Below are 57,460 nucleotides of genomic sequence, written 5' to 3' on the forward strand. Positions count from 1 at the left end.
CCCCTTGTAGCCGCAATCCGCCGCCCACTTGGTGATCGACTCCCACGAATTGAACGGCGCTTCATCGCCGGCAAACTGCGCCAGGAACAACGCCGGCCCCTTGATCGTTCTCATTGGTTTCCTCCTCGGGATATGAGGCGGGAGAAGTGAAGGACTTCCCCCGCCCGTATTGCTTGGTGGCTGATCAGAACGGCGAGTCCGGGAAATAGAACTGCTCGGCATTCTCCGGGGTGATCAGGGTCGCACCCAGGATGTAGCGGCCGGCGACCGGACCGTTGGACTTGAAGGCGGCAACCGTCACATCCATCGCGGTGGCGATCATTGCCGGCGGATAGAGAACATCGACCGGCACCAGTTCGTTGCCATCCATGATGCCCTTGATCGTCTCCTTCATTCCGGCGCCGCCGACGACAAACATGCCGTCGCCATCACGGCCGGCCTGCTTGAGGGCGGCAACCACGCCAATGGCGATGTCGTCGTCCTGCGCCCAGACGGCGTCGATGTCCGGGAACCGGCTCAGGAAGTCCTGCATGACATCGAAGCCGTCGTCACGGTTCCAGTTGGCGTGCTTGTGATCCAGCACGTTGATGCCGGAACCTTCGATCTCGGCCATGAACGCATCAAAACGTTCATTGTCGATCAGTGTCGGGATACCGCGAAGCACGACAATGTTGTCGCCCTCCTTCAACCGGGACTTCATGTAAACCGCCGACACGCGACCCAGTTCCGGGTTGTTGCCTGCCACGTAGATGTCTTCGATGCCGGGCTGGCTCAATCCGCGGTCAACAACGGTAATGAGCGCTCCGGATTTCTTGACGTTGAGAACCGGATCGGTCAGCGGCTCGGATTCAAAGGGAAGCACGACGAGTGCATCGATCTGGTGAACCGAAACAAGATCCTCCAGCGCACTTGCCTGGGCACCCGGGTCCGGCGAATTGACGAGAATGAGATCGATGTCGGGATAGAGCGCTTCGAGTCTCTTCTCGGCATTTTCGGCGTGCCAGTTCATGCCCGCTGCCCATGCGTGGGTTGGTGTCGGATAGGACACGCCGATCTTTATCTTTTCCTGGGCGACGGCCGCGCCGGCCAGGCCCAGGGCACCGCCAAGTGCCAGGGCCATCAATGCTATTCTTCCTCTCATTTCTTCCTCCATTGTTTAATTTTAGGGCGAGATTTCCCGTTCCGGGAAACCCGGTTCTCCACAACGCCGGCCTGCTGGCCTGTGACGTGCGAATTCTCAAATCAGAGTTTTGTCCGGCCCTTCCGGCCCCAGTCGCCACGCTGAAGCCAGACGGCGACAATGATGATCAGACCCTGCATGGTGCCATTGAGGTAGTTTGAGATCACATCCGTGAAATTGAGGATGTTTCCGATCGTCGTCAGGATGAGAGCGCCCAAAATGGTGCCGCCGATGCGGCCGTAACCGCCCTTGAGCACGGTTCCTCCGATGATCACCGCCGCAATCGCTTCCAGTTCCCACAAAACGCCCGTTGACGAGGAGGCCGATCCAAGGCGTGGCACATAGATGATCGTTGCCAGCGACACGCAAAGGCCCTGCAACACATAGGTCCACGTCTTGATCCGGTCGACCTTGATGGCGGAGTATCTCGCGACCGCTTCGTTCGATCCGATCGCGGTGCAGTAGCGGCCGAACGCGGTCCAGTTGAGCAGGACCCAGCCGGCAATGGCGACCATGATGAAAACCCAGACCGGGATCGGCAATCCCATGAAACTGTCATAGTAGACCGGCCGGTATGTGTCGCGGATACCATAATCAAGTGACAGGGTGCCGCCGTCCGCGAAATAGGTAACCAGCGACCGGAAGATCCCCATCGTCCCGAGGGTGACGATAAAGGCTTCAATCTTCCCCTTGGTGGTCAGCATTCCGTTGGCCCACCCCGCCCCGAGCCCAAGGATGATGCTGCAGAAGCAACCGATCAGCACTGTGGCGATCCCGGTGCCAAAAGTGTCGATCGTGTTGTTCATCACGATGATCATCACCCCGGCGATTACCGCCGCCATCGACCCGACCGACAGGTCGATGCCGCCGGCTGTAATCACGAATGTTGCCCCGACGGCGATGATGCCGATGAATGCGGATCGCGTGAGAAGGTTGGTGATGTTGCCTTCGCTCAGGAAGGCGGGGTTCAGGAGAAAGCCGATCACACATAACAGGATCAGGGCGATTGCCGGACCCAGCGTCTTGATATCCAGCGATGTCGCCCTGCGTGCCGCGGGTTGGGGCGCAATTGTATCAGCCACGGAAGGTCTCCTCTTTCAAGCCTGCGGCATAGCGCACGATTTCATTTTCGTTGATTGCCTCGCCGGTCAGTTCACCGGTGATCCGGCCAGAGCGCATGACCAGAACACGGTGACAGATCCCGATGATCTCCGGCATCTCGGAGGAGATCACCACAACGGAAATCCCCTCTGCGGCGAGTGCTGCGATGAAATGGTAGATTTGCTGTTTGGTGCCCACGTCGATGCCGCGGGTGGGCTCATCAATGACAACAATACGCGGCTCGGCTTCCATGATCTTGGCAAGCAGCAGCTTCTGCTGGTTGCCGCCCGAGAGTTCGCGAGCGCGCGCTTTCGGGTCTCGAGCGCGGATGTCGAAGCGGCGAATGCCGCGTTCCAGGGCCTTCTGTTCGGCGGTCCGGTCGAGCATGAAATGGCGGATGAACCTGGGCAGGGCAAGGAGCGTGATATTCGGGCCCATGCCCTGCTCCATCAGCAGGCCCTTCTCCTTCCGGTCCTTGGTGAGATAGACAATCCCGGCATCGCGCATTTCCGCAACGGAAGCATGCGACGATTCCACCCCGGATAAAGAGACGGTTCCCGCGGCCTTCTCTCCCAGGCAGCAAATGGTTTCGAAGAGTTCCGTTCGCCCGGAGCCGATGAGACCGAAGAAACCCAAGACCTCGCCCTTGCGCAGATCGAAGGACACATTGCGAAGGTTTTTCGTCGTCATGCCGCGAACACTCAGAACCACTTCCGCATCGACATCGGCTTCATTCATCGGCGGATAGAAATCCGACAATTCGCGCCCGACCATCATCTGCGCCATGCTGTCGAGCGTGAACTCGGCCGTCTGCTTGGTGGTGATCCACTGCCCGTCGCGCAGGATGGTTATCCGGTCGGCGATCTCCATGACCTCGTGCAGCTTGTGGGAAACGAACACAATCGCAGTTCCGCTCGCCTTCAGCTTGCGCACCTGCTTGAAGAACAGCTCGGTCTCGGCATCCGTCAGGACGGCGGTGGGCTCGTCCATGATCAGCACACGGGCATTGCGGCTCATTGCCTTGACGATCTCCACCATCTGCTTCTGGGCGATGGACAAATCGGAAATCCGGGCCTTCGGCGAGACATCCAGTCCCACTTCAGCCAGCATCACGCCGACCCGACGCGCCATTTCGGCGCGATTGAGCAGGCCGTTGCGCGACAATTCGCGACCGAGAAAGATGTTTTCAGTCACCGTCATCTGCTCGGCGAGATTCAGCTCCTGATGGATGAGAACGATGCCCAGGGCTTCGGCCTGGCCATTGCCGGGGAGCTGGATTTCCTCACCGTCAAGCCGGATCGCACCGGAGGTGGTGTCGTGGAATCCCGAAAGGATCTTCATCAAGGTGGATTTGCCGGCGCCGTTTTCGCCGATCAGCGCATGAACTTCGCCGGCCCGGATGTCAAAGCTCACGCTGAACAGCACGGGAACAGTGCCGAACGACTTGCTAACGCTCTCCGCTGAAAGCACCGATGCCTCGATGCTGGCCGCCTCTTGCATGCTCCGCCTCCCCCCACGATATTGGCCGACTCCTCAATCGACCATCGTTATGTAAACCTTTTCATTCAATATGTAAACCTTTTCATAGAATTCTGAAAACCTTTTCATAAATGCAAACCTTGGCTATGTTGCGGAGCCGCAATCGCGATTCTCGATGCTTCTTCTTGGGCGCCGGCTAGTGGAAAGCGTAGGAAAAATTGGAAGAACAACCGATCAAGCCAGCGACAATCGAGGATGTTGCAAAGCTTGCCGGCGTTTCGATTGCCACGGTGAGCCGCGCGATAAGGAACCCGGAGAAAGTCGCTGAAAGCACCCGAAAAAGGGTAACGGCCGCTATCGCGCACACGGGATACACCGCCAATGCCATGGCGCAGAACCTGCGCATGCAGAGATCGCAGATGGTGATGGTGCTCGCCCAGTCCATCTCCGACCCCAATTTTCCCGGCATCCTCACCGGACTCGAAAAGGTGGCGAATGCCCGGGGCTATGGCCTGTTGATCGGCAACACCGAGGGTGATGTCGCCATGGAGGAGAAGTATCTTCGCTTCCTGTCCACAGGCATGGCCGATGGTCTTGTTCTCATGTCAGGGCATGTTCCCGTCGCCGGCTGGCCAAAAAATCCCAAGGCCGCCCTTCCACCGATGGTTGCGGTGTCACGACCGGTGATGCACGAAAGCATCGCCTATGTGGGCGTTGACGACGTCAATGGCTCGAAAGTGGCGACCGAGTATCTGATGTCGCTTGGTCACAAACGCATCGTCTATGTTTCGGGGCCGCATGGCGATGCCGTGTCCGAATTGCGGTATCGCGGATACTGCCTGGCCTTCGGCGAGGCTCATGATGCCGGTTCGGCGTGGCACGTCCAGGGCGACGGCACCAGTGAAGGCGGCCGTGCCGCGGTCGAACGCCTTTTCATTCGCGACAGCCTGCCGACAGCATTCTTCTGCTTCAACGACAGCAGTGCCATCGGTGTGATCGGCTCGCTGCAGGCGCGTGGATACCAGGTACCACAGGATTTTTCGGTTGTCGGGTTCGATGACATTCCGTTCTCCAGGAATATCTCACCGTCGCTGACGACGGTCCGTCAGCCGCGCGGGCAGATCGGCGAACTGGCAATGTCACATCTTCTCGATGCGCTTTCGACGCGAACTGTTACAGCCAAAGAAACGCTGCTGCATGGGGATCTCATCGTGCGGGATTCCTGTTCAACACCCTGATATCCGGTCAGAACAGGCTTGGCAGAGCGGGCTGCGCCCCAAGACGGCACCGAACCCGGGCTTCAAGTCGCGGCTTGAGGGATCGGGGTGGCGCTTACCGGACGAGTTTTCCGCAACCGGCTCAATGCGACCGATCAAGAAGGCGGAAGGTGCCTGACGCGCGGGCCAGGATCAGGCCAGTGTCGTCTTCGACATGACCTTCCGAAAAGTAGATGGTCTTGCCGCCGCCCACGCGCCGCCCTTCGGCAATCAGCATGCGGCCCTTCGGCGCTGCGAGATAGCTCACGTTGAGGTTGAGCGTCACCGCCCGGCGAAAATCGTTCGGCAAGCCCTTGTAGACCCCCGCAGCACCCAGAGCTGTATCGAGCAGACTGCAATGAACACCCCCGTGCGGCACCATAGCCCGGTTCATGTGCTGGGGGCCGAGATCGAGTTCAAAACGCGCATAGCCCTCCCGGAACTCGGTCTTGCGAAATCCGATGAGATCCTGAAAGCCGTAGGCGCTGGCGAAGGGTTCGACGGTTTCCGGATGTTCAGTCATTGTCCATCGGCCTCAGGCTCAGGTTGTGGGCTGCGCGCAGCAGACGCTGTGCCCGGGTTTCCATCAATTCCTCGGCGCTGTTCAGGAAGGCCACTCCGCCGACATTGAGGGCAAAGACACGGTCACCCTCGACCGGCACGATGGGGGCTGCAATTCCGTTGATTTCCTTGCGCCATTCGCTGAACGAGGTGCAGAAGCCGTAAGCCTCGTAGTCCGCCCGTGCACGGGCAAGACCATGGGTCAACCGGGCGCGCTCCTCGTCAGAAGCGGCGCGGTCAAAAGCCCGGACCAGCAGTTCCTCGCGCTTGTTTTCGGAGAGCCCCATCAAAAGCGCCCGTCCGATGGAGGTGGAGAAAAGAGGCACCTGCGCCCCAAGGTAAAACGCCGTCAGAATGGCAGAGGGCGCGCGATGGGTGACCAGATAGACAGCCGAAAGGTCGTGGCGTTCGGCAATGGCCGCGGCGACATTGGGATTGTCGCCAGCGCACAGATCCCTCAGTTCCACCTCGGCACGGTCCTTCAGGTCAGTCGACGCCAGCGCCCCGAAACCCAGGCGCAGAACACCGGGGCCGAGCCTGTAGAGCCCCCCCGGCTCGGACTGGACCAGATAGCCGAGCTTGCACAGCGTATAGGTCATCCGCGTCACGGTGGCCTTGGGCAGCCCGGTGCGTTCGACGAAGGCGTGGTTCGACAGCTCCACCTCGTTCTTGCGGAAGCAGCTCAGCAGCCCCAGTCCGCGGGCAAGGGCCGTGACGAATTTCGGATCGGCGGCGTCGGTGTCAGGTTCATCGGGCTCGTCGGTCATCAACTCCCCTCCCCGTCGCTGTTGTCTTGCCGCGGCCGTACATAGACGTTCTCGCGACCGATCCAGCCGCCGCAATGATCGCAGCAGAAACGGCCGTGGACCAGTTCACCGCATGAATGAACACGCAACTCCGGCGGTGGCTGGCCATCATTGCACCAGCGGTCTCCCCAGTCGGCGATGCTCAGCAGCAGAGGGTAGAATCTTTCTGCCTTGGGCAGAACCGAATAGGTCAGCTTGCGACCGTCCTGGCGCTCTTCGACCAACCCGAGAAGGCGCAGCTTCTCCAACCGGCCGCGAGCGACCGACATCCCCAGATCAAGGCCGTCGGCAATCGCCTTGAGGTGGGACGGGGATCGAAACAGCGTGTAGAGGATTTCATTGCAGGCAATGTCACCGACGAGGGACGCCGCCACCATCTTTTCGGCTCCCAGATCCCCGGCCGCGGTGACGGCTTTATCGTTGCGGCGCGAAAGCCTGTCGCGCGGATCAAACTGCAACGGCTGGGTGTGCTCGACCGTCACGCTCTCACTCAGCACCTCGTTCCGGCAATGGGTGCAGCGATAGCGCGCGCTGATACGCTGTCCACAGCTGCGGTGGACGATCTCGAACGGCAGAACGCTGACATCGCTCGGATTGGCTTCATGCCAGAGCCAGATCGAGTACATCGCATCCTGCAGATCAAAAGCCTTGGCCGTCAGAGCATATTCGAGCGTCGTGTGGGTCGGGCTGACCTGCCGGCGATACATCATCTGCTCATGGCACAGATGCGCCAGTCGCAAGGACAGCGTCTGCTTGGGTATGTTGAGCTTCTTCTGAAATCCACCGAAACGGCGGTCGCCATTATAGGCTTCCTTGAGGATGAGCATGGTCCACGGGTCGCCCAGAATGCGCAGGGCCCGGCGCAACGATGTTGTCGGAGGTCCTGCGACGGTATCCCGGTTGATCTGATTCACGCCCCCACCTTCCGCCACGCGACCGGTCGCACGCAGTGTGCATCCGCGACCGGACGTGCAATCCCGATATTGTCCGGAATTGTCATCCAGGACCTGTCATACGTCCCAAATCTCGGATCCGTCCACCCATGTCGTGTGGAATCCAATGCTGATCCGCCTCGGGATTTTCACCCGGGCAATGGGAGCGGTAATGTCGGCGGCATCGAAAATCAGGCAGTAGGACGTCCAGTCATTGCTGTCGGTCGTGAACATGACGGGATAGGCTCTGGTCTCATCCCCTGAATGGCCCTGACCAAGGGCCGCCGCCACCGGTGCTTCCGAACCATAGACACCGTCACCATAATCGTAGCGCTGCGTCGCGCCCGTCTCCAGATCATAGCGCAGCAGGCCGTTGAATGTCTGGCACCGTCCCTCGAGACTGCCTTCGTGCGGAACCGGAATGACCTGGTTGAAGCTGTAGCGGGTTTTTCGTCCGGTCATGTGGGAATTGATCGTCGGAAACTCGGTGTTGGTTTCGTCGATCATGCCTTCTCGTGTCTCTCCGGTCTTCACATTGAACGACCAGCGATACATCACGTGGCTGCGGCGGCGATAGGCCATCATCGATGCGAGATGATGGTCGCGGGCGTCCTTTTGCGGCATCGGGTCTTCCTGGCGGCAACCGAGCATATGAACCCAGTCGCCTTCTTCCCAGGAATTCGAGATGTGCAGGATGTAGCAGGCCTCGGCCTCGAACCATTGCACCTTGTCACTGCGCCCGAAACGGTCGATCAGGCCGAACCGCGCCGGCTGGTCCCGGTGGAAGCCCATGACACGCCGGTTGTGGTTCTTGAGAATGTCGACATCGTGGTAAAATGGCAGATCGTGCAGGATGGCATAATTTTCGGTCAGGCCCATGTCATGAGGGGATCGGGGGCCCTTGAGGTCGATGTCGATATCGAATTTCAACCGGCCTTGCGCATCGGCCATGCCGTAGCTCATGTAGGGCGGCTCGTCCTGGTAATTGAAGAAGAAGAGTTCACCGGTGTTCGGATCGGTCTTGGAATGCGCAGACAGGCTGTGGCTGAGACCGCCGCCCAGGGTTTCGCGGCCCTTGGTCTCCAGCGTCAGTGGATCGACCTGATAGGGATCACCTGCCATGTGCCACAACGACAGCAGATTGCCGTTGTAGAAGATAACATCGGTGTTGGAGACATCCTTAATGGGCGAACCGGGCAGACGGAAGTCATAGGGGCCGGCAATACCGGGCCAAATCGCCTTTCCGGCCTTGTCCTCCACGATGAAGGCGCCATTGCGCAGATATCTCTGCCGGAATGTCGCCTTGCCGTCACGGAAGTAGATCGCCCGGAGCTGCGCGTCCCCGTCATAGTAATGATACTTGCTGTTGACCGGCTCGAAACGCTGCGACGGGCCGTTCATCACGTAGGCGCCGCACAGATCCGACGGGATCTCGCCCTCGACCTCAAGATCCTCGGCATCATACTCAACGTCGGTTGGTGCGAAAGCGCCATGCAGATACGGATGGTCATACCGCTTGATCCAGTCCGGAGCATCAGGCGGCGGTGTACCGTCGGGCGCGACCATCCTTACATTGGCGGCGGTTACCATCAGTGGCGTGTCATGCGACATCGCGGCGCTCCTTTTGTATATTACTAGACCAAATTCTGCCAAATCCTGCCATTTGTCAAGCTGCGCCGACGGCGCTGCTGTCGAGATCCCTCCATTTCCAAGGCAATCTGCTCGATGCCTGGCGCTATGCAAACCCAACACGGACACCGACCCGCATCTTCAATAGCGCTACCTGTTCCGTCAGATGAAACATCGTACTGAATTTGTGAAATCCCATTGACCGCCCGATCTGTTTGGTCTAGCAATTTTACCTAACGGGAGGAGTTGATGATGTCGCGCCTAGTGTGTCTGCCAGGACTGCTTTGCACAGCGGAGGCGTATGCCGACGTATTGCGGGGCATTGACGTACCGGCGGATGTGATGGAGCTGCCCGACTCTGACAACTTCCAAGGGATTGCTTCAGACATTGCAGCCGCGCTGCCGGATCGCGCGATCCTTGTTGGCATGTCGATGGGCAGCTATCTTTGTCTCGAAATCGCCAGACGGGAGCCTGACCGGGTTGCGGGCATGGTGCTGATTGGCTGCACCGCAGAAGCCGACAGCGAACAATCAGCGGCCAAGCGCGGCAAGGTGGTCAAATGGGCGCGGCGCGAAGGGCTTGATGCTCTTTCCGACACGATCTGCGCAGGAATGCTGTCTCCGCAAAACAGGGCCAAGGCTCCGCTGCGCCAGAAGATTGCGCGGATGGCGCATGCGCAGGGACTGGAGATCTTTCAGCGCCATCAGGCCGCCCTCGCCGGACGCCCCGACAATACTGCCGCTCTTTCGGAGATCACCTGTCCTGCACTGGTCATCACCGGAGCGGACGATACGGTGACGCCGCCGCATGCGGGGCGCGACCTCGCCGAAGGGCTGGCCAATGGCAGGTTCGTGGAAATCGAGAATGCCGGACATCTGGTCGTGCTTGAACGGCCGGACGTCGTGGCAGCACAGTTGAACTTATTCATCGGCCACGACATGAAGAAAGAGACCCTGGCAGAATGACAATTCGTGATCAGCTTTCCAATTTGCGCATGCCGATCTTTGCGGCCCCGATGTTTCTTGTTTCATCGCCGGAGCTCGTCGTCGCCTGCTGCAAGGCGGGGGTTGTCGGCAGCTTTCCGGCCCCGAACCTGCGCACCAGCGCCGAACTGGGAGACTGGATGCAGACCATCAGGGACGGCGTTGCGCAGCCAGCCGAAAGCGCCTGGCCGGTCGCGCCCTGGGCGGTCAACCTTGTCACCCACTCGACCTCTCCACGGCTTGCGTCCGATCTGGAACAGGTGGCCAAACACCAGCCGCCCATCGTCATCACAGCGCTTGGCAGCCCGAAACCGGTCATCCCGGTCGTCCATACCTATGGCGGGCTGGTATTTGCCGATGTCACGTCGGTCGAACTGGCGCGCAAGGCCGCGGATGCAGGGGTCGATGGCCTGGTTCTGGTGTGTTCAGGCGCCGGCGGGCACACCGGCGAGCTGAGCCCACTGGTCTTTGCCGAACGCGTCCGGCAGTTCTTCAATGGCTACATCGCCCTGGCAGGCGCGATCAATACAGGCGAGGCGGTACTGGCTGCACAGGTGCTGGGAGCCGATTTCGGTTATGTCGGCACCGCTTTCATTCCGGCAACAGAAAGCCTGGCGTCGGACGAATACCGGCAGATGCTGACCGAATGCGGCCCGACCGACCTGATGGTCACCAAAGCCTTCACCGGCGCGCGCGCAAGCATGCTGAAACCCTCGATGGTCAAGCAGGGGCTTGATCCGGCAGAGCTCGAATTCAAGGTCGCCAAGATGAATTTCACGGGACGAAAGGACGAAAAGGTCAAGCCGTGGTCGGGCATCTGGGGCGCTGGGCAAGGCGTTGGACGCATAGATCGCATAGAGCCTGCCGCCGCTATCATCGACCGGTTCACCTCGGAGTACGAGGCGGCCAGGACACGCGTGGCGGCGCTTTGCAAATGAGCCTGTTCGTTCCCGACAACAGCGAACGTTTCCGGGCATCCGGCCATTGGGGAGACACCACCATCCCCGACATGTTCCGCGACACCTGCGAGCGCGCATCCGGGCGTCTTGGGCTGGTCGATCCGCCAGATCGCGCACGGGTGTTCGAGGGCGCGCCCCGGCGACTGACCTACGGCGAAATGCGCAGGGAAGTCGACCGCTACGCGGCCCTCCTGCAAAGCCACGGACTTGGCCCCGGCTCACTGGTGGCCACCCAGCTCCCCAACATTTCCGAACTGATCCTCATCTATCTCGCTATCTCGCAGATCGGAGCGGTGCTGAGTCCGATCTCGGTCGCCTATCGTGGCGCGGAATTGCGTGCGATGACCGAGATCGCGGATTTTGACGCCTATATCTCGGTTGGCCGGATGCGCGGAAAGCCCTACTACGCCGAGCGCCTTGACGCACTCCCGGCGACGGCCATCCGTCTCGGGATCGGAGAGGACCTGCCGCCCGAAGTTGCCCGCATCGACACTTCTGCAGCGCCGGGAAAACCCGAGCCGGTCGAACTCGACGCAGACAACCTCTTCGCGGTGTTCTGGACCTCCGGCACCGAAGGCCTTCCCAAGGCGGTGCCCAAGACCCACAACAACATGATGGCGAGCTCGCTCGGCGCATGGCGCATCCTCGGTCTGCCCGATGGCGCCAATATCCTTGCGCCCTTCCCCTTCGTGAACGCCGCTGCGATGGGCGGATTGATGATGTGCTGGATGCGGACAGCTGGGGCGATGATATTGCACCACCCCTTCGACGTGACGACCTTCATCGATCAGCTCAAGACCGAGGAAATCGCCTACACGATGGTGGCGCCGACGGTGCTCGTCTACCTGCGCGACAAGGCAGCCGATCCGGACCTGCATCCGGCACTGCACCGGCTTCAGGCCATCGGAACGGGCTCCGCGCCACCTGATCCGGAGGTCTTTGCCTTCTTCGACGCCAAGTTCGACATCCCGGTGCTCAATTTCTTCGGTTCCAACGAAGGCGCTCAATTGTGCTCATCTCCGGCACAGGTCGTTGACCCGCGCAAGCGGGCAAGTTTCTTTCCCCGCGACGGGGATGAAGGCTGGTCCGACCGGCCAGATGGCCTGACTGCCAATGGCGGCACGTTCAAGATTGTCGACCCCGACACCGGAGCAACCCTGACAATGCCCGGCAGCACCGGTGAAATGCATATTCGCGGTCCCGCGCTGATGCCGGGCTACTTTGGCCGCGACGGGGTTCGCCACGACAGGATTGACGCCGAGGGGTTCTTCGCGACCGGAGACCTCTTCGAGATTTCCGAATGCGGCACCCTTATCCGGTTCCACGGGAGGTCGCGGGAATTGATCGTTCGCGGCGGCATGAAGATTTCACCGGTCGAGCTCGACGGTCTGCTCTCGGCTTTGCCAGGTGTGCGTGAAGTCGCCGTTGCAGCCTACCCGGATGCCAGGATGGGCGAGAAGGTCTGCCTGTTCGCGGCCTTGGAGAATGGCTGCTCACTTGATCTCGAGGCGGTGCAACGCTTCTGCAACGACAAGCAAATGGCAAAGTTCAAATGGCCGGAACGGCTGATCCTCGTCGAAGCCTTGCCACGCACGCCCTTGGCCAAGCTCGACCGCAAGACACTCACCAGACGACTGGCCGAAGAAGGAAACGCAGTCCATGCCTGATCCTGTTTACATCCTCGGTGGCGCACAGACCGACTTTGCCCGCAACTGGCACCGTGAAGGGCTCGGCATCGACGCCATGATGGCTGAGACCTTGATGGAAGGTCTCGAAGCCACCAGCCTCGAGGCCCGCGACATCCAGAGTGTCCACGTCACCAATTTCACTGCCGAACTGTTCTGCAACCAGGGGCAGCTGGGCGGCATGGTGGCTTCCATGCACCCGGATCTCTCCGGGGTGCCAACGAGCCGTCACGAGGCCGCCTGCGCCTCGGGGTCAATGGGCATTCTGGCCGCCGGCGCAGAAATCGAGGCGGGGCGCTACGATCTGGTCTGCGTTCTGGGCGTCGAGTACATGCGCAATGTGCCCGGTCGGCAGGCCGCAGAGTATCTGGGTGCTGCGGCATGGGCCGGCCGGGAATGGACCGACGCAAAGTATGTCTGGCCAGCGGCATTCGCCGACCTGATCACGGCCTATTCCGAGAAATTCGGCTATGTGAACTACGACCATCTCGGTGAGATCGCCCGGATCAACTACGCAAACGGCAAACGCAACCCGAATGCGCAGACCCGCAATTGGCAATTCTCTGAGCAGAGCTTCAAGGAGGATGATGAAGCCAATCCGGTGATCGAGGGCCGTGTGCGCCGCAACGATTGCGGACAGGTAACCGATGGTGCCGCCGTGGTCTTCCTGGCCTCCGAGGCACGTGCGCGCGAATACGCAAAGGCCCGCGGCCTGAAACTGTCGGATCTGGCCAGGATCGACGGGTGGGGGCATCGCACGGCACCGATGCTTCTGAGCGAGAAATTGCAGGAAAGCCGCAACAGCCGCTTTGTGCTTCCGCAGGTGCACCAGGCGATTCGCGAGTGTTTCGACCGGGCCGGTATCGCTGATGCTTTCCAGCTCGACGCGATCGAGACCCACGATTGTTTTGCGATGACCGAGTATGCGGCCATCGACTGTTTCGGAATCACGGAGCCAGGCGAGGCCTGGAAAGCGGTGGAAGAGGGCGTGATTGCCGCTGATGGCAGGCTGCCGATCAACCCCTCGGGGGGGCTGATCGGTCTCGGCCATCCGGTCGGTGCAACCGGTGTGCGCATGATGCTCGACGGATATCGTCAGGTGACGGGCAGCGCGGATGAGTGCCAGGTGGAGAACGCAAAACGGGTCGGCCTGCTCAACATTGGCGGCTCGACCACCACCATCGCTTCCTTTGTCGTCGGACGCGGCGAATGAACCGGCGCAGCGGAAGCCGTGACCGGAAGATAAAGACAGGCCCGGGCGTCCGCTTGCCTGTCTGCAAGGTCGCCCGAAGAACCCGGGCTGATGACGCATGACTGACGGAACCGCGGTGCAGCCAGGCGAATGCCACCGGAGGAAAGGCATTCGCGGCTGCAACGAGACTTAACAACCAGGGAGGAAACCATGTTGAACAGAACTATCACACACCTGCTGGCAGGAGCCGTCGTGGCTCTTGGCGTGACCGCTGCACAGGCAAAGGATCTTGCGTTTTCGGTATTCGTACCCGCCGCATCGCCCACCGTCTCCGCAGTCTACCAGCCATGGATCGACTGGTTCAACGAAAAGGCTGCGCCGCATGACGTCTCGATCAAACTCTATGCCGGCGGTACGCTGGGCAGAAGCCCGCTGGCCCAGGCTCAGATGGTTGCCGACGGTGTGGCCGACATGGCGTTGACCGTTCCCTCCTACACGCCGGGGGTCTATCCGGACTTCGACATGTTCGAGCTGCCGGGCTTTATCGGCAACGTCAAGGAAGGTTCGCTTGCAGCGCTGGAACTTCACCAGGAAGGCAAGCTCAGCGGCTACGAGGACTATTATGTCGTCGCGATCTACACCTCGGACACCTACATGCTGCATTCGAAGCCCGAGATCAAATCTTTCGACGACATTGCCGGCAAGCGTTTTCGTGTCGCCGGACAGATCCAGACGGCTGTGGTCGAAGCTCTTGGCGGCGTTCCGCAAAATGCCTCCGCCGGGGAGATGGCGGAAGCGATCGACCGCGGTCTGCTTGACGGTGCGCTGACCGACGCTTCGGTTGCCCGCACCTTTCGGGTTTCGGATGTCGCGACGAACCATTACGCCGCAAAGCTTGGCGTGCTGGTCTTTACCATCGTCATGAATCGCGGCGTTTACGAGGATCTGCCGGCCGAGGTCCAGGATCTGCTGGCGCAAAGCGGCCAGATCGTCGCCGACAACCAGATCGCTTCCTATGGTCCCGCCGTTGCCCGCAACCTGGAGCAGTGGGAATCCAGCGACGAGCACACCGTCGTGCAACCTTCCGAAGAGGATAGCGCGCGCATCGATGAGGCTGTTGCACCGGTCATCGATCGTGTGGCCGCTGCGGCCACACCGGGCCTGCTGGAGGCGTTCAAAAGCAAGCTCGAGGAAATCCGCACACGCTAAGGCGTTCAGAAGGGCCGAAGGCCGCTTTGCCTTCGGCCCTTGCGGTCAACCACAAGGGGCGAGATGATGAAGAAACTGGAACGGACCTTCATGCTGATGTCGCGCGCGGCGGCCACGCTTGGTGTGCTGTTTCTGCTGCTGGTCGCGGCAATGTCCGTCGCCGATATCGTGATAAGGGAAATCACCGGCCGTCCAATCCGCGGCGCTCACGATCTGGCCAGCCTGCTCACAATCATCATCATCGCTTCATCCTTCCCCGCGGGACTTCTCGAGCGTCGTCAGATCAAGGTCACAGTCCTTGGCAGCTTTCTGCCTGAGAGCATCAACCGGGCAATGGAAGTGCTCGGCGCGGTCCTGACCGGCGCGATGTTCCTGTTCATTGCCTATTTCGTGACACTTCATGCGATGCGTGTGAGCGACAGCCATCAGGCCACCATGGTCCTCAACATGCCGATCGGTCCGTGGTGGTGGACTGCCAGCATCTGTTTCTGGGCCTGCATTCCCGCACAGCTTTTCGTCATAATCGCCGAAATTCTCGGCCATCCCGCTTCCCAACATCAGGACTGAGTCATGGATCCCGCAACCATTGGCCTGCTCGGCATGGCCCTGATGCTTCTTCTCATCTTCATCCACGTGCCCATCGGTGTGGCCATGGGTGTTTCCGGCGTCCTGACATTCGGACTGATCCGCGGCAGTTTTGGACCGGCGCTGTCGCTGTTCGGGACCGAGACGGTCAGCAAGGTGGCCAGTCTCGAGCTCTCGGTCGTCCCGCTGTTCCTTCTCATGGGGGCCTTCGCCACGTTTGGCGGCCTTTCAGCCGATCTTTACCGGATCGCCTACGCCTTCATCGGCCATGTGCGCGGCGGGCTGGCCATTGCGACCATCGGCGGCTGTGCCGGTTTTGGTGCAATCTGCGGATCGTCGATCGCCACGGCAACCACGATGACCCGTGTTGCCCTCCCCGAGATGATGAACAGGAAATACTCGGAGCGCCTCGCAACGGGTTCCATCGCGGCGGGCGGCACATTGGGCATGCTGATCCCGCCTTCGATCATCCTGGTGCTCTACGGTGTGTTGACGGAGCAGTTCGTCAAGACACTGTTCGTGGCGGCGCTGATCCCGGCAGTGCTCGCGGTCGGCCTGCACATTGTCACGATCATGATCCTGGTCCGCCGCAACCCCGCACTGGCTCCCGAGGGGGACGTTCTGCCCTGGTCGGAAGGTTGGAAAGCGCTCAAGAACGGGTGGGCTGCGGTCATTCTCATGATCGTGGTCACCGGCGGTATCTATGCCGGCATCTTTTCGGTCAACGAATCCGCCGCCGTGGGCGCATTTCTTGCCTTCGTGATCGCCGTGGCGCGTCGCCGTCTTTCCTGGCGCGGCTTCTGGGCGGCCCTGCGCGATACAGCGGCAACCACCTCGATGATCTACCTGATGATCATCGGCGCCTCTATCTTCACCTATGCCGTGACGCTTTCCGGATTGCCGGAAATCATCGTCAACGGTATCCGCGACACGGGCTTGCCGGGCATCTGGGTGGTGATCCTGCTGATGGTCATGTACCTGATCCTGGGCGCGATCTTCGACACCATCTCATCCATGGTGATCACCATTCCCTTCGTCTTCCCCCTGATCCTGAGCTACGGATACGATCCGGTCTGGTGGGGTATCCTTACGGTCATGGTGATCGAGATCGGGATGATCACACCGCCCATCGGCATGAATGTCTTCGTCATGAAGGCCATGCTGCCCGATACGAAACTCGGCACGATCTATGCCGGCGTGGGTCCGTTCATCCTGGCGGATGTGATCCGGCTGGCCATCCTGATTGCATTTCCGGCACTGTCGTTGATGCTCGTCGACTTCTGGGATCTGCCGCGGTAGCAGGGTCAAAAGTTGGTCCCTGAAGGGAACTCCGGGCCTCTCCGGCCTCCCTGTTTTCGTGCCGGTGGGAGCAAACCGCCAAAGCCCAAAGACTATGCCGGCTCCGGCAGCAGGCTTTCCACCCGGCCCGCCAAGGCCGAAGTGGACACCTACATGCTGTGACGAAGGCGCATTTTCAGATGTTTGGGCTGCAGGTAGGTGTCGAGACCTTCGGGCCCCAGTTCACGCCCGAAGCCCGACATCTTCCAACCGCCGAACGGCGCCTGCAGATCACTGGTGTCGTTGACGTTCACGCCGACGGCGCCGAACTCCATCCGCTCCGCCAGTGACCAGACCCGATCGAGATCACCGCCGAAGATGTAGGCGGCAAGGCCATATTCCAGGCTGTTGGCGATGGACAGCATCTCGGCGTCGCTCGCAAACGTCGCTATGCCCATCACCGGCCCGAAGGTCTCCTCGCTCATCGGCAGGCTGTCGAGCGGCGCATCGGCGATGACAGTCGGGCGGTAGAACAGCCCATCGTCAAATCCGCTGCCGGTGGCTCGGGCACCGCCGGCAATGACACGGCCGCCCTTCGTCACGGCATCGGCAACATGCCGGTCCATCCGCGCGATCACACCGGCGTTCTGGACAGGACCATAGCCGATCGCGGGATCGAGCCCATCACCGATGACCGTCTCCTCGGTCAGCGATGCAAGGATATCGGCAAACTCCCTGGCAACAGGTGCCGCCACCAGAATGCGGTTCACGGTGATGCAGATCTGACCCATGTTGGAGAAGCCGCGCCTGTGGGCTGCTCGTGCGGCTTCTTCGAGATCGGCGTCCTCCATCACGACAAAGGGAGCATGGCCGCCAAGCTCGAGGCAGAGCCGTTTCATGTTGCCCGCAGCGGCGCGCATGATGGCCTGCCCCGCGGGGATCGACGCGGTGGCGGACAGTGCCCTGATGCGCGGATGCGACGACAGGGCTTCGCCGGCCACCGGCCCGAGGCCCGGAATGTCGGCGATGGTGCCTGCCGGAAAGCCCGCTTCCTGCAGACAATCGACCACCATGGCAATGGCCAGCGGTGTCTCATGCGGGGACTTGACAATGATCGGGCAACCGGCGGCCAGCGCCGGACCGATCTTCCAGCAGTAGAGATCGATGGGATAGTTCCATGGCACGATTGCCGCTACCACCCCGATCGGGTGATAGGTTACGAGGTTGCGGATATTGGGCGCCGAAGCCGGACGGATCGAACCGCCCACACGCACCGCCTCTTCGGCATAGTAGCGCATGACTTCACAGCCGAAGAGGATCTCCTTGATGTTGTCGGAAACCGGCTTGCCCTGCTCTCGGGTGAGCAGGCGGGCCATATCGTCGACGCGCTCCTCGATCAATGTGGCGGCCTTGCGCAACATGTCCGCGCGGGTCCGCGCCGGCATCAGCGCAAAGGATGCCGCCACTGCCTCGGCGGCATCGACACAGCGGTCGACCACAGCCGCATCCGCCAGCAACGTGGTACCGACTGGTTCGCCATTGGCGGGGTTGACGATCTCGAAGCGGTCGAGACCGGTGGGGTATTCCCAACGGCCGTTGATGAAAAATCCGCGGTCCATCTCAGCGTGCCTTCAGCCGGCGCCACAGCTCGGCATAGTTCAGGTCGTTCTGGGCGTTGGCTGCGGCCTTCTCGGTGGTGTTGGGGCTGACCATGAGATAGGGGTCGCGGCCGGCTTCGGCGACCAGTTCGGCCGTGGTCGAGTTGATTGCATGGCCGATGGCAATGGCGATGGAAGTCGAGGTTGCGCCGGTCTTGCCCTTCACTCCTTCGATCCCGATCCCTGCATCGCCCAGCGGCACGCCGGTGTCGATCACCACGTCAGCGATTTCATAAAGCCGCTTGCCACTCGAATGACGCGACGGAACGCTGGAGGAATGCGGCATCGAGGTCACCCCGATCACCTTCATGCCCTTCTCTTTCGCAGCCACTGCGATGTCGAGCGTCACTGCATTGATGCCGGAATGGGAGAACATCAACATGGTGTCGTCGGGATCGGTCTGATGGCTGTCAAAAATCGCCTTGCCGTAGCCTTCCTGTGCATGGATGAAGCGGTACTGGCGGGCGCCTGCGTCACCCAGCACCCGGTGGAAGGAGATCATCGAGCTTTCGACGATGGGGCGAAACCCGGTGACCGTGCCGGTGCGCGGGTACATTTCCATGGCGGCAAAAGATCCATGGCCGGTCCCGAAGGTGAATACCAGCTTGTCGTCGAGGATTGATCGGGCGCAGACGCGTGCGGCTTCTTCGATTGCATCGGTCTGGGTGTTGATCACCTGGCTCAAACGATCAACGACCGTCTGGAGATAGCGCTTGGGCATATCGCTCATTGTTCTTGTCCTTTTGTCTGTTCAGCTCGTGATCGCGTCCAGCGCGATATGGAAAAGTTGGTTTTCGCCGCCTTCAAGCGCCTCGGCGCCAAGCTTCTCCTGGCTCAATGCATCGACGGTGCCGTAACACATGGTGGCGACGGCGAGGCCGAGGTCCTGGCCGGCGGCAAGCAGCGCAGAAGTCTCCATATCGAGCGCCATCACACCACGCGCGTTCATGTCCTTGCGCATGGCATCCGCGCGGGATGAGCCCTTCGCGTCGATCCCGAACATGTCGCGATAGAATGCGTCATAGGTGGCGTAGAGGCCGCGGTGCGAGGTCTCGCCTGCAGCGGAGGAGGCTTCCACGAGGGCCGTCACGAGGGCTGCGTCAGCTGACACCTGCTCGCCTGTCGGCACGCCATAGGCAGGTGATGTTCCGTCAAAGCCTATGGCGGAGTCGGAGATCAGAAACTCGCCCCCGGTTGCAGGCGGAAAGTACATAGCCGTGCCGATGCGGACGAAGCGCCTGATGCCGAGATCGGCAAATTCGTGCAGCACGATGGTCGCAATCGGCGCCCCCATGCCGAAGGCGACAATGCTGACTTTCTTGCCGTTCCACATGCCTGTGACGGTCTTCAGCCCTCGTTTGACCGGCAGGAACACCGGCTCGGCCAGAAGCGCGCCAATCCGCTCGACACGGTCGGGATCGCCGACCAGGATTGCGCTGTCTCCCAACTCTTCGGCGCTGTGTCCCGAGTACCAGGCTCGTTTCATGATAAGCGTCTCCCTTTGCGGTCCGCAAGAAGTGCGGCCGCTGCTTTTATTCCTGCGCCGGCGGCCTCCACCGGGTCAGCCCCGGACATTTCCGCAGCGATGTATCCGCCGGCAAAGCTGTCGCCCGCACCGGTGGTGTCAGCGATATCAATCGGCAGCACGAGCAGCTCCTTCGCTTGCCCCGCAGCAGTGACGACAACGCGATCGCTGCCGCGTGTTTCGACCAGCACGGCGGCTGTCTTTCCGATAAGCGAGCGTTCCGAGGCCGAATGGAAAATCACGTCCGCCCGTGCGGCCAGTTTTGCGCGAAGCTCCGGCGGGAAGGCATCCGGGTCGTTCTTCACTGCCCAGTAGAGGCGGGCATCTGCCGGACAGTGTGCGACGATCTCGTCCATCAGATGGTGCGGGCCGACGGCCACGCAGAGATGGGTTGCCGATGCGATGAGGTCCATCTGCGCCTGGTTCAGGGTTTCGGCCCGGCCCAGCGCCGGATCGTAAAGGCACATGCAGGATCCGTCCGACTGGTAGACCAGGAGCGCGGTGGGTGAGCGCAGGCTGTCAACCACACCGATCCCTTCCGTGCCGATCCCCTGTGCGTCAAGCCTGGCGACAAAGCCTTCGCCCTCAGCCCCCTTGCCGACCCACATGACCGGGGTGGCCTGCTGACCGGCACGAACCGCTGCACCCGATATGTAAGTCGGGCAGCCGCCGGCGCGCGGCCAAGCCTCCGGGTCACGCGCGGCGATCAGCGTGGTTTTATCCCCCACCGCCTGACCGTCGAGCCCGACCGCGAAATCGAGACTGGCATAACCGGTAACGACCAATCTGCTCATGCGAGCAGATCCTTTGCGGTCTCAAGGTCCACCACCTTGCCGATGTAGCGATCGATATCCTCGAGTGACGCTTCGCCGAGTTTGGGCCGGTTGGTGTTGACCGCCGGACCGACAACATTGACCGCGAAACCGTTGGCGAAGGCATCCGTCGCCGTTGCCCGGACGCAGACGTTGGTCTTGACCCCGCAGATCACCACACGCTTGACGCCCTGTTCATTGAGAAACAGGGCCAGCTCGGTCGCGAAGAACGCCGAATAGCGCCGTTTCGTGATCAGGATTTCCCTGGCGCGGCCCTGCGGTCCGAAGCCCTCGAAGAACTCGGCATTGAACCCTCCGCTTATGCAGTGCACCGGGAGGCGCGGCTGCTCGAAATCGGCAAAGCCTTCGCGGTGCCGGTCGCACACGTGGACGATGATTGCGCTGCCTTCTTCCGCTGCGCGGATCAGCGCGCGGACCGGCTCGATCACCTCCGGCGCGACCGGATAAAAGTTTTCGCCATCGGGATGCAGAAACGAATTCTGCATATCCACCGCGATCAGTGCAGTCTTTGTCATTGTGTTCTCCTCAGGCTGCGCATCTGGGAAACGACCAGAGCGACAAGCACCATAAGATAGGGGAGCGCGCCGATCAGCCGGGGCGGAAGCCCCACGGTCTGCATGCGGATCTGCGCGGCATCGAGCAATCCGAACAGCAGACAGGCGGCTGCAGTCTGCCAGGGGCGGTCACGTCCGAAGTAGAAGGCTGCGAGGGCAATAAAGCCGCGTCCTGCAGTCAGGCCCTCGTTGAAGATGCCGATGGATGCAAGTGCGAGCTGCGCGCCGGCGAGGCCGGCAAAGAAGCCTGCGAAAGCCGTCGAGGCTTCCTGCAGCAGTTTAGGCTTGAGGCCGACCGCCAGCATGACAGGTGCGGCGTTTCCGGTTGCGCGGATCCACAGGCCGAAACGTGTCGCACCGAGCAGGAACGGAAGCACCGCAATCGCCAGAACGGCGAGGATGGTGAGCGGATCGAGATGTGCCAACAACTGGCCGACCACCGGGACGCTCTCGACGGACTGCGGAAACACGTGCGGCAACAGTGCCACGTCCGGCAGGCGCAAGGTGCCCGACGATCCGTAGGCATAGCTCATCAGAAACCCGATGGCGCCGGCTGCAAGCACATTGAGCCCGAGCCCTGCCGTGATCATGTTGGCGCCCAGCCGGGTGATGGTCAGCGAGAAGCCATAGCCGATCACCATGCTCACCAGTGCTGCAGCCAGGGTGGCGACAAGCCAGCTGCCGGTGGCAGCCGAGATAACGATCGCAACAAAGGCTCCGACCAGCATCTTGCCTTCGAGTGCAATGTTGACGATGCCGGCCTGCCGGTTCACCAGGCCGCCGATGGCGGCGAGAAGAATTGGGGTTGTAAGGACCACGCCGGAGGCAAGGATCTGTTCGATCATGCTTTCACCCTCCGACGGATACCGATGCGGCCCAGCTCAATCACAGCGAAGATCATGACAATGCCCTGGATGATGTTCACGAGATCGAGCGGGATATCGGAAAAGAGCTGGATCGTGGTTCCCGCCGAGGCGAGTGCCCCGAAGAGAATAGCGCCGATCAGCATGCCCAGCGGCGAGTTGTGGGCCAGCAGTGCGACTGCCATGCCGGTGAACCCGTAGCCGGCGGAGAAACCGTCGGTGAACCGGTGCAACTGACCAAGCCCGTGCGCGGCGCCGCCCAGTCCGCCAACAATGCCGGACAGTACCATTGCAAGGATGATCGTGCGCTGGACCGAGACACCGACAACCCGCGAGAACCGGCGGTTCAATCCGACCCAGGCTCCTTCAAGCCCGGCAGGAGTGCGGCGGGTCCAGAAGGCATAGGCAACAAGAACGGCGAGCGCCAGCAGGAAGCCGCTGTGAAGCGTGCCCGGAGGCATCAAGCGTGACAATTCGGCCGCCTCGTGAACCGGAGGAGTGACGTTGTTGCCGGATTGCCGTGAAAGGAAGGGACCGTTGACAAGGTACCCCGTGATCGCAACGGCAATGAAATTGAGCATGAGGGTGGATACAACCTCATCGACTTCCAGCCTTGCCAGCAGCCACCCTGGAATGAACAGCCATGCGGCGCCAAACAGCGCACCGACCGCCAGGCAGATCGGAACCAATGACCATCCAAGCTCTGCGGGGAGGCTGAAACCCGCAACAACGGCTGCGAGACCTCCAATGAGAAATGCTCCGTCGACACCGACATTGAACACCCCGGCTCGGAAGCAGATCGCGGTGCCGACGGCGGTGAACAAAAGCGGCGTTGCGGCCGATAGGGTCGAGGCCAGACGCCGCGGCGATCCAAAGCCCTCGGTCAGCATCAAGGAGAACGTGTCCAGCGGGTTTTCCCCGATGGCCAGCAACACAAGGGCGCTGACCAACAGCGCAATCAGCAAGGGAACGGCAAAGCCCAGTCCGCGGTCAAGCCAGTTGCTCACGCACCCACCCCTTCCATGACCATGAGGCGTCCGATCTCACGCCTGTCGGCATCCGCGTCCAACGCCCCGACAATCCGGCCTTGCGCCATCACCATGATGCGGTCGGACAGCATCTGCAGTTCATCCAGTTCCTCTGACACAAGCAGCACCGCGCCGTCGGCATCGCGGAAATCGCGCAAGATGCTGTGGATCGCTGCGATGCCGTTGAGGTCCACGCCCCGGGTGGGTTGGGAGACGAGAAGCAATTGCGGTGATCCAGCGGTCTCGCGGGCAAAGACGACGCGTTGCTGGTTGCCCCCCGACAGGCTGGCAACCGGGTCACGCAGCGCGCCATATTTCACGGAAAGCCTATTCAACCGTTCCAGCGCAACGCGTTTCATCGCTCCCCGGTCAACCCACAACCCGTTCGAGATGGGGCTTGCCCGGTGTGACCCGGCAATGGCGTTTTCTTCGATCGAAGCATCGATTGCGAGCCCCTCATGCCGGCGGTCGGGGCTGATGTACCCCATGCCTGCCGCGCGGCGACGCTCCGCGTCCAGACCGCCAAGGTCAATGCCTGCCAGCTCGACACGGCCTTTGGCCTGCCTCAGACCGGACAGCGCTTCCATCAATTCGACCTGGCCATTTCCGGCAACACCGGCAAGTCCGACAATCTCGCCCGAATGCACGGCAAACGAGATGTCGTGGAGCGGGTGGGATTTCTCGACAGCCTCGGCCGACAGCCCTGCAACGTCGAGAACCACCGGGCCGGGCGTTCCGCGCCTGATCTCGCCGCCGACCGGATTGGAACCATCAACGATATGGGAGGCAATCTCTTCTCCGCTTGTCTCCGCAACCGCTGCGCTGAACGCAATCTTGCCTTGCCGGATGACCGTCACCCGATCGGCGAGCGCCATGACCTCGCCAATCTTGTGACTGATGAACAGGATTGCCGTTCCGTCCTCACGAATTCGCCGGACCAGGTCAAAGAGCTCGTTGACCTGCTGCGGTGCAAGCACAGCGGTAGGCTCATCAAGGATCAGAATCCTGGATCCGCGACGCAGCAGCCGGATGATTTCGACGAACTGTTGAATGTGAACCGGGGCTGCGCCCGCGCGCCGATGCCAGTCGACCTCAATGCCGATGCGTTCGGCCAGTCCCCTGCCCTGCGCCTCGGCCGATTGCCAGTCAATCAGTGCAAAGGCGCCGCGCCCCCATCGCAACGGCTCGTCGCCGAGAACCAGGTTCTCCAGCAGGCTCAAATCGGGGGCGAGCATGAACTCCTGGTGAACCATGCCGATGCCTTCAGCCAGTGCATCTGCCGGACCGGCAAAGCTCACGTCGCGGTCCATCACTGTCACATGGCCGCTGTCGGGGCGCTCAATACCCTGAAGCACGCGCATCAGCGTCGACTTTCCAGCACCGTTTTCCCCAACGACGGCATGGATCTCGCCCGGCCCCACCGACAATGAAATACCCTGGTTTGCCAGTACCGATCCGTAGCTCTTGCGGATTTCGGTGGCGCCGAGCGCAATCCTGGTCATGACATACTCACAACAATCCAATTCTTGTGCGGCGGGCCGGAAACGGCCCGCCGCGTTTTGCAGATGATCAAACCGGGGAAGCCAGATTTTAGTTGTAGAAGTCCGGGTAACCTTGTGAGGACACGTCCCAGACTTCTATGTCACCTGCAATGATGCCCGCCTTGGCAGCTTCAACAGCTTCAAGGTATTCGGCCGGGATGATATCCTTGGTGAACTCCATCTCCGTCAGGCCAACGCCATTTTCCGGCAGACCAAACTTCAGGGTCTCGCCGCCCGGGAACTTGTCGGCCGCATAGGCCTTGATCAGCTCCTCGGTGGCGACATCCACACGCTTGACCATCGATGTGAGAACGTGCCCTGGCGCCAGACCGTCCTGATTGGTGTCGACGCCGATGGCGTAGTGACCGGAGGCTTCAGCTGCGGCGATGACGCCCAGCCCGGTACCGCCTGCGACATGATAGACGATATCGGCACCGCCTTCGAACATGGCATTGGCCATCTGCTCACCCTTCGTCGGATCACCAAAGCTTTCGGCATAGCCAACCTTGACCTCGATATCGGGATTGACGGATTTCGCACCCTGAATGAAGCCGACCACGAACTTGTCGATACCGGGGCTCTTGACGGCCGGGATCACGCCCAGGATCGGTTCGGGATTGATCCCCTCAACGCCTTCTGTCGTGGTCATCTTTGCCGCCAGAACGCCGGCAAGATAGGAGCCCTGATGCTCGCCAAACAGAACCGATGCGATGTTGTCGCCGGCACGGACCTGGTTGAAGATGGCCCAGGACGTATCGGGATAATCGGGGGCCAGCCCTTCCATCGGCTCGCCGTGCGCATATTCGAGGCTCAAAACGAGGCCGAAGTTCGAATCTGCTGCGCGGCGCATGATTTCCTCGCCCTGCGCCACCACGTCATTGGATTCGATCGCCCGGCCTTCGAGCCCGGTTTCGGCAATACCGGCTTCAAAGCCGGCATTGGCGGTGTCATTCCATGAGCCGTCGCCCAGCCCGCCCTGCGCAACAATCATTGCAACCGGCGCATCGGCGGCAATACCCGGAACAGCAAGAAGGGAAAGCGCAACCCCTGCCAGAAGCTTCTTGAATATCATTTCAGTTCTCCTTTTGGTCTTTGTTGTTTGAGTTGTCGGTCACAACACGAAGCCGGTGCGGCACCTCATGAGCCGTACCCCGCACCAGTTCCAGATCGTAGGTGTAGTAATCAGCCTGATAGACGGCCTCGGCAGCTTCGATCAGCTGTCCCTGGTGGTCGTAACTCTGCCGGATCACCACCATCAGCGCCGAAGGGCACGGGATGTTGAGCATCTCGGCTTCATCTGCCGTGGCAAGCCGCGCAGAGACATGTTCCGAACCGCGACCGATCGCGATCCCGGCATCCTCAAAAGCGGCATACAGCGACGCGTCGCCCTTGAGCAGTTGACCGAGTCTTTCGGCCGAGAGCTGTTCAAGGACCCGCTCAGGAATGAAAGAGCGATGGATTGATGCCGCCACCCTGTCCACGAAACGCAGACGGGTCAGCAGCATGGATGGCTCGTGCGACCCGTAAGCCCGAGCCTCTTCCTTGTTGGCGCGCCCGTAGGACAGCACCTTCTGTGAACTCGTCCGGCCCTGTTCTGAAACCGTCTCGGTAAACGACATCAGGCGCGAAGATCGCCGGTGCAGCGCCGGAACCGCCACGAAACTGCCGGCCCCCTGGCGCTTGATCACGATGCCTTCGGCAACAAGAGTATCAATTGCCTTGACCACAGTGCCCCGGCTCATTCCGAACCGCTTGGCCAGCTCCGCTTCGGTCGGCAATTGCCCGCCCGGCGGGTATTCTCCGGCGACGATGGCCTCTCGAAGGGCCTCGGCGAGGATCCGGTAACGGGGATTGGAAACAGGTTGCTCTTTGGTTGCCATGCCCCAACTATCGACATGAAAATTTGATTAGTCAAGTTACCAAATTTGCGTATTTGACTGTGCTTTACGTTTCCGACCTGACGCGCCGCTTCGCAACTCAACATCGAAGGAAGCGTCAGAACCCCGGTTTTTTGTGCTGAACAAGCGAAGGAGGAGATGGAACCCGTTGCGGCGCCTGGACCAAGGCATTGGCTCACGATCTTGGTCTCGGCTCCCCAAAGCAGCCAACCGATGGAGTGACACCGGACTTTCAGGAGATACCTGCGACGTGGCTGCGTGGATGCATGAACACGCAGAACCATCATTTCCAGTGAACCCGAAACACGCCCGGCAGGCGGTGGCCGACGCGGTTGTTCCAGACGGTGTCGCAAAACCGGGGGCAAGCTCAGCGCGCATGACCTAAAAAGACTTCTACACGGAAGACTGAAGCTTGCTGTTTCCATGGCACGAGAATGTGCGGCGAAAGTTTGAGCTCATGAAAAAATTTGGTCTTGATAGCACCGATATCCGCATCCTCAGTGCCATCCAGCAGCATGGACAGTTAAGCAAGACCAAACTTGCCGAGATTGCCAACATCTCGGCGACACCCTGCTGGGCCCGCCTGGATCGGCTGAAGGCTGCCGGGTTCATCCGCGGATTTCATGCGGATATCGCACTGGAGCAGATCGCCAGTTTTACCCAGGTTGTCGTCACCGTCTCACTGGCCCATCACCGAAAAGTGGATTTCGACCGCTTCGAAGCCTTTATCAGGACGCTTGACGAGATCACTGATTGCGTCGCGACAGGCGGCGGCATGGACTATGTGATGGAAGTCATCACCCCTGATCTGATCTCATTTCAGGCCTTGATGGAGGGCCTGCTGACAGCCGACCTGGGGATTGACCGCTACATGACCTACATCGCGACTCGGCGCATCAAATCAAGCAAGCCGAACCTTGCTAAACTCGTCGCCAAGGGGCGCTACTGATCCATCCGACCAATCAGCCCATTGGCTGCCAGAAGAACAGTCTGTCTAGACTTCGCCTCGCCTGTTTTCAGTCCACATTCATGCCTCGACCGTGACTAGATATCCGACAGAATTCCAGCACCACCAGGCCAGTCGGCCATCGAAAAGCAAGGTCGAAGACAATGATGACAGCAGACGATTTCGGGTTCGGCACGCAGATCCGCAAGTCCCCCTATTTCGACGCCACCGTGCGGTGGGGCGCAAAGGGGTTCTCGGTCTACAACCACATGTACATTCCGCGCGACTTCGGCGATCCGGAACAGAACTTCTGGAACCTCGTGAACGACGCCATCCTCTGCGATGTGGCAGTTGAGCGCCAGGTGGAAATCACCGGACCGGATGCGGCAAGATTCGTCCAGATGCTGACCTCGCGGGATCTTTCCAAGATGGCAGTGGGGCAGTGCAAATACATCCTGATCACGAATGCCGATGGCGGCCTGCTGAATGATCCGATCCTGCTACGCCTGGGCGAAAACCATTTCTGGATCTCTCTGGCGGACAGCGACATCCTGCTCTGGGCTCAAGGCGTCGCGGTCCATGCCGGCCTTGATGTCACAATCGATGAGCCTGATGTGTCGCCGCTGCAATTGCAGGGACCGAAGTCGGGCCTGATCATGCAGGCGCTGTTCGGCGGCGGCATCATGGATCTGAAGTACTACTGGCTGCGCGAGGTCGAGCTTGACGGGATACCCTTGCTGGTGTCGCGCACCGGTTGGTCCAGTGAACTGGGCTATGAGATCTACCTGCGCGACAGTGCTTATGGTGACGCGTTGTGGGAAAGGATCATGGCTGCGGGAGCACCTTTCGGCCTGAAGCCCGGGCACACATCCTCCATTCGGCGGATCGAGGGCGGAATGCTGTCCTACCATGCGGACGCGGACAACAAGACCAACCCGTTCGAGCTCGGACTGGACCGGCTGGTGAACCTGGACATGGAGGCTGATTTCATTGGCAAGGCCGCCCTTCGCCGCATCAAGGCTGAGGGCGTGACCCGCAAACAGATCGGCCTGGTCATCGAAGGCAGCCCCCTGAATGGCCCGAACACCTCATACTGGCCGATCAGGAAGAATGGCGTGACCATTGGCAAGGTCACATCCGCGATCTATTCGCCGCGCCTGCAGCAAAACATCGCGCTTGCCATCGTCGGGACCGAACATGCCGTTCTGGGCGCCCAGTTCGACGTTGTTAACAGGACAGGGCTTGTCAACGAGGCCGGAACGGAACGTGCCGTCGTCGTGGAGCGCCCCTTCTACGACCCGCAGAAGCGAATCGCCGCAGCCTGAGCAGATACCAGACGAAGAGATGACCATGTCCGACCTTGCAATTGAACTGCACTGGCATCGAACAGAAGCCGTTCTGGAGCCGGGCAAATATACGGCGGAGCATGTGGTCCGCTATGGCGAGACCCACGAGGTCAGCGTCGACGCCGCCCCCGATTGGGGCGGCAGGCCGGAGAACACCAATCCCGAGCAGGCTCTCGCGTCGGCCCTGTCCAGCTGCCACATGATGACATTCCTGGCCCTGTCCGCCAAAGCGGGTTGGCCGGTGGCAACCTATCATGACTACGCCGAGGCCCATCTTGGCAGGAACGCCAAAGGCCAGATGTCAGTCACGCGGATCGACCTGCACCCGGTGGTTCGCTTTGACACCGGCTTCGAGGTTGATGCGGTTGCCTTGGCGGAAATGCAGGACCGGGCGCACCGCTATTGCTTCATCGCCAACACATTGGCGGACAGCGTTGAAATCAACATTCTGTAAATCCCGGAAAAGGGTCATCAGGATTGCCCCTTGCCGCTTGGTGGCCTGCAAGACCACAATCTTGAAACATGAAATGTCGTCCGTGTAGCGCGGCAACCGCTCCATCGATTCGCTCAGTTGAACAGGCAGAAAACAAGCGTGAAGCAGGGCCATTGCCCGACTGGTACAGATGCGCCATTCCATGTCTCAAGAGATACAAAGGGTTATGCGCGAACCCAGCACCCGGAACATCCGTTCTTTCACCGCCCCAACCTGGGCACCTGGGCACCTTCTCTGCCGTCCGGTCAGGTTTTTGGGACCAGCACGAAATCGTGCACCACTTCGAAGTAGGGTCCCTCCATCCCGGCCGCCTTGATCCTTTCGGCGTCTTCCACCCAGTCGAACCTGGCGAGCAGGCTTTGCTTCACCCCGAAGACAGCGTCTGAATTGATGTAGCGATCGTCTGGATCGAAAATGTGCGTCACCAGCGTCTCGTAGCCCTCGGCTTCGAGAATGTAGTGCAGATGCGCCGGGCGGTAGGGGTGGCGGCCGAGCTTGCCCAGCAGTTGCCCCACCGGTCCATCGTCGGGAATCGGGTAGTATTTCGGCTTCACGCCCCTGAAGTGATAGCTCCCATCCGGGCCGGTACGGAACACCCCGCGCAGGTTGAAGTCGGGCTGAATGCCCTTTTGCTGAACGTCGTAAAAACCCTCGTCATTGGCCTGCCAGACATCGATCTTGGCGTGATCGATCGGCTTGCCGTCGGTGCCGGTGATGCGTCCCCTGACCAGCATCGGATCGCCTTTCTGATCGAGGCAGATATTGGCGCCCATCGGCAGTTCGGGGGCATCGGCGACATGGAACGGGCCGAGCACGGTGGATTCCGACGCGCCGGTCGGCTTGCGGTTGTTGATGGCGTCAACCAGCATCGAGACGCCCAGGACATCGGACAGCAGGATGTATTCCTGCCGCCAGTCATTGCACATCTGACCTGTTTTGGTGAGGAACATGATCGCCTCAAACCACTCTTCCTGGGTCGGTTCGATTTCCTTGACCGCCGCATGGAGGTGCCTCGTGATCACCTCCATCACTTCCGCCAGCCGCTCATTCTTCGCCTTGGCATTGCGGCTGATCACCACGTCGGCCGAGTTTTCTTCGGTGAAGAACCCCTGTTCGTGCGTTTCCATGTCCATCCTCCTTACTGGGCCGCCTGCCGGGCGGCGGTCGCATCCCGATGCAGGATCGCGGCAAGTACGCGTGTCAGGTCAGCCTCGGGGTTGTCTGACAGTTCCTCGGCGCGCCAGGCGACATGCTGGTCCGGACGGACCAGGACACAACCGCCCTCTCCCACTTCTCGTGCACGGGCCCAGTCGCCATGGTGATCGACGATATCGCGGCGCGGCCCGATGACATGGGCGACCAGCTCCATACCCAACGCCTTTGCCACCTTTTGGGCAGCCGATGCCCAGGCTTCACCACTGAGACCGGTCAGCAACGTAAAGCGGCCCTTTCCGACCAGATCCAGCGTCGAGTGCCTGGCGCCATTGCGGTCAAACAGCCAGGCATGGGGCAGCCGGGCACCGGGCCAGGTGGTCGGCTGGTAGTGCAGTTCGGCATCGAGCTCGTAGGCCGGCTCCATCTGGCCGTCGGTCACCACCGCGCCGGACTTGTAGCGCTGGTTCATTTCGACACCGTGGGCATCGAACTCGTATTTCTTGAAGGCGATCGCCTCGCGGATTGCCGCACGCTGCCGCTCGGCATCGCCGCCCGCGTCGCAGCGCTTGTCCATGTTGGCCTGCATCACTTCCGGATCGGTCGACTCGGTCAGGCCCAGCGCCTCGAAGATCGGGCCGAACTCGCCGATCGACTGATTGGCGCGGGTGACGATCTGTTTCGCCACCGGCGCGCGCTCCTGGCTGTAGGTTTCAAGCAGGCCCTCGCCTGCCTCGCCCTTGAGAACCGCGGCAAGCTTCCAGGCGATATTGAAGCTGTCCTGGATCGAGGTGTTGGAGCCAAGGCCATTGGATGGCGGATGCCGGTGAGCTGCGTCGCCCATGATGAAGACCCGGCCCGACTGCATATGGGTCGCGTACATGTTGTTGACCGTCCAGGTCGACACGGAGGTGATCTCGGGCTCCAGCGACTGATCGCCAACCAGGTCGCGCACCACCTTTGTGGCAAAGGCGTTGTCGACCACCGGTTCCGGACCGTTGATGTCGTAGCCCCAGACGATGAGCCATTCGTTCCAGGGCCGGATCATCCGTACCAGCCCCATGCCGATGCCGCCGACATCGGCTCCGGGCTGGACAACCCAGTAGAGAACCGAGGGGCGATGGGCGACATATTTGCTCAGGTCCGCCTTGAAGATGATGTTCATCGAGCCGCCGACGCCCATCTGTCCTTCGAACGGCAGCTTTTCCAGTTCGGCCACCCTGGAATTGCCGCCATCGGCGCCGAGCAGGTATTTGGACCGTATGGTGATCTCCTTGCCGGTCAGGCGATCGAGGCAGGTGGTGGTCACGCCCTCCGCATCCTGTTCATGGCGCAGATACTCCATCGACATCCGTGCCTGCGTGCCGCGCGAGCAGGCGGTCTTGAAGAGGAGCGGCTCCATGAAGGTCTGTGGCAGGTCGTTCATCATCGTCGGCGAGGAAAGCTGGTGTTCGGCCTTGGACAGCGGATGGTTGCCCCAGCTCTTCATTCGGCCGATCTCTTCACCTGCCAGGCTTTCACAGAACACGTTCTCGCCCATCAGGTCCTGGTGCGAGCAGAACATGTAGGCTTCGTCCTCGACTTCCCGGCCCAGGTCCCGCAGCACCTCCATGGTACGCTGGTTGGTGATGTGGGCACGCGGCGTATTGGCCAGCCAGCGGTAGCGGTTGATCGCCATGTTCTCGACCCCGTAGGTCGACAGCAGGGCTGCAGCCGAAGAGCCCGCAGGGCCGGTGCCAATGATCAGGACGTCGGTTTGAATATCAGCCATGATCTATTCCTCCTTCGATGATGGTAATGTGTCGGTCACGTGTCCGCCGGTCAGCCGCCCGCCGGTCAGACGACGGCGCACGGGAAACAGTTCGATGCCGGTGCGGTCGGAAAACAGGCCCCAGAGCCCGCGCGGGGCAAACAGCATGATGGTAATGCCGATGACGCCGAGCGCCATCAGATACCAGCTGCCGAAATCTGCCAGCAGCGACTGCAGTATGAAGAACACCAGCACGCCCAGAATCGGACCTTCGATGGTGCCGATGCCGCCGATGACGACGATGAAGATGACATAGGCGGTCCAGTCCTGCAGCGAGAATGCCGCGTCCGGTGAGATCCGCGCTTTCTGCATGTAGATCAGCCCGCCGGCCAGGCCGGTGCCGAAGGCCGAGACCAGAAACACCGTCCATTTCATGCGGACTGCATCGACACCAACGGATTTGGCCGCTTCGATGTTGTCGCGCACGGCGGCCAGTCCCAGACCGCGCTTGGTCCTGAGCAGCCAGTAGATTCCGGCGATGGTGGCGACAGCCAGAAGCACCGCGAGCCAGTAGGCGAGAATGTCGCGCGCGGCTGCATTGCGCACACCAAACAGGGTTTCGATCGCCCCGGTAAACCACATGTCGCCGGTGGCCGATCGCGGCAAGGAGGTTCCGGTGCCGCCGCCGACGGCTTTCCACTGTGCCACCAGAAGCCGCACCACCTCGGCGATCACCCAGGTGCCGATGGCGAAATAGGCACCCTGCAGCCGGAAGGCGAAAAACGCGGTGGGTATGGCGAGCAGCAGGGCTGCAACACCGGCAATCAGGATCGAGGGAACGGGGTCAAACCCCATGAGGATGACCACGCCGAACATCGCATAGGCGCCGATACCGACGAAAGCCTGCTGGCCGACAGAGACCAGTCCGCCATAGCCCGCAAGCAGGTTCCAGAACTGTGCCAGCACCAGCATGGTGAGGATGAAGAACATGTCCTGGATCAGGCTGCGCGAGGCAAAGGCCGGCAGGGCAACTGCCACGAGGACGAGGAGAAGCGCCACGATCGCCGAAATGGATGACGCCCGGGTCCGGGTCTGGACGGAGTAATCGAGCTTGGCGTTTGTCATGATCAATCCACCGCTCTCGGGAACAGGCCGCGGGGACGCACAAGCAGAACGATCAGGAAGGCCAGGTGCCCGGCGAGGATCTGCCATTCGGGATTGATCGCAGCACCTACGGTCTGCGCGACACCGATGATCACGCCGCCCGCAAGCGTGCCCCAGAGCGAGCCGAGCCCTCCGATGATGACGGCCTCGAAGGCGTAGATCAGGCGCGCCGGGCCGATGCTCGGATCGAAGTTCGAGCGCATGCCGAGATAGAGCGCCGCTATGGTGACGATGATCATGGCAATGCCCGTGGCCTTGGCAAAAATGCCGGCCGGCTTGATGCCCATCAGGCTGGCCGTCGTCGGGTCATCGGAGGTCGCGCGGAAGGCGCGCCCGAGCGATGTGCGGTAGAACAGCTGGTTGAGCCCGATGATCACGACGAGCGCCGAGCCAAAGGTCATGAGCGGCATGACGCCCAGGTTCAGCCCCGCAACTTGGATCGAGGCTGTGGAAAGCGGGCCCGCCTGGATGCGCTGGCTGTCAGCTGAGAAGCCTTCCAGAAGCGCATTCTGCAACACCACCGATAGACCGAAGGTGACCAGCAGCGGCGGCAGAATATCGTCGCCCAGCACGCGGTTGAGCATGAATTTCTGCAAGCCGAATCCGAGAGCGAACATGAAAGGCATGGCAACCGCCGCGGCAACGAAGGGTGACAGACCGGTCAGCGTAACCAGCAGCAAGATCAGATAGGCGCCAAGCACGATCAGGTCGCCATGGGCGAGATTGACCAGCCGCATGATGCCGAAGACAAGCGACAGACCGGCAGCAAACAGCGCGTAAAGCCCGCCAAGCAGGATGCCCTGGATGATGGTATCGACCCAGATCATGCGGCGGCTCCGAAATAGGCATTGTGGATCGCCTCCCGGCTCAATGCATCGGGGCTGCCCGACAGCGTGATCCGGCCTTCCATCATGCAATAGACCCGGTCGGCCACCGCCATCGCCTGTCCGATGTCCTGCTCGACCACGATCATCGACGCTCCGGATGCGCGGATCTTGGGAACCGCCTTGTAGATGTCCTTGATGATCACTGGCGCCAGCCCGAGCGAAATCTCGTCACACAGCAGAACCCGCGGATTGCTCATCAGCGCGCGGCCGATGGCAACCATCTGCTGCTGCCCGCCCGAAAGCGCGGTGCCGGGATTGCTGCGGCGTTCCTTGAGCACGGGGAACAGGTCGTAGACGGTGTCCAGTGACCAGTAGCCGCCGGTGTTGCGGCCATAGGCCCCGATCTGAAGGTTTTCTTCGACACTGAGCGACGGAAACAGCTTGCGGCCCTCCGGCACCATGGCGATGCCCATGGCCATGACCTCGTCGGCGGGGAGGTCACCAATGCCGCGCCCGTCGAAACGGATGCTGTCGGGCCCATTCCTCAAAACTCCGGAGAGCGAGCGCATCAGGGTCGTCTTGCCTGCGCCATTGGCGCCGATGATCGCCACGGTCTCGCCTTCGCCGAGCGTCAGGTCGACGCCGAACAGGGCCTGGAAATCCCCGTAGCGGGCTGTCAGGTCCCTGGTTTCAAGAAGTGCGGTCATATCTCGATCCCCAGGTAGATTTCCCGGACCTCCCTGGAGTCCATGATCGCGGCGGGATCGTCAATGCCGATGACCTTGCCGAAATCGAGAACCAGCAGCCGCTCGACCACCGAATTGAGGGCGTGCAGCACATGCTCGATCCAGATGATGGTGACACCCTCCGCGTGGATTGCCTTGATGGTCTCGATCAGCGACTGGCACTCGGCGTCGGTAAGCCCACCGGCGATCTCGTCCAGAAGCAACAGCTTTGGATCGGTCGCCATGGCCCGGGCCAGTTCCAGCCGTTTGCGTTCAAGCAGCGACAGACCACCCGCTGGCGCGTTGGCCTTCGAAATCAGCTCGGTTCGCTCCAGGATGACGGCGCATGTATGAGCGACCTCCGCTTCGCTTTTGTCGCGTCCGAATGTGCCCGCCACCAGCAGGTTCTCGTAGACCGTGAGCTTCGAAAAGGGTTGCGGGATCTGAAACGACCGGCCAACGCCCGACACGCAACGCTGCCTTGCAGGTGTCCGGGTGACATCACGGCCAAGGAACTCAATCGTTCCGCTGTCGGCACTTATGTTGCCGGTGATCAGATTGAACAGCGTCGACTTGCCCGCACCATTGGGCCCGATGATGCCCAGCGCCATGCCTTCCGGCACCTCGAAGCTGACATCGTCCGTCACCTTCAGGGCGCCAAAGCTTTTCGACACGTTTTTGAGGGCAAGAATGGTCATTGCAACCCGCTGTTGGAGGCCGGATCAGTTTAATGGATTGTGGCGGGCACCCGGACGGCTGGTGAACCGGGTGCCTGTCGCCGGATCAGCCGATCGGCTGCATGGTGCCACCCGTCGGGATCGACGGCTGGTCGGAATTGTCGACGATAACGAGGTCGTAGCCGCCGCCGTCTTTCAAGCGCCACTGACCGCCTACCAGCGGCGTCTTGCAGATGTTCCTGGCTGCAAACGGCGGCAGGCCCTTGCCGTCAAAGGCGATCGGTCCGACGATGGTTGCAAGGTTCGAGGCGGCGATGGCTTCCGCCACCGCGTCGCCATCGCCGGCATCGCTGACCCGGCCCATAACGTCGGTCGCCAGTTCGAACAGGGCGTGCACAAAGCCGATCGGCTGGGTCCACTGCTTGCCGGTCGCCTGCGTGTAGGCAGCCGCCACTTCACCGGCGCTGAGCCCGTTGAGCGAAGACTTGAAGGGATGGCTCGGCGACCACCAGACTTCCGAGGAGAGATTGTTGCCCGCATCCCCCAGCGCCTCGACGGCCTGCGGGAACAGGATCGCCTTGCCGATGGAAGCGGCCTTGGGATTGAAACCCTGCTGCTTGGCCTGGTTCCAGAAGGTGGTGAAATCAGGCGGGATCGGAACGCCGGTGACGATCTCGACATTGCCCTGCTTGAAGGCATTGATCTGGGCGGAGAAATCGTCGGTCAGGTTCTGGTAGCGGCCCGGATCGACCAGACCGTAGCCGAGCTTGTCGAGCACCGGCGGGAAGCCGACATTCGGATCGCCCCAGGCATTGCCGTCTCCGTCGTTGGGGAACAGGCCGCCGACCTGCTTGTTGGTTTCGAGCTGGCCCCACATGGCGGTGAAAACCGAGATCACGTCTTCCAGACCCCAGAAGAAGTGATAGGCATAATCGAACGGCTGCCAGCTGTCCGGCGCGCCGGGATTGCCCTGCTGGCCGATAAACCAGGGCTGCCAGGGCGCTACAGTCGAGATCACCGGAATGCCTTCGGCTTCGGCGGTGGTGGCGACCGGGTTGGTGGTCTCGGGTGTCGAGGCCACGAGGATCATGTCGACTTCATCATCGACGATCAGTTCCTTGGCCACTTCCGCAGCCCTGTTTGGGTTGGACTGGCTGTCCTTGACAATGATCTCGAAATTCCTGGCTGCTTCGGTCGCGCCGAAATTTGACAGGATGAAGCTGTCAGCTTCGGCGAAGGCCGCAAGCGGTCCCGATTGCGGGCTCACATAGCCGAGCTTGATCTTCGCGCCCTGTGCGATGGCCGGTGCGGCAAGGCCACCTGCGGCGATGGTCAGGCCGGTGGCAGCGGATGTCTTCAAGAGTGTGCGGCGAGTAATCATGGCTTCCTCCCAGTGATTGATGAAACAAGTCCGTCTATGCGGCCGGCGGGTCTCCTGCCCAGGCGGCCAGCAACAGCACGTCAATTGCCGGCCGGGTGACCGGTTGCGGATTCCAGTAGGGTTTTCGCGTAGCAAGCTCGGCGGCCTTGGCCACATCATCGCGCTTGAGCCCGAGGTCCCGAAGAGCCATTGGTGCGCCCATGGACCTGGCAAAATCGAACAACGCCCGACCGGGATTTGATCCTCCGAATATCCCGGTGACCGGCGCCAGCAGATCCGGAACCGCGATCGCGTTGTATGCAAGCGCGTGCGGCAGCACCACGGCATGGGTCTCGGCGTGCGGCAGATCGAAGGAACCGCCGAGCGTGTGGCAGAGCTTGTGATGCAGGGCCATGCCGACCTGACCCAGCACCGTGCCGCAGAGCCAGGCGCCGTAGAGTGTTTCGCCACGGGCGTCGAGATCCTCCGGATTCTCGATCACCCTGGGCAGGGCCGCGGCAAAGGCTCTCAACCCCTCGACGGCCAGCATTGTCGACATCGGATTGCGGTTTTCAGCATAAAGCGCCTCGGCTGCGTGGGCCATGGCGTTCAGCGCGCTGTTCACCGTCATCCCGACAGGCAACGTGCGCACCAGCTCGGCATCGTAGAGAATGACTTCCGGCTGGACCTTCGGATCGGTCAAGGTGGTTTTTTCGCCGTTCTCCGTCTGCCCCAGAATCCACGTCGCTTCGCTGCCGGCATAGGTGGTCGGGATGACGATCTGGGGGAGATCGGTGCGGTAGGCGATGGCCTTGCCCAGCCCTGTGGTGGAGCCGCCGCCGAGTGCAACCAGGCAATCGGCATCGACAGAGTGTGCATGCTCCATCGCCTCTTCGGTGACTGCGACCGGCGTGTGCATGGCTGCCCGGGTGAAGACGCCTGCAGCCATCCCCTTCAGGTCGGCCGCCATCTCCATGGCGCCGTCAGCCTGAGGCGGGGTCGACAGGATCAGCGCACGACGACAGCCCAGATGGGTGATCTCGTCGGCAAGCTGATGACGCACGCCCGGGCCGAACCTGACACGGACCGCGGCACTCCTTGCGTCAAAGCTGGTCTGAAAATGCGACATCAATCCTCCCAAGCCCCCTAGCGTCTCCTCAACTCTCGGGGCTCAAGTCTTTCTATCACGCGGCAATGGGTATCTTGATCCAATTGCTGAGAGATTATATAACCTTGAGTTATGAAAATAGATGCGCGCCACCTGGAGATCATCGCCGCCATTGTCGACAATGGCGGTCTGACCGAAGGGGCCGAGGCGCTGGGCAAATCCCAGCCCAGCGTTTCGCGCACAGTCGCAATGCTCGAGGCCCGCGTCGGCGCCCGGTTGTTCGAGAAAAACCGGCGGCCGCTTCAACCCACCGATCTTTGCCAGGCGCTGGCGGTGGAGGGGCGCAAGGTGCTTGCCGCCAACCAGACCGCCTCCGCGCTGGTCAGGCGCTACATCGATGGAAAATCCGGCGTGGTCCGGGTCGGCGGGACGCCGTTCTTCATGGATGGCGTCATTTCAGGCATGATCGCCGAATTCCAGCGCGCCTATCCCGAAATCCGTATCGAACAATCCTATGCCTATGCCGCCGATCTTTCGAGGCAGCTCGACAGCAATGCGCTCGATGTCGCCATCTGCCCGATGGACCCGGCCGCGCTTCCGGAAAAGCTCGAGTTCTCCGCCCTGCTTGATGGCCGGAACGTGATCGCGTGTTCCCCGACCCATCCGCTGGCCGGCAAACCCTCGTTGCGGCTCTCCGAGATCGCTCCCTATCCGTGGATTGCGCCACCGGTCGAAAGCCCGTTGTACCAGGATCTGCGCAGCATTCTGGCGGGCATCGGCATGACCGATTTCAAGGTGAGTTTTTCAGGTGGCACGCTGGCGTCGATCCTCAACATTCTCGCGCGTTCGGACGCGCTCACCGTGCTTCCCTATTCCGTTGTGTTCATGCTGCGCCGGCAACAGGCGCTCGCGGCGCTGCCGATCCGGATCAATCATCCGGAACGGAGCCTGGGACAGATGTGGAGCCCGGCGCAGAGCGATCGCCCGTCGGTGAGACGCTTTCGCCGTTTCATCGACGCAGAGTTCTCGAACCTGCGCACAACCATCATGAAGCACGAGCAGAACAGCCTGTGGCGGCGTTAGTCTGAATGGTCAACGCCGCCTGTCGGGTCGAAGCCCTTCAGACTTCGTGCCGGGCGCGCCCCAACCGTCAGGCCATTTCGGCCGATGGAATTCGCCCCTCTTCAACGCCGTGACAGGCGGCAACACCGGTTCTTGTCTGCGTCCACAGCGGAACTTCACGTTTGCAACGGTCATTGGCAAAGGGGCAGCGCGGATGAAATGTACAGCCCGAGGGCGGGTTGATCGGATTGGGGATCTCGCCTTCCACTTCCTTGCGCTGGCGGCCGGTCATCTCAAGATCGGGAACAGCATCCAGCAGCATGCGCGTATAGGGGTGTTGCGGTGCCTTGAAGAGTTCCTTGCTGTCGGCAATTTCCACAAGCGCGCCCAGGTACAAGACACCAATCCGGTTGGCCATGTGGCGAACGACTGACAGATCATGGCTGATGAAGAGATAGGTAAGGCCCAACTGGTCCTGCAGGTCCCGCATCAGATTGAGGATCTGCGCCTGCACCGACACATCCAGAGCGGAGGTCGGCTCGTCGCAGACAATGAATTCCGGACTGGAGGAGAGCGCCCTGGCAATCGCGATGCGCTGGCGCTGCCCGCCGGAAAACTCATGCGGGAATTTTGACCCGTCGGCGGCAGACAACCCGACCAGACCCAACAGATCATCGACACGGGCTTCGATTTTTGCGCTGTCCTTTTCAACGCCCAGCACGATCATCGGCTCGGCGATGATGTCAGCCACCTTCCAGCGCGGGTTGAGGCTGGCATACGGACTCTGGAAGATCATCTGGAAGCGCTTGCGCAACTCCATCATCCGCTCGGAGCTGTTCATGATCATCGGCTGGCCATCAAACAGGATGGTACCTTCGCTGGGGTCGAGCAAGCCTACGAGCATCTTGGCGACGGTTGATTTGCCGGAACCAGACTCGCCAACCAGCGCAAGGGTCTCGCCCTTGCGGATCTCGAAGGAGACATTGTCGACCGCACGCAGGAATTGCTTGGGCTCTCGCTCAACCACACGGTTCAGCCATGGCTTCGACACATCAAAAATGCGCGTCAGGTTTGAAACCTGAAGGAGCGGGGTCTCGGCGGGCGTGGAGGTCTTGCTCATGTCGCGACCTCATTCGTCGTGGCTTCTTCATAGAGCCAGCAGGCCACCTGACGGTTTTCCACCGGGATCAGTGCGGGACGCTGGACCCTGCACTTGTCGAAGACTTTGTCACAGCGGGGGTTGAAAGGGCAGCCAGGTGGAATATCGGAAAGGCGCGGCATTGACCCGGGTATCTGCACAAGGCGGTCTTCTTCCTGGGCAAGTGTGGGGATGGAGCCCATAAGACCACTTGTGTAGGGATGTTTCGCATTCTGAATGATTTCACGGACCGGGCCGATTTCGGCGATGCGGCCGGAATACATCACGGCTACCCGGTCGGCGGTTTCGGCAATCACGCCCATGTCGTGGGTGATGAGAATGACCGAGGCGCCGTGCTGGGTGCACTGTTCTTTGAGAACATCGATGATCTGCGCCTGAACGGAGACATCGAGCGCGGTGGTCGGTTCATCGGCGATGACGAGTTCTGGTTCCGCCGCAAGCGCCAGCGCAATCACCACGCGCTGGCGCATGCCGCCGGAAAACTGGTGCGGATAATCGTCGATCCGGCGGCTGGCGGCAGGTATCCCGACATCGTCCAGCAGGCCAATGGCACGTTGCCGGGCCTCGCGCTCGGACAGGCGCAAATGGGTTCGTATGGTCTCGATCAACTGATCGGCAATCGTGTAGAGCGGATTGAGCGAGGTGAGCGGATCCTGGAACACCATGCCGATGCGCCGGCCGCGAATGGCGCGCATGTCCTCGGCGCGAAGATTGTCGATGCGCTCGCCCTTCAGGTAGATTTCGCCCGATGCAATATGGCCCGGCGGGTCCAGCAGTCCGATGATGGCCGAACCGGTCAGCGACTTGCCTGCGCCTGATTCACCGACCACGCCCAGAACCTCGCCGGCTGCCAGGTCGAAGCTGACGCCATCGACGGCTGTCAGCGGGCCGTGGCGGGTGGGGAACTCGATGACGAGATCACGAACGGAGAGAAGTGGGGTGGTCATGTCTCCGCCTATTTCAGTTTGGGATTGAGCGCATCGCGCAACCAATCGCCCAGAAGGTTGACCGAAAGCGCCAGCGCCAGCAGCGTCACGGCCGGGTAGAGCAGGATCCAGTATTCGCCGGAGAACAGGAAGCCCTGGCCAATTCGGATCAGCGTGCCCAGCGAGGGCTGGGTCGGCGGCGCACCGACACCAAGAAACGATAGCGTCGCTTCCGCGATGATCGCCAATGCCAGCGAAATGGTTGCGATCACCAGAACGGGTCCCAACGTGTTGGGCAGGATGTGCTTGAGCATGATCGCCATCGGCTTGCGGCCGATGAGCTTTGCCGCCTGCACATATTCCTTGTTGCGTTCGACCAGTGTTGCACCGCGCACGACCCGGGCAAACTGCACCCAGTCGGAAAGGCCAATGGCCAGAATGAGAACCCAGATTGCCACCTCGTTGCGATAGGAAGGTGGCGTTATGCCCTTGGCGATCCCGAAAATCAGCAGCGCAACAAGGATCGCGGGAAAGGTCAGCTGGATATCTGCAATGCGCATGATGATCGTATCGGTGCGCCCACCCGTGTAGCCGGCAATCAGACCAAGCACAGACCCGAGCACCATGGCGAACATGACCGCGGAAAAGCCGACGAACAGAGAAATGCGCAGACCGTAGAGGATGGTCGAGAAGACGTCCCTGCCCTGATCATCGGTGCCGAGCATGAAGGTTTCACCGGTGAACTGGTTGGGTACACCCGGCTGTGAAAAACCGTTCATCAGATTCAGCGAACCGGGATCAAACGGGTTCTGCGGCGCGATCCAGGGCGCAAACAGCGCCGACAACACGAGCAGCGCGGTGACTATGAACGCGATGACGGCGACTGGCGACTTTCTGAACCGGTAGAAGAGATCTGAAGCCAGGAAATTGGAAACCGCTTCCATCAATGCCCCCTAATGCCCACGCGTTGACGCGTCGGCAGAAAGCCGCGGGTCAATGACAAAGTAAAGCAGGTCGACGATCAGGTTGATCAGGACGAACATGACGGAGATCAGCATCAGGTAGGCTGCCATGACAGGAATATCGACAAACTGGATGGCGTTGATGAACAAAAGCCCCACCCCCGGCCACTGGAACACAGTTTCGGTGATGATCGCAAAAGCAATAATGGAGCCGATCTGAAGGCCCGTGACGGTTATCACCGGTACCAGCGTGTTCTTCAGCGCATGACCGAAATTGATGGCGCGCGTGGAAAGTCCCCTGGCCCGGGCGAACTTGATGTAATCGGTGCGCAGCACTTCCAGCATCTCGGAGCGCACCAGACGCATGATCAATGTCATCTGGTAGAGGCCGAGCGTGATGGCGGGCAGAATGATCGCCTTCAGGCCGCTTTCGGTCAGGAAGCCCGTACTCCACCAGCCAATCTTGACTGTCTCACCCCGTCCGAAACTGGGCAGCCAACCCAGCTCCACGGCAAAGATGTAAATCAATAGAATGCCGATCAGGAAGGTGGGCAGGGAGACACCGATCAGCGATGTGGTCATGATGAAATTCGCCATGAAACCATCGCGGCGAATGGCCGTGAACACGCCCAGGCCCACGCCAAAAAGCACGGCAAAGAGGGCTGAAACGCCCGCCAGTTCCAATGTCGCCGGTGCACGCTCTGCAATGATCTCGGAAACCGGTCGCCCCTGCCGGTAACTCACGCCGAGATTGCCCTGCAGCGCATTGCCCAGAAACTTGACGTATTGCACGGCAAACGGGTCGTTCAGACCGAGCTGGTCACGCACACGTTCGATATCCGCCTGGGTGCGCTCCTGGCCAAGCAGGTTTTCCACCGGATCGCCGACAAAACGGAACATGGAAAACGCCACCAATCCGACCATCAGCAGCACGAAGATCGATTGGAGCACGCGGCGGATTACGTAAGCGAGCATGAATCAGCTTTCGAAAACAAGGAATAGAACGGGGGCCTTGGCCCCCGTCCAGCAAACGCTCATGCGCGCATCAATTGAACTTCATGAACTTGAAGTGCGGCTGGTCTTCCGGCTGAACCGGGAAGTCGATGTTGGACTTCATGCCCCAGTTGAGAACCTGGTTGTGGATCGGCAGATAGATCTGCTCGTCCTGAACAACCTGCCAGATCTTGGCGATGGTCTCATTGCGCTTTTCAAGGTCGACCTCCGAACCCAGCGACTGGATCATGGCGTCAACTTCCGGATTGGAAAAGCGCGAGCCGTTCCAGGAACCGCGGTCATCCGTGGTGGAGTGGACCAGGAAGTTGAATACATATTCGGAATCGAAGGTCGGAACACCCCAGCCGAGCAGGTAGAAGTCGGTCTTCTTGCCCGAAATCAGCGGGAAGTGGTTGGCTTTGGTCTGGGCAACCAGATTGGCGGTAATGCCGATCTTGCCCATCATGCCAACGGCCGCCTGGCAGATCGCCTCGTCGTTGATGTAACGGTCGTTCGGGCAATGCATGGTGACTTCGAAACCGTCGCCATATCCTGCTTCCATCATCAGCGCCTTGGCAGCTTCGATGTCAGCCTTCGGATAGGCATCGAGTTCGGATGTCCAGCCATTGACGAACGGAGGCATGATCACGCCGGTCGGGGCGGACTGGCCGCGCATCACCACCTGCTTGATGGCATCACGGTCGATCGCCATGTTCATGGCCTTGCGGACGCGAACATCGGCAAACGGGTTCTTGCCCTCGACATTGTCATTTTCCAGGTCCGCATCGCCTGAATTGATGCCGAAGAAGATGGTGCGGTTCTGCGGCGCATTGCCGACTTTCAGACCATCGGCACCGGCAACCCGGTCAAGATCCTGCACCGGGACATCCTGGATAAGATCGACTTCGCCGGAAAGCAATGCGGCCACACGGGTCGCTGCGTTTTGGATCGGCGTGTAGATGATTTCGGTCACCTCAAGCGGGAACTGACCCTTGCCCCAGTAATCCGGGTTGGCCTTGAGCACCGTCTTGGTGTCCGGCTCGCGGCTTTCGAGCATGAAGGCGCCGGTGCCGTTTGCGTTGCGCACAGCATAGGTTTCCTCGCCATCGTCGAATTCAGCCGGCTTGGTCACATCGTTGGCTTCTGCCCAGCCCTTGTCCATGATGAACAGGTTGGTCAGATTGTTTGGCAGGATCGGGTTCGGGCCTTCCGTTTCCATCTCGACGGTGTAGTCATCGACGGCGCGCACTTCCTTGATGGTAACCAGAAGCTCTTTCATGTCAGAGCTTTCCATCTTGGCGCGGTTGAACGAGAACACCACATCTTCAGCGGTGAAATCTTCGCCGCCGTGGAACTTCACACCTTCACGCAGCTTGAAAACCCAGACATTGGCGTTGCCTTCCTTCACCATCCACTCGGTCGCCAGCGCGGGGATCGGCTTGGCTTCCATGTCCGGCGAGATCAGCGGCTCGTAAATCTGCTGTGAAAGCGCGTGGGTCGGGCCTTCATTCTGTGAATGCGGGTCAAGCGTCAGGCTGTCGCCCGCACGTGCCCAACGAAGTGTTTCCGCAGAGGCGAAGACACTGGTTCCCGCCACCATTGCGGTGGTCAGAAGCAAGCCAAGAATTTTTGACCTTTTTGACATTAATTTCTCCCAGTTTTGATTGTTCTTGTCGTTTTAGATCTGACAAATTTCACCCGACCGAGGACAGACCGCATTGGCCTCCCCAGCCTGATCGCGAAGTTTTGGAGGACTGTGACTATAATCGAACATATGCACATGTCCACACCGGCAAACAATGCCCCTGAAGCCCGCCACCGGCGCGATCCACAGGCACATGAAACCGGCTCCAATCTAGGTTTGAGATTTGGCATTTCAATGCTTTGACACCGCCGTGGACAAAACGGCTCGGTGCGGCGCCATGGCGCGGTTCATGGACTGCGGCCTTAAACAGACTGGCCGCGTGGCAACCATCCCGGAATTCGGTCTCGTCGAGCCGCCAGGGATTGATCGGGTTGCAGCAATGTCTGCCGTGCCCGGCCGTGACGTGAGCTAAGGGCGGCACACCGCTGGCCAACCATCACTCTGTCTTGAAGCGTTCCCGAAGCGCTGCGCACGGGTCTCCCCTGTCTACATGGGTCGTATACCAGGTGTAATCGGCGGCTTGATCGTTGACGGGCGTTTCCCGAGCCGACCGCGCATCAGGCAAGGTCTCGCTCATTGTGATCACGAGAACCCCTTCGGCGCCAGCCTGCTTAAGGTACCACGGGACCCCACGGTTTCTTTCAACATGGCCGTTTCCGGCGATCAGGATCGCCGGGCCCTTGCTTGCCGCTTTCAACATGGCCTCTGCCATGTAGGCGTCACGAAACCTCTGGACAGCCTCCATGGCCGGAAGTGCCTGCGTTGGAAGGAGGTCGCAGTGGGCCTCGGCAATCTCCTGCCGCAAGGCCTCGCTTTGCACCTCCGGCAGCGGCTGATCCAGCTTGAGCGCTGACAAACGGTCTGCGGTCATGCTCGCAAACCCCTCCTCGGCGATCCTGCGGGTTTGCGACCTCGCAGGAAGACCCGGCAGAATCCCCGCCTGCCTGTCAATCGCAGCAGCCGCAACCGGGAGATACAACTCCCAATCCGGCCAGCCGCTTTTGGCCCAATCCAGCGTCTCACCGAGCTTGACCGGGTCGGGGTCGGATTGCGCCAGAAAAGCCTCCAGCGTTTCAGCCTTGCTGGCGTCTATCTGCTCCATCACCACGGACAGGTTTCCCGACAAGGACGCATTGCGGATGATCCAAGCCTGCAGGTGATGGTGTGCGGCATTGTCATGGTTCTCGCCAAGAAGGATGAACCGCGCCTCGCTCACTGCTTGCAAGAGCGCGGAAGGGCTCACAAATGCCTGATCCCGAGATGACCATATCGCGCCGATCAGCTGGTCCGGCGCATGGTCCCCAGTCGTCCAGGTTTGCCACTCGGCACCAGCTTCCGCGTCGGATGCGGGGGCGTGGGATGTCAGCCCGGCCAGCAACATCGCGCTGACGAAGGGGACAACAAGGCGCAGCCGCCATCGGGAGAACCTGCTGGCACGGTTGTTGGCAAGTCTGGGCATGGAGGCGTCCTCACCTGTTCGAGTTCCGGTTCTTCTCATATCGGTGCCCGGTTGGCTGATCTCACGGTACAATCATCCTGGCATTCCAAGTTCATTCAGGATGCGTGGAATCTGTTTCTTCACCTTGAAGAAGCCAGCGGTCGCGTGCGGCCAGGTCCGCACATCCCACTGCCGTTGCCACTCACACAGGGAAATACCTGCGGCATCGAGATGGGTCTGGGCCTGCTTCATCCAGTCACGCAGCGGGCCGACGGGAATGTAGCCCGTCACGATCTGCGAGACATTTGCCTTTGCGGCCCAATCGAGGAGGATCCCGGGATCCCGCGCGGTCAATTCCCGGGCCGGACGTTCCAGCCGTTCAACGGTATCAGCCAACGCCACAACCTCGAATTCACGTACGATGAGGCTGACCGGCAAGCCCGAGCGCAAGTGACTGGCTTCAAGCGTTGCAACTGTCTTGATGTTGAATTCCGACAAAGGCAAAGCCTCGATACCGCAATCCTCCTCCGTGATCAGAAGTGCCGTGGGAAGAGTACGGTCTGGCAGAACCGGCGTCCTGACCGAAGCAACGGGCGGCAGACCATCCGGCTCTTCACCGATCAAAGCGTCGGCAACCGGCGAGAGCACGCCCTCCGGCAGGACAAAACGCTGATCCGTGAATCTTGCGATGTTCCAGGCTTCGGCCCGATAGGTCTTGCCCCGGGTATGCAACCCGGCGACCCAGCGCCAACTCAACGTGTTGGACGCCGGGTCTCCGTCGATCAGGTTCCGGAGGAAAAAGTCTGCGCCCAGACGCCACGGCAACTGGAGAGTGAATATCCAGATCGACGCAAACCACATTCGCGCGTGATTGTGCAGATATCCGGTTTCCACGAGCTCCCCGACCCAGAAATCGAAACATTCGATCCCCGTGTCGCCTGCCAGTGCGCGATCGTGTTTTTCCCTCAAGGCGGCATCCGCCCCGAGACGGCTCAGATCGTCTTGCAAGCCGTCACGATACAGATCCCAGATGACCGGCCGGCTCTCGAGCCAACCCTTGAAGTAGCTGCGCCAGAACACTTCCTGAACGAATTTCTCCGCACCTTCGAGGCCGTGACTTTCGACAACGGCCGTCACCACCTCCTCTTCGGTGACCAGCCGCCGGCGCAGGTAGGGCGAAAGTTGCGAGACCGAATTGTGCTGGCCTGGTCCCCGATCATGGTTTCGGTCTGATGAATAATGCCGTCCGGCATTTGGCGTGAACGCGGCCAGACGCATCAAGCCCGCCTGCCGTGAAGCCATGAAGTCTGAATCTGCAAACAACTGCCCGCAACTCCTGCCGTAACTCTTGGACCGCCAAGTAGGGCAGACAGATGGCGGGGCGAGTGGACCGCCACATTTTGACGCGGACCGGCTATTGGAGACTGGTCACATGAACCGCTGCCATCCGATCGCTCGGGGGCCGCGGATGAAAGGCTGCCTGGTGTCGAGAAAATCCCCGATGCGCTGCCAGCTTTCTCCTTCCTTGCCGGGGCCGGGTTCAGTGAGACCGCCAATTTCGCTTCAGAACTGACGATCCGGGATTTCTTCAGCACGAAACTGCCGCACTGACCGGCAATCGCAACGGGCCTGCGCGCCCATTGCTAGAGCAGGTGCCATCAATCCCGGTCGGTATCGTTCTGCGCTTCACACGTCCAGCCAACCATCGCCGGTCTTCAGACGGTGGCGGATGGTGTTGCGGACGCCCAGCGTCTGCTCGATGAAGCAGCCCTTCTTTGCCGTCTCGATCAGTTCCACCACACGCTCCTGCGGATCATCGGAATTGATCATCACATCGATCTCGAAGGCGTTCGGGGCGGTCTCGTAGACCCGGCCCCTGGCTTCCCAGTCCCACACGATGCGGGTCTCGACCTGCAGATCATTCAAGGTGATACCCAGACGTTTGGCGAAGGCCCTGATCTGGGTCATGATGCAGCCGGTAAGTCCGCCGGTGAACAGCGCCAGCGGCGGCGGCGCGCTGGCATCGCCGCCATGAAACGAACCTTCGTCAGTGGCAAGCTCAAACGGCCCTTCCTCGAAGGGCAGCTTCATATGGACCGACAATTCGTTGCGCATCTTGCCGGTTGCCTGTCCGAGGCAATCGAAACGGACTTGTGCTCTTGGCGGCATGCCCTTGTTGGGATCATCACTCATCTTGATCTGCCTTCGTTCCAGTGAGCCATGGGCAAACCCGCTACCGGCGAGCGAAACCAGGGGATATCGGTGCCGCGCAGACTGCCGATATAGACGTTTCTGAGATCTGGTCCGCCGAAGGTGATGCTCGCCATCCAGGGCGCGATTGTGCCGCCGCAGGCCATCATGTGCTCGGGTCGGGCCTGACCCTGGGCAAAGGCCGCCAGCAATTCCCTGCCGGCCCGGGAGCCGTGGTCGTCATCGAGCAGGATACGCAGGTCGCCTTGCGGCGTGAGCGCGAACACCCGGTCAATCATCACATGCGTTCCCCACAGGTTGCCGTAGGAATCGAAGGCAATGCCGTCGATGAAGGCACCGTGGCTTGCCGGACCGAAGGTTTCGCGGTGCGTAAGCGAACCATCGGGCTGCACCCTGAGCCGGGTGATCTTCATGCCGGTGGTCTCCACCACATAGAGCCACTCTTCCTTTGCATCGAGACGGATTTCATTGGTGAAGGCAAAGCCGTCGGCGACGATGCGCAGGCCCTTCTCGTCCGCAAGGGCAACGAAACCGTCATGTCGCAGCGAGCCGGCGGCCTCCATCCAGTTCGGTATCGTCGTGGAGACGGTCAGCCAGATACGGTCCTTGGTGTCACGCAGCACGAAATTGACCTTGCCGATGGGCTTGCCTGCGAGCGTGTCGTGCAGAACCCGGGTCTCGCCGGTCTCACGTGTCATGATCTCCAGTCTGTCGGTCCCGAAATTGGAGATCAGGATGTCGCCATTGCGTGCGAATGCCAGACCATTTGGCAGCGTGCCTTTCGTAAAACGGCTGACCTCGCCATCTGCACTGGCAAAATCGCTGCGCTCCTCCTGAACGATCAGCTTCTGGGTTCCGTCCGGGCGGATGTGCATCACGCCGCCGCGGGCGTCGGCGGCCCAGAGCGATCCGTCTGGTTCGGCAAGAATGCATTCCGGCCTTTGCAGATCGTGACCGGTCCGGCGAATGGATGCCGGGTCGACCTCGAAGCCATCGAGCGGGTTCGGCGTAGCCATGGCCTAGAACTTCACCATGTCGCCGCCCTTCAACTGGAGCACCTGCCGGGCTTCAGTGGGGCTGGCGATTTCCATGCCGAGTTCCTCAAGAATATGGCGTATCTTGCGGACCTGCTCGGCATTTGACTGGGCCAGTTCGCCGCGGCCGATATAGAGCGAGTCCTCGAGGCCAACGCGGACATTGCCGCCCATCATCGCGGCCTGGGTGATAAACGGCATCTGGAAGCGTCCGGCAGCCAGCACCGACCAGACATAGTCATTTCCGAACAGCCGGTCCGCGGTCTGTTTCATGAACATGACATTTTCCACATCCGCGCCGATGCCGCCCAGAATGCCGAAGATCGACTGAACCAGGAAGGGCGGCTTTATCAGTCCTGCATCGACGAAATAGGCGAGGTTGTAGAGATGGCCTATGTCGTAGCATTCATGCTCGAAACGGGTCCCGCAGCCTTCGCCCAGATGCTTGAGGATGTAGGCGATGTCCCGAAAGGTGTTGCGGAAAATGAAGTCGTCGCTGGCTTCGAGGAAGGGTTTCTCCCAATCGTGCTTCCACTCCTTGTACTTGCCGGCAAGCGGGTGAAGGGCGAAATTCATGGAGCCCATGTTGAGCGAGGTCATCTCCGGTTCGGCCTTAAGCGGACCTGCCAGCCGTTCCTCCACCGTCATACCGAGGCCGCCGCCGGTGGTGATGTTGATTACCGCATCGCAGGACTGCTTGATGCGCGGAAGAAACTGCATGAATACGTCCGGATCCGGCGTGGGCCTGCCGGTCTCGGGATCTCGAGCGTGCAGGTGAATGATGGAAGCGCCCGCTTCGGCAGCCTCGATGGATTGCTGGGCTATCTCATCAGGCGTTATCGGCAGGGCGTCCGACATCGTTGGCGTGTGCACGCCACCTGTGACAGCGCAGGTGATGATCACCTTGTCGTTCTTGCGGGCCATGGCTGATCTCCTTCAAATGCAGCATCAATCGTTGAAAATGGCGACGGCGCGGGTAAAGCCCGCCGAGGCACCCTTGATCTTCCAGGGAAAGCAGGAGATCTCGAACCCGGTGGCAGGAAGCGCGTCCAGATTGGACAGTTTCTCCATGTGGCAGTAGCCGATCTCCATGGAGGCGCGATGGCCTTCCCAGATGATGGAGGGGTCCCCGGTTTCCATCCAGCGTTTGGCGGTCAGGGCGAATGGCGCATCCCACGACCAGGCATCCGTGCCGGTTACACGCACACCGCGCTCAAGCAGGTAGAGGGTGGCATCCATACCAATGCCGCAGCCCTTCATGATGTAGTCATCATGGCCGTAGCGCTCGCCGGCGGAGGTGTTGACAACGACGATGTCAAACGGCTGGATCTCGTGACCGATGCGTTTGAGCTCGGCCTCGATATCGCCGGGAGTGCAGACGTAGCCATCTTCCATGTGGCGGAAGTCGAGCTTGACCCCGGGATTGAAGCACCATTCCAGCGGGACCTCGTCGATGGTGATCGCACGCTCGCCACCCTCGGTAAACCGGCGGTTCATCGTCGAGTGATGATGATAGGGCGCGTCGAGATGGGTACCGTTGTGGGTGGCGATTTCCAGGCGCTCGATGGCCCAGCCTTCGCCCCCGGGCAACTGGTTGCGCTCCAGCCCCGGGAAGAACGAGGCGACCTGATCGGCGGTCTGTCCGTGGGACAGATACTCGATTTTTGGCAGCATGATTGGCGGGTCGGACACGATGTCGGCTTCCAGCGCCACCGATATGTCGACAAATCTTCTCGGCATGACTTGGTTCCTCAGATCAATGCGGTTGCGAGTTGGGGGAAGATGAAAACCAGCGCGAGGGCAATCAGCATCATGGCAGCAAAAGGCGCCGCTCCCAGAAAGATGTCACCGAGTTTGACATCGGGGTCCTCGATCACCGACTTGATGACATAGACCGAAATGCCGAACGGCGGCGTAAGCAGGCCAATCTCCACGGCGATGATCGTGACGATGCCAAACCAAATGAGATCCACGTCGTAGGGCGCCAGCACCGGCAGCATCAGCGGCACCAGGATGAGCAGGATCGACGAGGAATCGAGGATCATTCCCATGACGATGATAACCGCGAGATACGCCAGGAGAATCATGGTGATCGACAGGTCAGCATCAACGACGTAGTTGCCGAAGCCCGCGGGCACACCCGAAAATGCGAGCATGCGCGAATACATCTGCGCGGCGATGATGAGAAAGCAGACCGATGCCGTCACAAGGCCGGTTTCGACCAGAACCCGCCACAGCGATGCCCAGTCGAGCGTTCGCTTTGCCAGTCCCAGCACCAGAGCTCCGATCGCACCGATGGCGCCGGCTTCCACCGGCGTGAACAGGCCGCCATAGATGCCCCCGAGCACCAGCAGGATGAGCAGAGCGATCGGCAAGGCCTTGAAAAGGATCTCCGACAGACCGAGCGCCGGGATGTCCGCAGTGTGCGGTTCGCCGGTAAAGCCCGGCATGAAACGGGCCATGGCAATGGCGCAAAGGGCAAACAGGACAGCAAGTATCAGTCCGGGGATGACACCGGCAATGAACAGATCCCCGATCGATTGCTCGGTGAGTACGCCATAGAGAATGAGCAGAAGCGACGGCGGGATGAGCATGCCCAGAACCGAAGAGCCGGCCACGAGCCCCAGCGCAAAACGCGAGGTGTAGCCGTGGCGGACCATTTCGGGAACGGCGATCTTGGTGAAAATCGCGGCCGAGGCAATCGAAATGCCGGTGATCGCGGCGAAGATGGCATTGGCTCCAACGGTACCGACGGCCAGTCCGCCCTTCAGTCTCCTGAAAGCTGAGTTGGCCACGTCATAGGCATCGCGGCCGATACCGGATTCTGCCACGAGAAATCCCATCAGGACGAACAGCGGCACAACGCCGAAATAGTAGGACGAGATGGTGTTGTAGGCGGCAAGCCCCAACATCTTGGAGGCGAGCAGCGAAGAGCCCTTGATGGCCCAGACCCCGGCAAACGAGCAGGCCATCAACGCAATCGGCACGTAAAGCCCACCGATGACCAGAACGACCATGGCGGCCAGTGACACAAGGCCGATATCGAAAGACGTCATCGGACATCCGTTCCTGCGGCAAGTGGCTGCGCGAACGGTACGAAGCGGCGGGCGATCCGCGCCACAAATTGCAGCATGAGAAGCACGGTTCCGACAACGATGATCAGCTTTACCGGCCAGACCGGGGCGGTGAAATCCCCGACAGCGCCGACGAAATTGTCTTTCTGCCAATCGGAAACGAAAAGCGGCCACGACGCGTAGATCAGGGCTGAGAGTATGGCGACGGCAACCAGATCGTAAATCGTCTCGAGGGTTGCGCCCGCCCTTGGCCAACGTTTCAGGACGAGGTTGATCACCGAATCCGACCGCGTGAACCGGCCCGACCGCAATGCCTGCGGCACCTGCAGAAACACGATCGCGACGATGGAAAGCGAAACCAGTTCAGGAACACCCGAGACCGGCGCGTTGAACGCCTGGCGGCCAAACACATCGGCCCCGATCAGCACCATCAGCGTGACAATCAGCAAGGTGCCTGTCACATTGAAAAGCATGGTGATGCGGTCAAGCAGCGAAAAGGCAATGCCCCAGCCGGGGGCCGGGACATTGCCAGGCGAGTAACTCGCCATGGAGCGCTACTCCTTGTCCCAATCGCGCAGCGGCGTGGCGCCAGCCTTGCGCATTTCCTCCATGTAAAGGGAAAGGACTTCGGTGCCCTTGACACCCTTGCCGTCGAGATCAGCAGCCCAGGTCTTGGCTGCATTGTCCATGCCCATGGCCCAGGCCTTGCGCATTTCCTCGGGCGCTTCCTTCACTGTCGCGCCATTGGCGGCCATGATCTCCAGCGCCTTTGCCGCAAAGCTGGTGAGGTCGTTGTTGTACCAGTCCTTGGCGGCATCCGCTCCCGTGTGGAGAGCAGCCCGAACCTCATCGGGAAGGCTCTCGTACCAGTCCTTGTTGGCGCCGAGAACACCGGCGAACTGGGCTCCCAGGCCCATTCGGGTGACATTGGGCGCAACCTCGTAGAGCTTGCCGGGCACGGCCGCGGACGCAAAGACGATGACGCCGTCATACACGCCGGTCTTCAATTCGTTGTAGTAAGTGGTCAGGTTGCCCGAAACACCCACCGCGCCGGTTCCCGACAGCCAGTTCAATGCCGCGCCGGGTGCGGCGATCTTGCGGCCCTTGAGATCATCGAGCGAATTGACCGGGAAATTCGTCATCAGCAGATAATCGTCGATGCCGATCGGCGCACCGAGATAGACGATGTTGTTGTCCGTGTAGGCCTGCTGCAGGCGGGGATCCTCCTTGTGCAGACGGTCCATCATGTTGGAGATCTGATTGACTTCGGAGGACACGAAGGGTGTGTAGTACGTCACGTTCTGCACGGCCAGCTTCGCCGGATCGAACAGGGCCTGCACCGTACCCATTTCGGCCAGGCCTTCTCCGACTGCCTCAAGCTCCTCGCCGACTTTGGCTATGGCTCCGCCGGCCTGGAGATCGAAGGTCACCGAATGGCCGCTTCCTTCCAGTTCCTTCTGGACCGTGGGGACGAAGACTTCGGGAATCATCTTGACCCAGCGGAAAACCGGCGGATGTCCCGCAACCACGGTTGCGCTGAAGTCATCGGCACGCAAGGTATTCGGGCCAGCGAGCACTGTGCCAGCTGCGGCAAGCAGTGTCAGCGCCATGGTTTTGAGACCGGCTTTCATGTTTTCTCCTCCCAGTTTGAAACGCGGTTCCTCCCGTCCCCGCGCAGTCAGCAATGCAACAACTCCCATCCACGCTGTCAAGAAGAATGAGCTGGCGAGGCGATCACGCCCGCCCGCCTTTGCACCCAAGAGTAAACTCGGCCTCCCGCGGCAAGCGTGAAGGTTGCGACACCGAAGCCAAACCCACCAGCAAGAACAAATGCCTTGATTTCCAACCGCGGGTCGACCGGCCCCGCTCATGCGGGGCTTGCCGATTGCAGCCCGACGTGACATCGACGCAGTCCATGCTCGATGATCAGGGAGGCTATCGCGCAATGTCACATGCACCGGAAGCCAACACGGACATGCGTGATCTGTCAGAGGGGTGGCGTGTCTCCGATGGCGCCCACAGCGTGGCGTTGCCGGTTCCCGGAGATGTGCATTCAGCACTTCTCGCGGCCGGCATCATCTCTGATCCCTACTGGCGTGACACGGAAACATCGCTCGACTGGATCCATGAAAGCGACTGGACGGCGACGAAAGTCTTCGACGTTGAAGCCAAGGACGACGGACACTGGACGCTGAGTTTTGACGGCATCGACTGTGTGGCGGAGATCCGGCTCAACGATGTGTTGCTGGGCCTGACGCGGAACCGGTTCCTGCGCCACGATTTTGATGCCGGCCATGCGCTTTTGGCGGGCGAAAACCGCCTGCAGGTGGTGTTCCGGTCGAATTCCGCCGAGGCAGAGCGCCTGGCCGCCGCCTCGCCTTACCCGGTCCCCTATATCAGCTGGAACAACCGGCTGGCGCATTACAACTTCCTTCGCAAGCCGCAATGCGATGCCGGATGGGACTGGAACATCGCGCTGTCGCCGGTCGGCTTTTGCGGCCCCATAACCTTGAAGCGCACAACGCCAGCACGGCTTGACGACGTGATGGTGCGGCAGCGGCATCAGCCGGGTGGCGATGTAAGGCTCGAAGTCGATCTGCACTACAGCGCTTTCACGCCGGGCACTGTCGAAGCCGAACTCATTTGCGACGGCATGACAACGGCACATTCGGTTCAGGTCTGGCCTGGAAAAGGTAAGACAACGCTAACATTAACAATCAAGGATCCGGACCTTTGGTGGCCCGCCGGTCACGGACGGCAGGATCTTTATGCGCTGAAGCTGCGGTTCGGGACGGAACGGCGCAGCTTGCGGATCGGGCTGCGGCAGGTCGAACTTGTCACCGACGCCGATGAGACCGGTCATCGCTTCCTGTTCCGGGTGAACGGACGTGAGATCTTCATGCGCGGCGCCAACTGGATCCCCGCCGATGCGCTGCCGGCCCGGGCCACGCCGGAAGCCGTACGCGAAATGCTGACCTCGGCGGTCGAGGCCAACATGAACATGATCCGGATCTGGGGTGGTGGCCAGTACGAGCCGGACTGGTTCTACGACATGTGCTCCGAGCTGGGACTGATGGTCTGGCAGGATTTCATGTTTGCCTGCAACCTGTATCCGGCGCATGACCGTGTCTGGCTCGACAGCGTCCGGCTGGAGGCATGGCAGCAGATCGGGCGGTTGTCATCGCAACCCTGCATGGCGCTGTGGTGCGGCGACAACGAGGTGATCGGCGCGCTCAACTGGTTTGAGGAAAGCAAGGCTGACCGGGATCATTATGTCGCCGTCTATGCGCGGCTCAATGCGGTACTGGAAGAGGCGATTGCGGAAGCCGATCCGGATGTTGCCTTCTGGCCATCCTCGCCCTCGGTCGGGCGGCTGGATTTCGGCGACGGCTGGCACGACGACACCTCGGGCGACATGCATTTCTGGGATGTGTGGCACTCGTCGAAGGATTTTGAGCACTACCGCACGGTGCAGCCAAGGTTCTGCTCCGAATTCGGTTTCCAGTCGTTCCCGTCCAACCGGGTGATTGCCAGTTTCACCGAGGAGGAGGACCGCAACGTCTCCACGCGGGTGATGGATGTTCACCAGCGCAATCCCGGCGGCAACAGCCGCATCGTCGAGACGCTGGCGCGCTATTTCCGTTTTCCCGACCGGTTCGAGGACATGACATGGCTGAGCCAGGTCAGCCAGGCGCTGGCGATGAAAACCGCGATCGAATTCTGGCGTTCGGCCAAGCCGCGGACGATGGGAACACTGTACTGGCAGCTCAATGACACCTGGCCGGTGGCGAGCTGGTCGTCGCTCGAATATGGCGGCGGCTGGAAGCTCACCCATTACCTTGCGCGGAAATTCTACGCGCCGGTGCTGGTGACGGCGCAGCCTGATCAAGCAACCGGTGAGATCGTGCTGTGGGCAGTCAACGACACGGCCGAGACAGTGCATCTGCATGTCACAGCCTGCAGGGTGTCAATGTCCGGCCTGATCAGCGAAGCCGGAAGCTGGGCGCTCCCCTGCCCGACCGATCGCCCCGTCGAAGTTGCACGGTTTCCGGCTGACAGCATCGGTGACACCGAATTTCTCAATTTCAGCTGGCAGGATCCGGATGGCGCCCATGCCGGCGAGAACGATTACCTGCCGCGCCGGCCGAAGGACTACCGGTTCGCGGACCCGGAAATCCATGTAGAGGACGAAGGTGAGAGCATATCGCTGACCAGCAATCTGCCCGCGCTTTTTGTCACACTCGATCATGGCGGGTCGGATATATGGTCGGACAATGGCTTCACCCTGCTGCCGGGTATTCCGAAAGTGATCCATCGCAGCCGGGCGCGCGGCGGAATCCACGGTGACTGCAAGATTCGGCATCTGAAGAATTGACCGCTTTTCCAGGATCATGTCCGGCACGGTCAGCCCTCGGCGCTACCTGATTTTTGCCGTGGCCGGAACGAACTTTTGGGGGTATTTTCCCATGCGGAGAAATCGGGCAGCATGGCGCCAAGGGGTGGCTTTGCCAGACACTGTTTAATCGATATACCAGCTCAGGAATTCATCCCTAGAGGCAGGCAATCTGCCCAAACTGGCCAGTTCGGGTGCGCACCTGGCCCCTTTTGACGAGCCGCACATGCAAATAGCGAAGAAAGATTCGAAAAATGGGCAAGAACGCCGCCATTCAGG

53 protein-coding genes and 2 pseudogenes (1 of these 55 cut by a window edge) are annotated in these 57,460 nt (G+C 60.7%); 14 read left to right on the forward strand and 41 right to left on the reverse strand.

The annotated features are described in order from the left end of the window. From GTW23_RS19345 to GTW23_RS19360, 4 genes and pseudogenes are all read right to left on the reverse strand, one after another. A pseudogene (locus GTW23_RS19345) lies at positions 1-114 on the reverse strand (sugar phosphate isomerase/epimerase); the annotation flags it as partial. A gap of 70 nt (positions 115-184) precedes the next feature. Continuing rightward, complete coding sequence (locus GTW23_RS19350; RefSeq protein WP_152009732.1) at positions 185-1,141, reverse strand: substrate-binding domain-containing protein; 957 nt, start codon at positions 1,139-1,141, stop codon at positions 185-187. 101 nt (positions 1,142-1,242) lie between these two features. Further along, positions 1,243-2,262, reverse strand: coding sequence for an ABC transporter permease (locus GTW23_RS19355; protein WP_152009733.1), 1,020 nt, complete (start codon positions 2,260-2,262; stop codon positions 1,243-1,245). Further along, positions 2,255-3,781 (reverse strand): sugar ABC transporter ATP-binding protein, encoded by a 1,527-nt coding sequence (locus GTW23_RS19360; RefSeq protein WP_152009734.1) that lies wholly within the window; start codon positions 3,779-3,781, stop codon positions 2,255-2,257. The genes GTW23_RS19355 and GTW23_RS19360 overlap by 8 nt, the downstream gene beginning before the upstream one ends. 197 nt (positions 3,782-3,978) lie before the next feature. Here GTW23_RS19360 and GTW23_RS19365 point away from each other — a divergent pair, with 197 nt between their 5' ends. Continuing rightward, a complete protein-coding gene (locus GTW23_RS19365) occupies positions 3,979-4,998 on the forward strand; it encodes a LacI family DNA-binding transcriptional regulator (protein ID WP_152009735.1) in 1,020 nt (339 codons plus the stop codon). A 121-nt stretch (positions 4,999-5,119) separates the two neighbouring features. Here GTW23_RS19365 and GTW23_RS19370 read toward each other — a convergent pair whose 3' ends face one another. From GTW23_RS19370 to GTW23_RS19385, 4 genes are all read right to left on the reverse strand, one after another. Beyond that, the gene (locus tag GTW23_RS19370; protein WP_252917021.1) at positions 5,120-5,539 is read right to left on the reverse strand and encodes a PaaI family thioesterase; all 420 of its coding nucleotides are present in this window, start codon (positions 5,537-5,539) and stop codon (positions 5,120-5,122) included. Beyond that, entirely contained in the window at positions 5,532-6,344 is an 813-nt protein-coding gene (locus GTW23_RS19375) for an IclR family transcriptional regulator (RefSeq protein ID WP_252917022.1), read from the reverse strand. The genes GTW23_RS19370 and GTW23_RS19375 overlap by 8 nt, the downstream gene beginning before the upstream one ends. Further along, positions 6,344-7,297: a winged helix-turn-helix transcriptional regulator gene (locus GTW23_RS19380; RefSeq protein ID WP_252917023.1), complete on the reverse strand. Its 954-nt coding sequence runs from the start codon at positions 7,295-7,297 to the stop codon at positions 6,344-6,346. Before GTW23_RS19380 ends, GTW23_RS19375 begins: the two co-directional genes overlap by 1 nt. A 96-nt stretch (positions 7,298-7,393) precedes the next feature. Beyond that, complete coding sequence (locus GTW23_RS19385) at positions 7,394-8,926, reverse strand: carotenoid oxygenase family protein (RefSeq protein ID WP_252917025.1); 1,533 nt, start codon at positions 8,924-8,926, stop codon at positions 7,394-7,396. 267 nt (positions 8,927-9,193) lie between these two features. Between GTW23_RS19385 and GTW23_RS19390 the strand changes: the two genes are divergently transcribed. The 7 genes from GTW23_RS19390 to GTW23_RS19420 all read left to right on the forward strand — a co-directional run bounded on the left by GTW23_RS19390 (position 9,194) and on the right by GTW23_RS19420 (position 16,857). Then, entirely contained in the window at positions 9,194-9,910 is a 717-nt protein-coding gene (locus GTW23_RS19390; RefSeq protein ID WP_252917479.1) for an alpha/beta fold hydrolase, read from the forward strand. Next, complete coding sequence (locus GTW23_RS19395; protein WP_152009741.1) at positions 9,907-10,866, forward strand: NAD(P)H-dependent flavin oxidoreductase; 960 nt, start codon at positions 9,907-9,909, stop codon at positions 10,864-10,866. Before GTW23_RS19390 ends, GTW23_RS19395 begins: the two co-directional genes overlap by 4 nt. After that, positions 10,863-12,554, forward strand: coding sequence for a class I adenylate-forming enzyme family protein (locus GTW23_RS19400; protein ID WP_252917028.1), 1,692 nt, complete (start codon positions 10,863-10,865; stop codon positions 12,552-12,554). Before GTW23_RS19395 ends, GTW23_RS19400 begins: the two co-directional genes overlap by 4 nt. Further along, positions 12,547-13,785 (forward strand): acetyl-CoA acetyltransferase, encoded by a 1,239-nt coding sequence (locus tag GTW23_RS19405; RefSeq protein ID WP_152009743.1) that lies wholly within the window; start codon positions 12,547-12,549, stop codon positions 13,783-13,785. Before GTW23_RS19400 ends, GTW23_RS19405 begins: the two co-directional genes overlap by 8 nt. Positions 13,786-13,974: 189 nt before the next feature. After that, entirely contained in the window at positions 13,975-14,973 is a 999-nt protein-coding gene (locus tag GTW23_RS19410) for a TRAP transporter substrate-binding protein (protein ID WP_193217317.1), read from the forward strand. A gap of 66 nt (positions 14,974-15,039) precedes the next feature. Next, positions 15,040-15,540: a TRAP transporter small permease subunit gene (locus tag GTW23_RS19415; protein ID WP_252917029.1), complete on the forward strand. Its 501-nt coding sequence runs from the start codon at positions 15,040-15,042 to the stop codon at positions 15,538-15,540. 3 nt (positions 15,541-15,543) lie between these two features. Further along, a complete protein-coding gene (locus GTW23_RS19420; protein ID WP_152009746.1) occupies positions 15,544-16,857 on the forward strand; it encodes a TRAP transporter large permease in 1,314 nt (437 codons plus the stop codon). Positions 16,858-17,006: 149 nt separating this feature from the next. Here the strand turns inward: GTW23_RS19420 and GTW23_RS19425 are convergent, their stop codons facing one another. The 11 genes and pseudogenes from GTW23_RS19425 to GTW23_RS19470 form a co-directional block, all read right to left on the reverse strand. Next, the gene (locus GTW23_RS19425; RefSeq protein WP_252917030.1) at positions 17,007-18,455 is read right to left on the reverse strand and encodes an aldehyde dehydrogenase family protein; all 1,449 of its coding nucleotides are present in this window, start codon (positions 18,453-18,455) and stop codon (positions 17,007-17,009) included. A gap of 1 nt (position 18,456) precedes the next feature. Further along, a complete protein-coding gene (locus GTW23_RS19430; RefSeq protein ID WP_252917031.1) occupies positions 18,457-19,224 on the reverse strand; it encodes a sugar isomerase domain-containing protein in 768 nt (255 codons plus the stop codon). Between the two features lie 21 nt (positions 19,225-19,245). Beyond that, a complete protein-coding gene (locus GTW23_RS19435) occupies positions 19,246-19,980 on the reverse strand; it encodes a phosphorylase family protein (RefSeq protein WP_152009749.1) in 735 nt (244 codons plus the stop codon). Next, a complete protein-coding gene (locus GTW23_RS19440; RefSeq protein ID WP_252917032.1) occupies positions 19,977-20,813 on the reverse strand; it encodes a carbohydrate kinase family protein in 837 nt (278 codons plus the stop codon). Before GTW23_RS19440 ends, GTW23_RS19435 begins: the two co-directional genes overlap by 4 nt. Beyond that, positions 20,810-21,367 carry a cysteine hydrolase family protein gene (locus tag GTW23_RS19445; RefSeq protein WP_252917033.1) on the reverse strand — a complete coding sequence of 186 codons (558 nt, stop codon included), beginning with the start codon at positions 21,365-21,367 and terminating at the stop codon, positions 20,810-20,812. Before GTW23_RS19445 ends, GTW23_RS19440 begins: the two co-directional genes overlap by 4 nt. Then, positions 21,364-22,251 (reverse strand): ABC transporter permease, encoded by an 888-nt coding sequence (locus tag GTW23_RS19450; RefSeq protein WP_252917035.1) that lies wholly within the window; start codon positions 22,249-22,251, stop codon positions 21,364-21,366. The genes GTW23_RS19445 and GTW23_RS19450 overlap by 4 nt, the downstream gene beginning before the upstream one ends. Then, complete coding sequence (locus GTW23_RS19455) at positions 22,248-23,276, reverse strand: ABC transporter permease (protein ID WP_252917037.1); 1,029 nt, start codon at positions 23,274-23,276, stop codon at positions 22,248-22,250. The genes GTW23_RS19450 and GTW23_RS19455 overlap by 4 nt, the downstream gene beginning before the upstream one ends. Next, positions 23,273-24,172, reverse strand: coding sequence for an ATP-binding cassette domain-containing protein (locus tag GTW23_RS23570; protein WP_425602795.1), 900 nt, complete (start codon positions 24,170-24,172; stop codon positions 23,273-23,275). The genes GTW23_RS19455 and GTW23_RS23570 overlap by 4 nt, the downstream gene beginning before the upstream one ends. A 114-nt stretch (positions 24,173-24,286) precedes the next feature. Further along, positions 24,287-24,727, reverse strand: a pseudogene (locus tag GTW23_RS23575) (ATP-binding cassette domain-containing protein); the annotation flags it as partial. Positions 24,728-24,887: 160 nt separating this feature from the next. After that, positions 24,888-25,910, reverse strand: coding sequence for a BMP family lipoprotein (locus GTW23_RS19465; RefSeq protein WP_252917040.1), 1,023 nt, complete (start codon positions 25,908-25,910; stop codon positions 24,888-24,890). A 1-nt stretch (position 25,911) separates the two neighbouring features. Next, positions 25,912-26,718 carry a GntR family transcriptional regulator gene (locus GTW23_RS19470; RefSeq protein ID WP_252917042.1) on the reverse strand — a complete coding sequence of 269 codons (807 nt, stop codon included), beginning with the start codon at positions 26,716-26,718 and terminating at the stop codon, positions 25,912-25,914. A gap of 475 nt (positions 26,719-27,193) precedes the next feature. On the opposite strand from GTW23_RS19470, the gene GTW23_RS19475 reads away from it, so the two are divergent. From GTW23_RS19475 to GTW23_RS19485, 3 genes are all read left to right on the forward strand, one after another. Further along, a complete protein-coding gene (locus GTW23_RS19475; protein ID WP_252917044.1) occupies positions 27,194-27,685 on the forward strand; it encodes an Lrp/AsnC family transcriptional regulator in 492 nt (163 codons plus the stop codon). Between the two features lie 161 nt (positions 27,686-27,846). Beyond that, a complete protein-coding gene (locus GTW23_RS19480; protein WP_252917046.1) occupies positions 27,847-29,007 on the forward strand; it encodes a glycine cleavage T C-terminal barrel domain-containing protein in 1,161 nt (386 codons plus the stop codon). Positions 29,008-29,032: 25 nt separating this feature from the next. Then, positions 29,033-29,482 (forward strand): OsmC family protein, encoded by a 450-nt coding sequence (locus tag GTW23_RS19485; RefSeq protein WP_152009759.1) that lies wholly within the window; start codon positions 29,033-29,035, stop codon positions 29,480-29,482. 284 nt (positions 29,483-29,766) lie between these two features. On the opposite strand, the gene GTW23_RS19490 is transcribed toward GTW23_RS19485, so the two are convergent. The 8 genes from GTW23_RS19490 to GTW23_RS19525 all read right to left on the reverse strand — a co-directional run bounded on the left by GTW23_RS19490 (position 29,767) and on the right by GTW23_RS19525 (position 38,305). Next, positions 29,767-30,648 carry an intradiol ring-cleavage dioxygenase gene (locus tag GTW23_RS19490; protein ID WP_252917048.1) on the reverse strand — a complete coding sequence of 294 codons (882 nt, stop codon included), beginning with the start codon at positions 30,646-30,648 and terminating at the stop codon, positions 29,767-29,769. 11 nt (positions 30,649-30,659) lie between these two features. Continuing rightward, positions 30,660-32,444 (reverse strand): FAD-dependent oxidoreductase, encoded by a 1,785-nt coding sequence (locus GTW23_RS19495; protein WP_252917049.1) that lies wholly within the window; start codon positions 32,442-32,444, stop codon positions 30,660-30,662. A gap of 3 nt (positions 32,445-32,447) precedes the next feature. Then, positions 32,448-33,548 carry a branched-chain amino acid ABC transporter permease gene (locus GTW23_RS19500; protein WP_252917051.1) on the reverse strand — a complete coding sequence of 367 codons (1,101 nt, stop codon included), beginning with the start codon at positions 33,546-33,548 and terminating at the stop codon, positions 32,448-32,450. A 2-nt stretch (positions 33,549-33,550) separates the two neighbouring features. Continuing rightward, positions 33,551-34,414, reverse strand: a complete 864-nt coding sequence (locus tag GTW23_RS19505) for a branched-chain amino acid ABC transporter permease (RefSeq protein ID WP_252917053.1) — start codon at positions 34,412-34,414, stop codon at positions 33,551-33,553. Further along, positions 34,411-35,121 (reverse strand): ABC transporter ATP-binding protein, encoded by a 711-nt coding sequence (locus GTW23_RS19510; RefSeq protein ID WP_252917055.1) that lies wholly within the window; start codon positions 35,119-35,121, stop codon positions 34,411-34,413. Before GTW23_RS19510 ends, GTW23_RS19505 begins: the two co-directional genes overlap by 4 nt. Then, positions 35,118-35,837: an ABC transporter ATP-binding protein gene (locus GTW23_RS19515; RefSeq protein ID WP_252917057.1), complete on the reverse strand. Its 720-nt coding sequence runs from the start codon at positions 35,835-35,837 to the stop codon at positions 35,118-35,120. The genes GTW23_RS19510 and GTW23_RS19515 overlap by 4 nt, the downstream gene beginning before the upstream one ends. Before the next feature lie 85 nt (positions 35,838-35,922). Beyond that, positions 35,923-37,197, reverse strand: coding sequence for an ABC transporter substrate-binding protein (locus tag GTW23_RS19520; RefSeq protein ID WP_252917059.1), 1,275 nt, complete (start codon positions 37,195-37,197; stop codon positions 35,923-35,925). A 34-nt stretch (positions 37,198-37,231) separates the two neighbouring features. Beyond that, positions 37,232-38,305, reverse strand: coding sequence for a maleylacetate reductase (locus tag GTW23_RS19525; protein ID WP_252917061.1), 1,074 nt, complete (start codon positions 38,303-38,305; stop codon positions 37,232-37,234). A gap of 111 nt (positions 38,306-38,416) precedes the next feature. On the opposite strand from GTW23_RS19525, the gene GTW23_RS19530 reads away from it, so the two are divergent. Continuing rightward, positions 38,417-39,367 carry a LysR family transcriptional regulator gene (locus GTW23_RS19530; protein ID WP_152009768.1) on the forward strand — a complete coding sequence of 317 codons (951 nt, stop codon included), beginning with the start codon at positions 38,417-38,419 and terminating at the stop codon, positions 39,365-39,367. A gap of 67 nt (positions 39,368-39,434) precedes the next feature. On the opposite strand, the gene GTW23_RS19535 is transcribed toward GTW23_RS19530, so the two are convergent. The 14 genes from GTW23_RS19535 to GTW23_RS19600 form a co-directional block, all read right to left on the reverse strand. Beyond that, positions 39,435-40,466 carry an ABC transporter ATP-binding protein gene (locus GTW23_RS19535; protein ID WP_252917063.1) on the reverse strand — a complete coding sequence of 344 codons (1,032 nt, stop codon included), beginning with the start codon at positions 40,464-40,466 and terminating at the stop codon, positions 39,435-39,437. Further along, positions 40,463-41,452, reverse strand: coding sequence for an ABC transporter ATP-binding protein (locus GTW23_RS19540; protein WP_152009770.1), 990 nt, complete (start codon positions 41,450-41,452; stop codon positions 40,463-40,465). Before GTW23_RS19540 ends, GTW23_RS19535 begins: the two co-directional genes overlap by 4 nt. Positions 41,453-41,460: 8 nt before the next feature. Further along, positions 41,461-42,375, reverse strand: a complete 915-nt coding sequence (locus GTW23_RS19545; RefSeq protein ID WP_152009771.1) for an ABC transporter permease — start codon at positions 42,373-42,375, stop codon at positions 41,461-41,463. A gap of 9 nt (positions 42,376-42,384) precedes the next feature. After that, on the reverse strand, positions 42,385-43,368 hold the full coding sequence (locus GTW23_RS19550; protein WP_152009772.1) for an ABC transporter permease: 984 nt from the start codon (positions 43,366-43,368) through the stop codon (positions 42,385-42,387). A gap of 70 nt (positions 43,369-43,438) precedes the next feature. After that, complete coding sequence (locus tag GTW23_RS19555; protein ID WP_252917065.1) at positions 43,439-45,031, reverse strand: ABC transporter substrate-binding protein; 1,593 nt, start codon at positions 45,029-45,031, stop codon at positions 43,439-43,441. Between the two features lie 436 nt (positions 45,032-45,467). Continuing rightward, on the reverse strand, positions 45,468-46,562 hold the full coding sequence (locus GTW23_RS19560; protein WP_252917067.1) for a ChaN family lipoprotein: 1,095 nt from the start codon (positions 46,560-46,562) through the stop codon (positions 45,468-45,470). Continuing rightward, the gene (locus GTW23_RS19565; RefSeq protein ID WP_252917068.1) at positions 46,563-47,549 is read right to left on the reverse strand and encodes an FAD-binding domain-containing protein; all 987 of its coding nucleotides are present in this window, start codon (positions 47,547-47,549) and stop codon (positions 46,563-46,565) included. Between the two features lie 606 nt (positions 47,550-48,155). Further along, a complete protein-coding gene (locus GTW23_RS19570; protein WP_252917069.1) occupies positions 48,156-48,662 on the reverse strand; it encodes an OsmC family protein in 507 nt (168 codons plus the stop codon). After that, entirely contained in the window at positions 48,659-49,696 is a 1,038-nt protein-coding gene (locus GTW23_RS19575) for an SMP-30/gluconolactonase/LRE family protein (RefSeq protein ID WP_252917070.1), read from the reverse strand. Before GTW23_RS19575 ends, GTW23_RS19570 begins: the two co-directional genes overlap by 4 nt. A 3-nt stretch (positions 49,697-49,699) precedes the next feature. Further along, positions 49,700-50,638 carry a 3,5-dioxohexanoate:acetyl-CoA acetone transferase gene (kce, locus tag GTW23_RS19580; RefSeq protein WP_252917071.1) on the reverse strand — a complete coding sequence of 313 codons (939 nt, stop codon included), beginning with the start codon at positions 50,636-50,638 and terminating at the stop codon, positions 49,700-49,702. 24 nt (positions 50,639-50,662) lie between these two features. Continuing rightward, on the reverse strand, positions 50,663-51,454 hold the full coding sequence (locus tag GTW23_RS19585) for a cyclase family protein (RefSeq protein WP_252917072.1): 792 nt from the start codon (positions 51,452-51,454) through the stop codon (positions 50,663-50,665). An 11-nt stretch (positions 51,455-51,465) separates the two neighbouring features. Then, positions 51,466-52,770, reverse strand: a complete 1,305-nt coding sequence (locus GTW23_RS19590) for a TRAP transporter large permease (RefSeq protein WP_252917073.1) — start codon at positions 52,768-52,770, stop codon at positions 51,466-51,468. Next, positions 52,767-53,336 carry a TRAP transporter small permease subunit gene (locus GTW23_RS19595; protein WP_252917075.1) on the reverse strand — a complete coding sequence of 190 codons (570 nt, stop codon included), beginning with the start codon at positions 53,334-53,336 and terminating at the stop codon, positions 52,767-52,769. Before GTW23_RS19595 ends, GTW23_RS19590 begins: the two co-directional genes overlap by 4 nt. 6 nt (positions 53,337-53,342) lie before the next feature. Then, positions 53,343-54,419, reverse strand: coding sequence for a C4-dicarboxylate TRAP transporter substrate-binding protein (locus GTW23_RS19600; RefSeq protein WP_252917077.1), 1,077 nt, complete (start codon positions 54,417-54,419; stop codon positions 53,343-53,345). Between the two features lie 314 nt (positions 54,420-54,733). Between GTW23_RS19600 and GTW23_RS19605 the strand changes: the two genes are divergently transcribed. Then, entirely contained in the window at positions 54,734-57,163 is a 2,430-nt protein-coding gene (locus GTW23_RS19605; RefSeq protein WP_252917078.1) for a beta-mannosidase, read from the forward strand. 272 nt (positions 57,164-57,435) lie between these two features. After that, positions 57,436-57,460, forward strand: partial view of a 4-aminobutyrate--2-oxoglutarate transaminase gene (locus tag GTW23_RS19610; RefSeq protein WP_152009782.1) — the 5' end (the start) only. 1,271 nt of this gene lie beyond the right edge of the window; 25 of the gene's 1,296 nt are visible here — the first part of the coding sequence; it begins with the start codon at positions 57,436-57,438; the stop codon falls past the right edge of the window.

It is taken from the genome of Parahoeflea alexandrii (assembly GCF_024105735.1).
In the GTDB taxonomy this organism is placed as follows: domain Bacteria; phylum Pseudomonadota; class Alphaproteobacteria; order Rhizobiales; family Rhizobiaceae; genus Hoeflea; species Hoeflea alexandrii.

Excerpts from the sequence above, each read along its gene's own strand:
- GTW23_RS19480 (WP_252917046.1), top strand. The coding sequence starts at position 27,847 with ATGATGACAGCAGACGATTTCGGGTTCGGCACGCAGATCCGCAAGTCC.
- GTW23_RS19590 (WP_252917073.1), bottom strand. The coding sequence starts at position 52,770 with ATGACGTCTTTCGATATCGGCCTTGTGTCACTGGCCGCCATGGTCGTT.
- GTW23_RS19390 (WP_252917479.1), top strand. The coding sequence starts at position 9,194 with ATGATGTCGCGCCTAGTGTGTCTGCCAGGACTGCTTTGCACAGCGGAG.
- GTW23_RS19605 (WP_252917078.1), top strand. The coding sequence starts at position 54,734 with ATGTCACATGCACCGGAAGCCAACACGGACATGCGTGATCTGTCAGAG.
- GTW23_RS19515 (WP_252917057.1), bottom strand. The coding sequence starts at position 35,837 with ATGACCATTCTTGCCCTCAAAAACGTGTCGAAAAGCTTTGGCGCCCTG.
- GTW23_RS19520 (WP_252917059.1), bottom strand. The coding sequence starts at position 37,197 with ATGATTACTCGCCGCACACTCTTGAAGACATCCGCTGCCACCGGCCTG.
- GTW23_RS19500 (WP_252917051.1), bottom strand. The coding sequence starts at position 33,548 with ATGACAAACGCCAAGCTCGATTACTCCGTCCAGACCCGGACCCGGGCG.
- GTW23_RS19570 (WP_252917069.1), bottom strand. The coding sequence starts at position 48,662 with ATGAGTGATGATCCCAACAAGGGCATGCCGCCAAGAGCACAAGTCCGT.
- GTW23_RS19430 (WP_252917031.1), bottom strand. The coding sequence starts at position 19,224 with ATGAGCGATATGCCCAAGCGCTATCTCCAGACGGTCGTTGATCGTTTG.
- GTW23_RS19555 (WP_252917065.1), bottom strand. The coding sequence starts at position 45,031 with ATGTCAAAAAGGTCAAAAATTCTTGGCTTGCTTCTGACCACCGCAATG.
- GTW23_RS19370 (WP_252917021.1), bottom strand. The coding sequence starts at position 5,539 with ATGACTGAACATCCGGAAACCGTCGAACCCTTCGCCAGCGCCTACGGC.
- GTW23_RS19485 (WP_152009759.1), top strand. The coding sequence starts at position 29,033 with ATGTCCGACCTTGCAATTGAACTGCACTGGCATCGAACAGAAGCCGTT.
- GTW23_RS19505 (WP_252917053.1), bottom strand. The coding sequence starts at position 34,414 with ATGATCTGGGTCGATACCATCATCCAGGGCATCCTGCTTGGCGGGCTT.
- GTW23_RS19550 (WP_152009772.1), bottom strand. The coding sequence starts at position 43,368 with ATGCTCGCTTACGTAATCCGCCGCGTGCTCCAATCGATCTTCGTGCTG.
- GTW23_RS19420 (WP_152009746.1), top strand. The coding sequence starts at position 15,544 with ATGGATCCCGCAACCATTGGCCTGCTCGGCATGGCCCTGATGCTTCTT.
- GTW23_RS19410 (WP_193217317.1), top strand. The coding sequence starts at position 13,975 with ATGTTGAACAGAACTATCACACACCTGCTGGCAGGAGCCGTCGTGGCT.
- GTW23_RS19595 (WP_252917075.1), bottom strand. The coding sequence starts at position 53,336 with ATGGCGAGTTACTCGCCTGGCAATGTCCCGGCCCCCGGCTGGGGCATT.
- GTW23_RS19495 (WP_252917049.1), bottom strand. The coding sequence starts at position 32,444 with ATGGCTGATATTCAAACCGACGTCCTGATCATTGGCACCGGCCCTGCG.
- GTW23_RS19470 (WP_252917042.1), bottom strand. The coding sequence starts at position 26,718 with ATGGCAACCAAAGAGCAACCTGTTTCCAATCCCCGTTACCGGATCCTC.
- GTW23_RS19385 (WP_252917025.1), bottom strand. The coding sequence starts at position 8,926 with ATGTCGCATGACACGCCACTGATGGTAACCGCCGCCAATGTAAGGATG.
- GTW23_RS19450 (WP_252917035.1), bottom strand. The coding sequence starts at position 22,251 with ATGATCGAACAGATCCTTGCCTCCGGCGTGGTCCTTACAACCCCAATT.
- GTW23_RS19545 (WP_152009771.1), bottom strand. The coding sequence starts at position 42,375 with ATGGAAGCGGTTTCCAATTTCCTGGCTTCAGATCTCTTCTACCGGTTC.
- GTW23_RS19465 (WP_252917040.1), bottom strand. The coding sequence starts at position 25,910 with ATGATATTCAAGAAGCTTCTGGCAGGGGTTGCGCTTTCCCTTCTTGCT.
- GTW23_RS19585 (WP_252917072.1), bottom strand. The coding sequence starts at position 51,454 with ATGCCGAGAAGATTTGTCGACATATCGGTGGCGCTGGAAGCCGACATC.
- GTW23_RS19540 (WP_152009770.1), bottom strand. The coding sequence starts at position 41,452 with ATGACCACCCCACTTCTCTCCGTTCGTGATCTCGTCATCGAGTTCCCC.
- GTW23_RS19435 (WP_152009749.1), bottom strand. The coding sequence starts at position 19,980 with ATGAAACGAGCCTGGTACTCGGGACACAGCGCCGAAGAGTTGGGAGAC.
- GTW23_RS19445 (WP_252917033.1), bottom strand. The coding sequence starts at position 21,367 with ATGACAAAGACTGCACTGATCGCGGTGGATATGCAGAATTCGTTTCTG.
- GTW23_RS19530 (WP_152009768.1), top strand. The coding sequence starts at position 38,417 with ATGAAAATAGATGCGCGCCACCTGGAGATCATCGCCGCCATTGTCGAC.
- GTW23_RS19575 (WP_252917070.1), bottom strand. The coding sequence starts at position 49,696 with ATGGCTACGCCGAACCCGCTCGATGGCTTCGAGGTCGACCCGGCATCC.
- kce (WP_252917071.1), bottom strand. The coding sequence starts at position 50,638 with ATGGCCCGCAAGAACGACAAGGTGATCATCACCTGCGCTGTCACAGGT.
- GTW23_RS19510 (WP_252917055.1), bottom strand. The coding sequence starts at position 35,121 with ATGACCGCACTTCTTGAAACCAGGGACCTGACAGCCCGCTACGGGGAT.
- GTW23_RS19600 (WP_252917077.1), bottom strand. The coding sequence starts at position 54,419 with ATGAAAGCCGGTCTCAAAACCATGGCGCTGACACTGCTTGCCGCAGCT.
- GTW23_RS19350 (WP_152009732.1), bottom strand. The coding sequence starts at position 1,141 with ATGAGAGGAAGAATAGCATTGATGGCCCTGGCACTTGGCGGTGCCCTG.
- GTW23_RS19425 (WP_252917030.1), bottom strand. The coding sequence starts at position 18,455 with ATGGACCGCGGATTTTTCATCAACGGCCGTTGGGAATACCCCACCGGT.
- GTW23_RS19405 (WP_152009743.1), top strand. The coding sequence starts at position 12,547 with ATGCCTGATCCTGTTTACATCCTCGGTGGCGCACAGACCGACTTTGCC.
- GTW23_RS19490 (WP_252917048.1), bottom strand. The coding sequence starts at position 30,648 with ATGGAAACGCACGAACAGGGGTTCTTCACCGAAGAAAACTCGGCCGAC.
- GTW23_RS19415 (WP_252917029.1), top strand. The coding sequence starts at position 15,040 with ATGAAGAAACTGGAACGGACCTTCATGCTGATGTCGCGCGCGGCGGCC.
- GTW23_RS19440 (WP_252917032.1), bottom strand. The coding sequence starts at position 20,813 with ATGAGCAGATTGGTCGTTACCGGTTATGCCAGTCTCGATTTCGCGGTC.
- GTW23_RS23570 (WP_425602795.1), bottom strand. The coding sequence starts at position 24,172 with ATGGCGCTCGCCGATCGGGTGACGGTCATCCGGCAAGGCAAGATTGCG.
- GTW23_RS19375 (WP_252917022.1), bottom strand. The coding sequence starts at position 6,344 with ATGACCGACGAGCCCGATGAACCTGACACCGACGCCGCCGATCCGAAA.
- GTW23_RS19535 (WP_252917063.1), bottom strand. The coding sequence starts at position 40,466 with ATGAGCAAGACCTCCACGCCCGCCGAGACCCCGCTCCTTCAGGTTTCA.
- GTW23_RS19525 (WP_252917061.1), bottom strand. The coding sequence starts at position 38,305 with ATGTCGCATTTTCAGACCAGCTTTGACGCAAGGAGTGCCGCGGTCCGT.
- GTW23_RS19395 (WP_152009741.1), top strand. The coding sequence starts at position 9,907 with ATGACAATTCGTGATCAGCTTTCCAATTTGCGCATGCCGATCTTTGCG.
- GTW23_RS19360 (WP_152009734.1), bottom strand. The coding sequence starts at position 3,781 with ATGCAAGAGGCGGCCAGCATCGAGGCATCGGTGCTTTCAGCGGAGAGC.
- GTW23_RS19475 (WP_252917044.1), top strand. The coding sequence starts at position 27,194 with ATGAAAAAATTTGGTCTTGATAGCACCGATATCCGCATCCTCAGTGCC.
- GTW23_RS19400 (WP_252917028.1), top strand. The coding sequence starts at position 10,863 with ATGAGCCTGTTCGTTCCCGACAACAGCGAACGTTTCCGGGCATCCGGC.